We start from the raw sequence: 57,671 nt of genomic DNA, 5'->3' as shown, positions 1-57,671 counted from the left end.
ATGTAGGGTCTAATACTCTTTGCTTTAATAATGCCGGGCTTTGAACTTTATCTAAAGTAATATCTACAAGCCAATCTGGTGTATAGAACTCTCCCAAACTCTGTCTAAGTTTTCCTGGAACCAAGCCTTGATAAAGATCCCTTAGGATATCTCTAGTTTTCTCTAAATGGTCCAGCCTATATAAAGATACCTTTGAAAGCAGGTCCCTTACACTTCGATGCACATTAGGAGCTGCATTCGAGTGTCTTAAATCTAAGTACCAACTAAATATTACTTCCTCAACAAAACCAGAAATTTGAGCACTTTCAAATAACCCTGAGTGTTCTATTTCTGCGTCTAATTTATCAAATAACTGGTTATCTGAATCCACTGTTGCGAGAGCTTGGGCTGGATACTCAAAAGAAGTAAGATTATGTGCAGCCACAATATCAGCTGCTAATATTTTAATCAGAAATGAGTTATATGTATGGATTACAAATAATTTTGCAGGAATTTCCTTAAGAGCACCTCCGCTCCAAGTAAAAGCGACTTCCTTATTAATTGCATCAACTTGTGATACTGACATATTCGCGACTTGTCCATAAAGAGTCCGCCACTCTTCAAACAGCATTGAGACTTTATTATTTGATTGAGATAGAAACTCATTCAAACCATCTGCCATAGCTTGCATCAAGTTCAATGCTGTACTTGAGCCATGCCCAAAATCCTTTAACAAATTTTCAATAGTAAAAGCCTTACGCGTATCTGCTTTAAAAGCTTCTACGACTAAGTTAAACGACGTTTCAGAAAAAGGTAATAAGTGCTGAGATCGAATACTCCCATCAATAACTTGTGCAAAAGCTATATGCTCCCCATCAATAGCTATCCCAATAAAATCTGACTCGGGAATCTTAGCGTGTGCCGCCTCTCTTTGAATATATGGTAGTAATCTTTGCTCTGTCGCATTGATGAACGCTGGGCTAGTCTTCTTACCGTTAAATGCGCCCGGAGATTTAAACTCTATTATTAGATGATTATAACTAGCATCTTTTCTCTTTCTTTCTGCATCAAGAGAGAGGCCTGACACATCTTCTATCGCCTTTATCCATGCATATCTAACCTCTTCCTCACCTTCCCAAGGCTTTCTTCGCTTACTTTGAAGTTGCTTAAACACATCTCTGGTCATAGTTTAGGGCTAAGGTTTAAAAAAGTAGGTTGTATAGTACTGTTCATAAGTATCAATAGCTAATGGCGTTTACTCATTTGGTAATAAATTATCAACTCAACAAAACTACCGAAACATGAATTATCTTGGCAGTAAATTCCAAAAGAATAATATGCTTATCTAAGCCCCTACAATATTCCAATGAGTGAAATGATAGACCAGACCTGCGCAAAGAGAAGAACTTCTTTGAAACGCGTGTGACTGAGTATCAGACTGGCGGGGCGTTGAGCTGGTAAGCTGTCATCCCAGAAAATTAAAGCCATCCTTAGGACTTTAATTATTTTTAGGCTACACTTTTTTCAAATCAGTGGCGTAGCATAAAAAATGGAAGACGAGATCAAGCAGAAAGACTTCGACAAACCCACGATCGTAACGGGACCTCCAGCCGATCTGCGTGAGGATCAGCTCATCTCTGAGTGGCTTGATGCCCGGTTTCATCATGCCATTGGTGCCACGGTCTTTCTTGCCCAGACGCGGGCCATCGATGCAGAGTGGAACCTCTTGCGCTTGTACGATTCAAAAATGCCGGACGCGTTCCTTGGTGTCGCGGTGGCACTCGCGGGCGGCACCTGCTTTTGGCTGCCGGAGGATTCATCCGCAGCCGGAGCGCTCTGCCCCACGATTCTGGACCTTCGACCACGCCGGATCGTGACCACCTCAATAGGGCGTGATCTGTTGCGTAGTAAAGTAGTGCCGAGGGCACGCCTCGTACGCGAGTACGACCAATGGGTGATGATCTCGGCGCACCGCTTCCCACAAGCGAGTGGGCGCATGGCGACAGCATCAGACATTGCCCGTCTTGTTGAGTATCAACACCACTACAATGAGGAGCGCTCTGTCGATGATGCACCGGACTGGGAAGCACTAGTCGCACAGGAAAAAATTGCTGTGTTTGATGCCGACGACCAGATCGTCTCGGTCGTTCGCTTTGGGATCGAAACCAATCGACTGATCTCTATCGGTGGAACCTATACCTTCCCCGCGTACCGTCGGCGGGGTTTCGCTGAGCGCGTACTAGAATTCGCGGTCAATCGGATCGTCACCGCTGGTCGCACCGCCCACTTGATTGTCGACATCGACAACGAACCCGCTGTCGCGCTCTACCGCAGAATGGGCTTTGAGTGCGTCGGGTCATCTTACGTCGGCTACCTTGAGTATCCATAGGTATCCAATCTCCCCCTCAAAATCAAACCCATTAACGATTTCCTAACAGATATCTCTCCGTAAATTATTGATGATGGGACGCTGGAATAACGTCACTAATCAATGATCAGCAAAGCAATAGGATTCGTTCCATACATTCTGGTGACAAGCCATAATCCCTAGTCCGTACAGGCAACGGGCTTGAGCGAGTGGTTGAACTTTTGTGGCTAGAGCAGCGTCATCAACATTCACGGAGAAAGACATGTCCACTGCATCAAAATGCCCCTTTCATACCGCAGGTACCGGCACTACAAACCGGGACTGGTGGCCAAAGCAACTGCGCGTAGATCTGCTCAATCAGCATTCGGAAAAATCCAACCCACTGGGTGAAAAATTTGATTACGCCGAGCAATTCAAGACGCTGGATTACCACGCCTTAAAAGCAGATCTGGTCAAACTCATGACCGACTCTCAAGACTGGTGGCCTGCGGACTTTGGTCACTACGGCCCGCAGTTTATCCGCATGGCTTGGCACAGTGCCGGTACCTACCGCGCGCAGGATGGACGTGGCGGTGGAGGTCGTGGACAACAGCGCTTTGCGCCGCTGAATAGCTGGCCTGATAACGTCAATATCGATAAATCCCGCCGCTTGCTGTGGCCGATCAAACAGAAATACGGCCAGAAGATCTCTTGGGCTGACCTGATTCTCCTGACCGGTAATGTGGCGCTGGAGTCGATGGGATTCCGCACGTTCGGCTTTGCCGGTGGTCGTGAAGATACGTGGGAACCAGATAACGATGTCAACTTTGGTGCAGAAACCGCTTGGATGGGTGACGACAAACGTTTCCATGGCGCACGTGAACTCGACGACAATATCGCTGCGACCCATATGGGTCTGATTTATGTCAATCCGGAAGGTCCAAATGCCAGCGGCGACTTCCTCGCAGCAGCCCACGACATCCGCATCACCTTTAGCAATATGGCGATGGACGATGAAGAAACCGTCGCCCTGATTGCAGGGGGTCACACCTTCGGTAAGACCCATGGTGCTGGACCCGAAGAATATAAAGGTCCAGAACCAGAAGGCGCACCGCTTGAGGCGCAAGGCTTGGGCTGGATCAGCAGTTTTGGTCAAGGGCATGGCAAAGACACTATCTCCAGTGGTCTTGAAGTCACGTGGACCAAGACGCCCGCGCTCTGGAGTAACAATTTCTTTGAAAATCTGTTCAAGTTCGAATGGGAGCTGACCACCTCTCCTGCGGGTGCCAAGCAATGGATCGCCAAAGACGCACCGGACATCATTCCAGATGCGCATATCCCCGGCAAATTCCATAAACCAACTATGCTTACAACGGATCTGACGCTGCGCTTTGACCCTGAATTTGGCAAGATTTCCAAGCGCTTCCACGAGAACCCTCAGGCCTTTGCCGAAGCGTTCTCGCGTGCTTGGTTTAAGCTGACCCATCGTGATATGGGTCCTAAAGCGCGCTATCTCGGTCCTGAAGTACCGAAGGAAGATTTGCTCTGGCAAGATCCGCTGCCAGCACCAATCTATCACCCTACGAGTGCTGATATTGCTGACTTGAAAGAGAAGATTGCCGCATCAGGTTTAAGCGTATCTGAGCTAGTCTCGGTGGCGTGGGCATCTGCCTCGACCTTCCGCGGTGGTGATAAGCGCGGCGGCGCCAATGGTGCACGTCTGGCACTGGTACCGCAGAAAGATTGGCCGGTCAATCAGCATGCGATTCCCGCACTTGATCGTCTCAAAGGTATCCAACAATCCTCTGGCAAAGCCTCACTGGCTGACATTATCGTACTGGCAGGTGTGGTCGGTGTCGAGCAAGCCGCCAAAGCAGCGGGTATCGCGATCAATGTGCCATTTGCACCGGGTCGCGTCGATGCGCTGCAATCAGAGACCGATGTTGAGTCCTTTGGCTTTTTGGAACCCCATGCAGATGGCTTCCGCAACTACAAAAACAGCCAAGTCGATGCGAACACTGAGGCACTGCTCATCGACAAAGCACAGCAACTCACCCTGACCGCCCCGGAGCTTACGGTACTGATCGGTGGTTTGCGTGTCCTTGGGGCGAATTTTGATGGCAGCGCACATGGCGTATTCACCGATCATGTCGGCGCGCTGTCCAATGACTTTTTCATTCATCTGCTGGATATGGATACCCAATGGCAACCCGTTGATGCAACGACTGAAGTCTTTGCCGGAAGAAACCGCAAAACGGGTGCTGTGAAGTACACCGCCACACGCAATGATCTGGTCTTTGGTTCCAACGCCGTGCTGCGCGCCCTCGCTGAGGTCTACGCCAGTACCGATGCCAAGGCCCGATTTGTCACAGACTTCACTGCTGCATGGGTCAAGGTGATGAATCTGGATCGCTTTGATCTGCGCTAACTTGATCTGCCCTAAAGAGAGTGGATCAAGCATAAAGTCTGTCGATGATCGATAGACGACTTGGTGAACTCCAAAAAGCGACAGCACAATCTGTTGTCGTTTTTTGATGTCTGCGTGGGCATCGACTGGTGACGTAACGCCTTATTGGGGTTTAGTACACTCGCCACTCTGGCTCGTTGCTAGGCTTCGTTGCTATAAACACCACCCATCATAAATTTTCGTGATGCCGCCATTTAGACACTCACTATGCATAAGCCACTATTCCCCCCCACCCATAAGGTAAACTATGTCGCCTGCGCAACACATGTCTACTTTTTTGGTAAATCTTAGTCTTACCATGACATGGGACTGACTTGGATCATGGATATGATCTCCATCGAGATGACATTCAGTTGCAAGCGTATACAACCCATCATGAGGCTTTTGCTTAGTGCATACCGCAAAAGCCGTATAGAAGGATCTGAAAAAAAATCGCGCACTAATCGCAGATCAGGCGCGTTTGTTCCACCCACCAACCGCGAGACGACGAGATGAGTAATCAGCAACCCACAATCATCTACACACTGACCGACGAGGCGCCTCGCCTAGCTACCGCATCATTCCTGCCCATCGTGCAGGCCTTTACCGCACCAGCTGGTATTGATGTGACGACCAGCGACATCTCCGTAGCGACTCGTATTCTGGGTCTGTTCCCGGAAAACTTGACCGAGGCACAACGTTTGCCCGATACCCTTGATGCGCTCGGTAAGCTCACGCTATCGCCTGAAGCCAATATCATCAAATTGCCCAATATCAGTGCCTCGGTGTCACAGCTCAAAGCGGCGATCAAAGAATTGCAAGCGAAGGGCTACAAGATTCCCGATTTTCCCGAGAACCCGCAGACCGACGAAGAAAAAGACATTCGCGCACGCTATAACAAGTGCATCGGCAGCGCAGTGAATCCTGTACTGCGTGAAGGCAACTCTGACCGCCGTGCACCCGCAGCGGTCAAAAACTACGCGCGCAAGCATCCGCACAGTATGGCGGAATGGAGTCAGGCTTCACGTACGCACGTTTCGCACATGCACTCGGGCGACTTTTATCACGGCGAAAAATCCATGACACTGGATCGTGCACGCGACGTGAAGATGGAGCTGATCACCAAAAGTGGTAAGACCATCGTGCTCAAACCCAAGCTCTCACTGCTCGATAAAGAAGTGATCGACTCCATGTTCATGAGTAAGAAGGCATTATTGGCCTTCTATGAACAAGAGATCGAAGATGCATACAAAACGGGCGTAATGTTCTCACTGCATGTGAAAGCGACCATGATGAAGGTCTCGCACCCGATCGTGTTCGGTCACTGTGTCCGAATTTTCTACAAAGACGCCTTTGCAAAACACGGCAAGCTGTTCGACGAGTTGGGCGTGAATGTGAACAATGGAATGGTCGATCTGTACAACAAGATCGCCGTGCTGCCGCAGAGCTTGCAAGACGAAATCAAAGAGGATATCCACGCCTGCTACGAACACCGCCCTAAACTCGCCATGGTGGATTCAGCAAAAGGGATCACCAACTTCCACTCACCCAACGACGTGATTGTCGATGCCTCCATGCCTGCTGCGATTCGCAACGGCGGCAAGATGTGGGGTGCAGATGGTCGTCTGAAAGATGTGAAAGCCGTGATGCCAGAATCGACTTTTGCCCGTATCTATCAGGAGATGATCAACTTCTGCAAATGGCATGGTGCGTTCGATCCGACGACCATGGGCACAGTGCCAAACGTGGGCTTGATGGCGCAGCAGGCTGAAGAATACGGCTCGCACGACAAGACCTTCGAGATCCCTGAAGACGGTGTCGCGAACATCACTGACCTGAATACGGGTGAAGTGCTGATGAGCGAGGATGTCGAAGCGGGTGACATCTGGCGGATGTGTCAGACCAAAGACGCAGCGATTCGCGACTGGGTCAAACTTGCCGTGACGCGCGCGCGCAACTCAGGCATGCCCGTAGTGTTCTGGTTGGATTCCTACCGCCCACACGAAGCACAGCTGATCGCTAAAGTGCGGACGTACCTGAAAGATCACGATACCACGGGTCTGGACATTCAGATCATGAGTCAGGTTCGTGCAATGCGCTACACGCTGGAGCGCGTGATTCGTGGGCAAGATACCATCAGTGCCACAGGCAACATCCTGCGCGATTATTTGACTGACCTGTTCCCGATCATGGAACTGGGCACGTCGGCCAAGATGTTGTCCATCGTGCCGCTGATGGCCGGTGGTGGCATGTATGAGACCGGCGCTGGCGGCTCGGCACCCAAGCACGTACAGCAATTGGTGGAAGAAAATCACTTACGCTGGGACTCTCTGGGCGAATTCTTGGCGCTTGCCGTAAGTTTAGAAGAACTGGGCATCAAGACGAACAACGCTCGGGCCAAGATCCTTGCCCGGACGCTTGATACCGCGACTGGCAAACTGCTCGATAACAGCAAGACCCCTTCAGCAAAGACGGGGCAGCTCGACAATCGCGGTAGCCATTTCTACCTCTCCCTATACTGGGCGCAGGCGTTGGCTGAACAAACTGATGATGCCGAATTGGCTGCCCAATTCAAGCCACTGGCTGAAAAACTCGCAGCGAACGAACAGGCGATCATCGATGAGTTGGCTGCGGTACAAGGCACGCCAGCGGATATCGGCGGTTATTATTTGCCGGATGTTGCGAAAGTGGATGCAGTCATGCGCCCAAGCGCCACCTTCAACGCAGCGATTGCATCCTTAACCTCTTAAGATACATCCGCAAAAGAAAGCAGGCCACCTTTGTGCCTGCTTTTTTGTTTTTTGAGTGCGTGATAAATCTCGATCGCTTTGATCTGCGCTAGGCGTGATGGATCAAGCGTCAAGTCTGTTGATAATTGACAGGCTCGGTACGCCAACAAAAGCGACAGCTGAGCCAGCTGTCGCTTTTTAATTTCGGGGCAGATATGTAGCGCCCAACATTCTATAAGTGGGACCGCACAATGTTCCAAGTCGGCTTTCTATGTCGTCGGCGTAAATATCTTTGACATTGACAGACCATCCCCCTACACAAGAAGTCTGCTCTGCCGATATTTCCCAAACCGCATCCGCTCATTGCTATCGCCACCGTTCATCCAAATCTCATACTAATCTGTTTACTTTTCCAATAAAGCTACTATAGTTGCTTTTATAAAAGCAACTATAGTAGCTTTTACAGATTTGACGTACAGAGAGGTCATCTTTGATGAGCCTCCAAAAATAACAAACATGATCAATGGCAGGGAAGTTATGGGTACACAGATATTGGAGTGGTATAGGAGACACCGGTTCAAAGACCATACGATGTCATGTTCTAGAACGATATCCCTACTTGCCTATGCTTTATTGATCAACAGTTTATTGATGAGCTGTCCTGCATTTGCTGAACTGCAACAGATGTCTGATCATGACATGGGCCAAGTAGCAGGTCAGGCGGCATTTTATACCAACTACACGGCACCATCGGGCGATGGATCAGGTGGCAACCCTTCGGACTTTGGCTTTTATACACTGGGTGTGAATGGTCAAGTGCAATTGAATACCAATATCCAGCATCTACAACTCGGGTGTGGTGGGGTCAATGGACCTGGCTGCGACATTGATCTCAATAACATGAGCCTCAGTGGTAGTCCGGGCGTCGGCAGTTGTCCTGCAGGAGCCAACATCGCCAGCTGTGATGCGGTGCTGACCAATCCATTCTTAAGACTTGCGATTTCAAATCCGAATTCATTATCCACACGCCATGTCGCCGGTGTCCAGTTAGGCGCGCAAAATGTGCTTGGCCTGCTCCAGTCCGGCACAAACACTGATTACGCAAATGGTATCAATTCCTTCTCAGGCTATATCCATGTTCAATCAACGACTGCTGCCGATACGGTCACCGGCACCATCAGCACCGCACCGGCGGTGTTTCCAGTTTATAACCCGGGAAATGGCGCAGCGAATTACACCATTCATGGCAATTTTACGGCACTCGGTGGCGTGGGCGCGACCGCGGGGTTTATGCTGACCTCGGGTTCTTTCACTATCCCCGGATTTTCAGGCATCAGTTTTACGGTGCCAGCACCGACCGTAAACGGATCACGCCTGACATCCATTACCGTCAATCCGTCGACAACGCTTCCCAATGTGATTATTGGTTACAATCCGGATGACAATGATTGTGGATTTCTAGCTATCGGTGCCTGTAATGGCTATGGCACCCCTCAATATAACGCAAACTATAGTGCCGCAGGATCTGCGGGAACCTATCCCGCCAACGGAACCGTGGGCACACAAGGTGGCCCCGTGGTTGCCACATCGACCTCATGCAGTGGTTTAGGATGTCTACTCTTGCCCAACGCAGGTGTCGGTGCGAATTTCAATACCCATTTATATGGCGCAATTCAAAATATCGCAGCCAATGTCAACTTTGTACAGCCCTTAGGCTTCATGCATTCACTGCCGCTCAACTCTCCACTATCCCTGAGCCTGCAATCGCAAAATATTCTTTGGCCCGGTTCGCCCAGTGGCGATATTGCTCAGAAGGGCTGGTGGATGTCGGTCAACAATCCGGTTTATGTGGGTAATCTCGTCCCGAGCAGCCCTATTAATCTGTGCGCGGATCCAAACAATGCAAGCACTTGTGTTTTCCCGCAATTTGCCCAGCAATTCAATAACTATCTGGCCAACAATCCACCCAATACCAATGATCTGTTCGGCATATTAAGCGGAAAAACGCTAGGCATACAGATTGGTGGCGTAGCGCTTACACCGATTGGGATATCGCTCAATGGCGTGCAGTTATCGAGTCAGAACACGATGCCAAATTGCTATGGGGGATTGAAATTCTGTTAGGTCATTGTTGATCTGATCGGGCATCGGTGCGTTTTTTTTATACTTCTGGTCTTCCTGAAGCTTGACTCATCTAAATGCCCGGCAGGCTTGCTGAGCCACACGCCAGATATCTTCATCCGTGATTGCCTCATTCGTCACCAGTGTCCGGTAAAACAAAGGTGCCGCAGCAAACTCCACTAAATGTCGGGAGTTCGTGCCTTCTGGCAGCTCCCCGCGGGCAATCGCACGCTCAACAATGACACCAGAAGTCGCAAAACGGGCATCCCAGAATGTGGTTCGTGCCTTCTGCAGGTCATCGTTCTGATTGCTTGAGGCCATAAGCGCACGGAGTAATCCGCCTGCAAAGGGGGTAGCAAGCATAAGTGCAATCCTGCTTAACAAGGCAATCAAATCACCCTGCAGGCTCCCTGTATCCACAATGGGAATAGTAACACCGATGCGAGTCAAGGCCACTTCGAGAACCAGCTCCATCTTGCTGGGCCAACGACGATAAATGGATGTTTTATTGACCTGAGCACGCTCGGCAATCTCGGGAATCTCCATCCGATCATAGCCGCGCTCCTCCAGCAACGCCAAGGTTGCCTCATGCACCGCTGCCATCACCCGCGCAGTACGCCCGCCCTTGTGCCGGACTTTTCCCGACTCACTCGGTTCAGCAACAGCGCTACCGTTCATCCATATCTCCAATCAAGAGTATTTACTCTTTCCATAAATGCAACTATAGTTGCATTTATGTACATTAAAAATGACCGCCGAGATAGTCTACTATGAACCTTGAAATCAAAACCATCATCAATGGCAAAGAGATCCCACGCGCGCAGGTCTTGGCGTGGGAAAAGAAACGCGCGCTGGTTGTTCTCAAGAAACTAGGCGTAAAGCCTGTCAGTGATGATCTTGCCATCCTGCGCCAGCAACTGGATGATCGAAAGCAGGTCCTTGGGAATGAAGGCATTTTGAAGTTGCTGCGCTGGGAGTTGGCCGTATCCAATCCAATGGCGGTACTTACAGCACGTTTATCGTTTGGTTTCCGCCGACTCTGCATCACAGAGCTCGTCACCTCACAAGGGACAGCTGAACAGTTTATCGCGTGGTTTAACGAATGTGCCCAAATCAATAACGAGCGCGCCATGTTGGCGGGTACGCCAGACCACTACATGATTAGAACCAATGCCGATGGCTCGCAAGAGGTCGTGGAAACCAACGGTGGTTCGCCGTTGGCCGCACATTTCCTCATCGACTATGAGGATCTTTCGAGCCTACGCTCGCCCATTGATCATACCTATCCCCTACAGATTGCGGGTGTAGCACGTTCAGCCAGTGGTGTCGCTCTGGGTGGTGTACGACACCAATTTCGCAACGAGGGTTCGGGATTCCGTGCCAGACTGCTAGTGGAATATCCATTACTGATTTTGCCGCAAGTGCTGAAAGGTCACCAATGGCACCTGGCGAGTGAATTCGGAAACTGGATTGAAGCAGCGTTCAATCAAGGTCAGCCTGATGGACGCTGAGCACGCTTCCACTGAACGGACTCAAGACTTGCCAGGTTGGCTGGTCGGCGTACTCGCGATGGCCTGTGGTCTTACGGTCGCTAACCTCTATTATGCCCAGCCATTACTGAACATCATTGCACCGTCTCTGGGCTTGCCCGTCTCGATGTCCAGCCTGATCGTCACATTGACCCAACTGGGGTATTGCGCTGGTTTGATTTTCCTCGTCCCGCTGGGTGATTTGCTTGAAAACAGGCGTCTGGTGGTGTCCTGTCTAACCGCACTGATCTTTGCCTTGGCGCTGGCAGCCACAGCCTGTGGATCCATCGTGTTCATGGTCGCTGTGACGCTGGTTGGCTTTAGTACCGTGGCCGTACAAATGATGGTTCCGATTGCAGCACATATGGCCCCCGTGGCTAAACGAGGCCAAATCGTGGGAACCATCATGAGTGGGCTACTACTGGGGATCATGCTGGCACGACCCGTGGCGAGCTTGTTTACCGATGCCTTTGGCTGGAGAGCTCTATTTGCCAGCTCGGCAGTGGCGATGGGGATTACAACCGTGGTGATGGCATACGTGCTACCAAAGCGGCAACCAGATGCGGATCACAGTTACCACGAACTCATCAAATCACTCGGTGTGTTGCTCATCAACACCCCCGTTTTACGCTGGCGAGCCGCGTATCAAGCGGCGTTATTTGCCGCCTTTACATTGTTCTGGACCGCAGTTCCCCTACAATTGGCCGGTCCAACTTTTGCGATGTCTCAACGTGGAATCGCCCTGTTTGCGCTGGCAGGCGTCACGGGTGCAATCGCCGCACCTATCGCGGGGATGCTGGCTGATCGCGGCTGGAGTCGCTTCGGCACTGGGGCATCACTCGTTATGGTGGCTATTGCTTTCGCGTTGGCAGCATTGGGGACACATGGATCACTGATTGCCTTGGTGAGTGCCTGCATCCTGCTGGATATGGGTGTACAAGCCAATCTGGTCTTCGGCCAACGCGCGATATACGCGCTGAAAGCCGAACATCGCAGTCGCCTGAATGGGCTGTATATGGCGATATTCTTCGTCGGTGGCGCATTCGGATCGGCAATTGCGAGCCTGCTGTTTACCCACGGCGGCTGGAATCTGGTCTGTGCAATTGGACTCGCCTTCCCCCTCTTGGCTTTGGGATTATTTTTTGTGGAACGGTCGCGCCGACAGACCACCAACATCAGCATGCACCCTCAATAAAATTGATTCGCAGCCTGAAAGGTACTGACGTGAAGTTTGACCAAATCTGGGAGTGCCTGATAGCCACCCGCCAGAACAAACATAATCGGAATCTGCTCGCGCTTGGCAAACTCAAAGACCAGACTATCTCGTCTATATACTGCCGCTGAGTCAAACCATGATGATCCATAAGGATCAGCCTGATGACAATCCATCCCGGCTTGGTAAATCACGAGATCAGGACGTTGCGCCCGGATTAGCTCGAACCCCTCCTGCAAGGCCGCCTCATACAGCGCAAAAGAACCGTCCTTGGGGTGAATATAACGCCCAATGCTCCGCTCATAGTCGCGGCAACCATAAGCCAAACCATAGATGGTGAAATTGAACAGATTCGGCAAACGGCGTGTAAATTCCGCAGTACCATCGCCACCGTGCTGATCACAATCCAGCACAAAGATCTGTTTATCCGGATACTGCTGTGCGACTAACGCAATACCGTTAAAGGTGCAAAAGCCGCCGCCGTATTCATACATGGCATGATGAAATCCCTGCGCAATATTGGCAGAAATCCCCTCTGCCAAAGCAATCTCGGCAGCCATGAGCTGACCACCCTGTATTGCCAGCACCGCATCACGCAGCCCCTCAGACCACTTAAAACCCGACATCCGCGCTAAAGAGGTTTCCCCCTGCAAAAAAGCATCGACATAGTTGGGCGCATGCAACATCCGCAATATATCCGGATCTATCAATTCCGGTTCAACCAGCTGCGCCAAAGACTGCTCGACAATCGCTTGTGCAACAAATTGCAATTTTTCCATACTGTTGGTATGCGTTTCTGCAAAATAGCGCGAAGAAAAACAGGCCTTAATCACACTCAAGATTCCTTATTTTGATACGTTCATGCTAGGCGCCTGTGACTTGTCGCGCAGCTACCTCTCTCAATTGAGACAGGGTTGCCACATCGGGACTGAATAAACCTTTTTCAACTTGCTGGCTAAAATGAGTACTAAACGCACGCTTGCGGTTTTGCGGAGAGACCACCAGCGTCGTCAGACGCAAAAACCAAAAGCCCTCAATCTCGGATACCGGCATGATAAAACCTGCTAAACCTTTAGCCTTCAGCTTGCTCACTCGCTCATCATCATACGCCACGGCAAATGAGCTGCCTGCGGGTACGCGCACACCATTCACCAGCAACGTTTCCAGACTGATACAGGAGTGGTCATCCCCCATGTTAATCTTTTCAATCAGTAAAGGCCGATTATTTGCATCGACAAACACATTGACCAAGCCACGCCGCGCGACCCGATAATACGCGATTTCCAAAAAGAACTTTTCAGCCATGGGACAAGACCCCACTTTTGGACGCTCCAAGAGCACAGGCAAGTCAGTCAGTCCAGCCGCTTGTTCAGGCGGTAAAATAATGTCTTGAATCACCGCAACAATCAGTAGACTTTCTTCAAGCCCAACCTGGGCATGAATATGGCGTAACTGATGCTGCCACTCAACTTGCTCATGCAGCGCTTGTGCAAACGGCGAGCTTGCAGGATCATGTTGCTGCAAATACTCGCGTACACTGGGATGAATATCCAGATTACGCCAGCTGTTCAGCACGAGTCCGTGTGACTGTGCATGCACCATGACCTCGCGCAGCGACTTCATTGTCGCGTCTTCAAACAGCTTGAGATCATCAAACTCATGCAGCGATCTGGGCTGATTAATGTATTCGGCTAATACACGCGTTGCCTGTGTATAACCACACCCCCGACGCTCACTCTGATGGAGAAAATGCTCGTTCAGCATTTCGACCAATTTCACACTCAGAGGCATTCCTTGCCGCTTAAACACACTCACGACCTCATGGTCATCGTGTCTTATATGCTGTGCCTTAAGTACCGCTTCCATGGCATCCATCCCCCCCAACACTTCCTTAAATAACATGGCAGAACCCAGACGATCGTATAAAAATAGCCACCTTTAATCCTTGTTCCAATCAGCCATGTCCATCCTTAAAACAACGCAATCAGATCGATCGCAGTCATCCTCAGCACGCCCTATCCTTATTTCTATTCAGAAGAAGCCACGCATCACGCGCACCGATTAACGACATGCGGCAAACCCACCGACACATCATTGATGGTTAGCAGATCAATACGCGTATCAATGAGACTCATCCACGCTCACTCGAAGACTTCCCTATCATCACTATCGCTAGGCTAAGCTGGATGATGGAAACAGAAAAAGAAACGATAAGCGCTGTCCTTGGACCCTGCCTGACTCTTTAAAAGCGTCGTTCATATAATTTTTAGTAGAGCGAAACCGTGGATCGAAGTGACCCACGGCTTGAACAACATGCGTTGCAAGGAAATGAATTAAGAGAAATCCAGCTCTTTTTCGAACGATTTCAGCTCATGGCGAGCCATGGCCAGATTCGATTTGTTGCGATCCAGTACGACGTACAAAAACAGATTTTCATTGCGATCCAGTGGACGAATCAGATGGTACTGTTTACTCAAAGTAATCAGAATATCTTCGATCTTGTCATTCAATTTTAGTGCACCAGCCACTTTACGCTTAGCACGAACCACTTCGGTATTGCCTGCTGCTGCCAATTCCAGATCGATTCCAGAACCTAAGGTCGCCAGCGCCAGACCACTTTCGCTATCCACTAAAGCTGCAGCCACAAAACCATCAGTTGCAGACAATCCGTTCAATGATATCTTTGACATATAACACCCTATTATAAAAATAAAAACTTCCTTGTGAGCAAGCAAATAGCATCGCTTGCAAGCTGATTAAATCACACTCCGTTTTTTTGTTCTATATCCATAAATCTATTTTTTAAAAATAATTTTAATCTGTGCATCGCAAACCACTCAGCGCAAGAATCCTTTTTATGACAGATATTTATGCAACCCTTATCAAACTCAATCCCAGCAAGCCTTTCAACTGCCGTTTTCAAAAAAAACGACATGCTCATGAGTCATCGCGTATAGAATATCCTTGGATATGTCATCCAACTGGACTCAATTGACGGGTTACCTCAGACGTGGCATTCTGGGGAGTGATTAAATTATGTTTGTGCCTTTGTTATAATTTGATTATCATTTAATTATAATATTGGAGATGAATCATTTTGGAAAATAAAACCGCACGGCTCACTGTATTGATTGATCCGGTGAAGAAACAAGCCTTTGAATCGCTATGCACCTCGCAAGATTTGACCCCCTCTCAAGTGGTGCGTCAATTGATCCGCGACTACCTCAAAACCCACGGCGTGAGCTACGGGAAACAAGCGACCAACTCTGAGCCCAACGAATAAGTAGCAAGCTCCACGAGCCACAAGCCTCGCGATCAGCCCTCTCCTGTGCATCATCAAAAAATAAGCAAAAAAAACACGAGCAGCCTGAGTTGTTCGTGTTCGTTTAGTGATGCTTTCAAGAAGGGATTAAGAGAAATCCAGCTCTTTTTCAAAAGACTTCAAGGTATGGCGTGCCATTGCCAGATTGGATTTTGAACGGTCTAGGACCACATAAAGAAACAAGTCCTGATTCTTTTCCAGTGGGCGAATCAAATGATACTGCCGGCCCAGTGTGATCAGGATGTCATCGATGCTGTCATTGAGCTTTAGTGCACCAGCCACTTTGCGTTTGGCACGGATCACTTCCGTATTGCCTGCCGCAGCCAGCTCCAAATCAACCCCACTTCCGATATTTGCCAAGCTCAATCCACTGGTTGAATCCACAACAGCACCAACCATAAAGCCATCTAACGTTTGTAGCGGTGATAAATCCAATTTAGCCATGATTTAAATCCTTTTATAGTCAATTGAAATGAATCATTAAACACCAATCCAATGTGTTTATGATGTGTCTAACATTACAATGAAAGGGTAATACTATTCAAATTAAATTATCCACCATTTGGATAAAAAAAGAGCGGTCATGCACATATCATATGACAGCCGCTAGACTAAGAAAGGAGGATGAAGCTGAAGATGTGTGGCAGATCACAGAAACAAGGCCCTGCATCTGTGTGGTCCTGTCTCAAGTCATGCTGAGCGCTGAGCTATCCCCAGAAAATGAAAAACTCCCTCAATCACTTGAGGGAGTTTTCCTTTTAATTTGAGCAGCAGATTTTTTTATAATTAAAAAAGTGTGTCTATAAAACCTCTATCAGATTTAGATAGAGACAACCGTCCCAAATTTTATAGACACCAAACCGCCCGAAGGCGGGCTTTTATTGCTCAGAAGATGGACTCCCTGAGCAATAAAACCGATAAAGAACAGCACGCTCACGAATAAGCCACTGCCCCACTCTTTCAGATTAAGCCTGCTTGATGATTGACATCATGACTATCAATTTCAAGCAGACCTAAACTTCAGAGGAATACCTCTTGTGTGTTCTGATGTGGTTTCTAGCGCCCACATTTTCCCCTAGCGAACAAGTTCAACGATTCAAGCAAATCATTTCCAATCAATCGTCTATCCAATCTGGCACGATGTCCTGCGCCATCTGCAATGTATTTTCGTTATAGATCAATATCGTATCCGCAGAAATCATGCCGGAGTCTGCAACCGTCAAACCAAACTCACCCACCAATGTGCCATCCCCATGTATGGTATTGGATGGGGTATACAGGCCATATCCAAAAGGAATCTGGAAGGCCGTAAAGCAATACAGATCCGCCTCTAAATGACGACCAATCACAATATAACCACCGCAGTCTTTGGTGAGCGGAATATGGATGTGCGGAAACTCATGCGTCTCCAAAAACATGCCACCGCCACCCTGCTCCTGCATCAAATATTCTTTTTTATAAAAAGCGGTATAGTCATATTTCATCATGACGATATCCACTTTTTCAGACCGCACGGTGAATGGCTTTTTATTCTCGATCAGTTCAAGGCCATAGAACTTCACGTTCTCAGGACTTGCCATCACGGTCGGAATCGCAAAACCATCGGGAACCAATAAGGCTCCCATACCGCCAAACACATTGGCATTGCCACCGGAAACCACACGGATATCCGCACGCAGTGCATCGGTCGCGGTATACCAGAGCGCTCGGACACGCACCATCGGCGGAATGTCTTCTTCCCACGGCACCATCCCCTGTAGCGAATCATGATCAATCGCCCAGTTCGACACGCCTTGCTCAATGAAGCACATGCCTGCATCGGTACTCAGCGCGACTTTATGCTTGTCGGGATGACCGTGTTTCACCGCATAGCGAGTAATATCTACGCTTTTAACCACCGCATCTGTCAGCAGGGTTCTTTTAAAATAAATGGGAAAGTTAAATGAGTCACTCATGTTTCTTTCCTTAAATCCCTGTGTTGCCATACAACTATATTAAGGCACCACAATAACTGAATTTTTTACCTTGATCAGCGTATAATTTGAGAACACAGTGTTCGTGAGATGAGAACAATATGGATAGACATATCCGGCATATGCTGTATTTCGTGGAAATCGTGGAAGCTGGCAGTATCAGCGGCGCAGCGGCGCGGCTGGGGATCTCCAAATCGGTGGTCAGCCTGCATTTAAAGACGCTGGAGAGTGAGTTGGGCTTAACCCTACTTACCCGCAGTACCCGTCAGCAATCCCTGACCTCGACCGGACAGCAGTTTTATAAACGCTGCCGCGAGATGCACGATGTGCTCTATCAGGCATGGCAAGAGGCGCGGGATCATCAGCAATTGGCTCTCGGCACGCTCCGCATCAGCGCGCCACATGCACTGATCGGTCCCATCGTGGCACCTGCTATTGGTGACTTGGTGAGTGAGCACGAAGGCATCACGCCGTTTTTAATGGGCAATGACAATCGCGCCAATCTAATCGAGGATAAGATCGATCTGGCGGTTCGTGTGGGCAAGATGCCGTCGAGTGAATATAAGCAGAAGAAGATTGGCGGCTTCTATGATGTGCTCTGCGCCAGCCCTGAATATCTGAAAAAACACAATATTTCACCTGAGCAAATACTGGCGGCGCACCTGTCTACGCAGAAGGTGGATTATGTGGCGAATAGCTGGCAGGGCACGCAGATTACGCATGCGCTTAAACATAAGCAGACGCAAGAGGTGGTCAAGCTGTCTTTTACCGCCAACCGCAACTGTAATTCATTGCTTGCGGTGGTGGCGATGGTGCGGGCGGGCTGTGGCTTTGCCTTTATCCCTGATTTTGTCTTTCATCCCTATGAGCAAAGTGGTGAGTTGGTGCAGGTCTTCCCTGACTATGTGTGTGAGTACGCGCCGGTGTATGCGGTATATGCTTATAAAGGCCAGCCGCCGACTTTGGTCAGGCTTGCCATAGATGCGATTAAGAAGAAGTTGGGAGAGTCGATGGAGGATTGATTATTATAAAATATGAAACTTAATTTCGTAATCTACATATGATACGGCGCATCAATCAAAATTGCTGATATTTTCTCCTGAGTCCGCGTGCCCCATTCTGAGTTAATTTTATCCATAATCGACACGGTAATTGCAAATGCTTGTTGCCGCGTATCTTCATTTAACTTTCTGTGTCTAGACTCGTAATCAAAAGCATATAGGGAAGCAGCATTACTCAGCACCCAAAACAATAGCGTGTCTAGATCAGTGGTCGATTGACGAGAAAATTCATACCCTCTTTCTTGCACAACATAATCATAACTCTTTTCCTTAACTTCAATATGAGGCGTCCCATTTTGTGGAGATTGAGGAAAAACTTTTAAATACGTGTGTGGAATTTCTCCTAGAGTTCCTAGAATTTGTATCTGCTCTCTAATTTCTTCAAAAGTCATTTTACTCCCCCAACTCAGATATGATTTCTTTATTCATTTTACTTTCCTTACAGTAGTATTAATCATCCATTTATCCAAACTCAAAATTTTGAGACTCGCACCATGAGTGAATCCACAGAAGTCATCAGCCTCTTAAGCCCTTATCTTTCACCACAAAATTTATTCTATATTGCATTAGTGGGAATTCCTTTACTTTTATTAATGAAATGGGGACTAACTCCCCGGAATTTCATTGAATTCTTAGACTTCGTCTATGAACGAAAACTCAAAAAAATAGATCATGATATTGCCTACTTCTCTGACACTGATGTGCAAAAGCAGGTTCTGGAACGTGAAAGAGTATTTCTCATTAATGCTCACCACACGGGAGTTAAGAAAGTTGAATTTCAAGAAGTGATTCTAAAAACTATTGCAAGTAGCAATGGAAAGCTCCCCTTAAATGCATATAAACATGCAGCAGATAAGTTGTGCAAAAAGGATGATGGTCTTATCTATATAAAACTCTCCTATGGCTTTTGGCTTAATTGGGCATTCACATTCAGCTATGGTCTTTTGGTCGTTCTCTTTGCAATCCTTGTATTGATTCAGATTATTGTAGACTTTCTAAATCATCACTATGTATCGGCTTTCGCCTATTGGTTATTGCTGATATCTACCTTAATTTTCATCATGGTATTGACAGCCTCACTCTTAAAATTCAAAAAATTAAAACACCTGAACTCCTTACTTGAAGCTGAACAGAAAAGAACATCCAAAGAAGAAGTTTCCAACGACTCAACAAACCTCGCAGCACCATCTGCAAAAGCAATCTCCCCATCCTAAAAAAATGCCATAATCCCCCACTCAAAACACCTGCCTCTGGCACCCACCCACCCTCTAGGCGATGTCTAAAAAACTAAAAAGGAAGGCTTCATATGAAATCGATACTCTGTCAAAACAGTGAGCTTCGGATCGCGGATCGCCCAGCACTGGTCCCGACCAAAGGCCACGTACTGCTAGAAGTCGTACGCTGCGGGATTTGCGGCTCTGACCTGCACATGCAGCAGCATTGCGATCATATGCATAACCTCGCCGCACGTGTCGGGTTTAACGGTATAGCCAAATCCTCTGATGAGTTCGTGATGGGTCATGAGTTCTGCGGCAAGATTCTCGACTACGGTCCAAAGACTCGCCGTAAGTTCAAACAAGATACGCTGATCTGTGCCATGCCACTTTTAAATGTAGACAAACTCGGCTATCAATCGGTCGGTCTGTCCCCCAATGCTGCTGGTGGCTATGCCGAGCAAGTGCTGGTGCAGTCAAGCCTGATGTTTGAAGTGCCCAATGGTCTGGACGTAGACAGCGCTGCAATGACTGAGCCAATGGCAGTCGCCCTGCATGCCGTACGTCGCAGTCGGATCAAAACCAGTGAACCTGCCATCGTGATTGGCTGTGGTCCGGTGGGTCTGGGGGTGATCCTGATGCTCAAAGCCGCTGGGGTCAAAACCGTGGTCGCCAGTGACTTCTCTCCAAACCGCCGTAAACTCGCAGTGCAGTGCGGTGCCGATATCGTGATTGATCCGAAGCACGAATCACCGTTTAAAAACTGGAAAGAATTTGGTCTGCTGGGCAGTGTCTCGGAAGCCATCAACTTTGGTATGGGCTTGTTTGAAAAAATTCAGGCGGTGCCCCTACCATGGTGGCACGCTTGGCGCGTAGCGGACAAACTCGGTGCACTACCGAAACGTCCGGTGATCTTTGAATGCGTGGGCGTGCCCGGCGTACTGCAACAACTGATCGAAGGCGCACCGTTGTTCTCACGCATTGTCGGTGTGGGCGTGTGTATGCAGAGCGACAAGATTGAGCCAGCACTGGCGATTAACAAGGAACTGGAGATTCAGTTTGTACTGGGTTATACGCCGCTTGAGTTCCGCGATACGCTGCATATGATTGCGGAAGGTCAAGTCAACGTCACACCACTGATTACCGGTGTGGTGGGTCTGGAAGGCGTGACCAATGCCTTTGGCGCCCTGCGTGATCCTGAACAACACGCCAAGATCCTGATCGATCCGAAACGTAAAGGCGCGGAAATTGAGTTGATCAAACACTGATATGCCTTGCGGAGTTAGACTTAAAGGTCTGATTCTGCATTAAAGGTATAACGATAAAGAGGCATTTAAACGATGCCTCTTTTTTTATGGCACTGATGCTCTCGCCCGTCACCCCAAAATTCCTCGCCGCTTGATCGGCTGTGACTTGACGATAGATGTATTCAGTTCGGCTTTCTCAGAGATACGCTCAAGGATCGAATCAAGCTGCTCTACAGATCGGACAAATAGCCTTGCGACAAAGCAGTCATCTCCTGTGACCTTATCGCATTCGCAAAACTCTGGGGTTTGCTCAATCAGCGCCTGCACCACTTTGAGCTGTCCCGGCAAGGGTTTGATTCTGACCAGTGCCTGCAAGGTATAACCAAGGGCTATGGGATCAATGTCGATGGTATAAGCCCGGAGAATCCCACGCTCCTCAAGCCGTTTTAACCGCTCAGACACACTGGGAGAAGACATCTGCACAGCCGCCCCCAGCTTCTTTAATGAGACGCGTGAGTCTTGCTCAAGCAAGAATAATAGACGTTGATCAATGGCATCCATGATGAACTTCACGAATAAAGGAGTCTTGTCCAATATGGTTAAGAATAAAAGGGCAATCAAGTCATTTAATGTGATGTGTAAATGTATTTTTTGACTTAATCGTGAGAAACTTAAGCTCACCAAACAGTCCAAGTTTGCGTCTATTTTTTTAATAGCCGAACCGCACAAGGCACCCCGCACATGACCATACCTGCCACAACCACCAGCCGCTATCCACTCCTCGGTCTTTATCTACGTTTGACGGCAGTGCCGTTTTTTTGGGGTGGGACGTTTATTGCGGGGCGGGTGATTTCGGCAGAGTTGCCGCCTGCGACTGCGGGCTGTATTCGCTTTATCTTTGCCACACTGGCACTGCTGATTGCCTTGCATCTAACCGAAGGCTTGTCCGTGCTGAAGCGCGTCACACGGGCGCAATGGGCAGGCACGTTTGTGCTGGGGCTTACGGGCATCATGCTCTATAACATCTGCTTTTTTAATGCCTTAAAGTATATGCCTGCCAGTCGCACCTCCTTGTTTATCGCGCTCAATCCAGTGGTCACGCTGATACTGGCGGCGGTGTTCTTTGGGGATCGCATCACGCTCACGCGCTGGACTGGGGTGGCGTTGGCACTGGTCGGAGTACTCGTGGTGGTGACGCATGGCGATCTGACCCAGCTTGCTGGCTCGTTTGGTGCGGGTGAGCTGTCGATGATTGTGGCGGTCAGTGCATGGGCGGTCTACACCTTGCGCGGGCGCAAACTGCTACGCGAGTTGTCGCCACTACTTACCACTTTACTCGCGGCGCTGTGGGGTACGCTGTTGCTGGCGCTCTGCGCGATTCCAGAGTTGCCGAGGCTGCATGTAGAGCACTTTAACCTTAAGGTTTTTGCTGGACTGTTTTACTTGGGCGTGTTTGGTACGGCGGTAGGGTTTGTCTGGTACTACCAAGGCGTCTCACGCATCGGTGCGGCCAAGACCGTGATCTTTAATAATCTGGTGCCGGTCTTTGGGGTACTGCTCGGCTGGCTCTTGCTCGATGAACAGCTCACCCCCAGCTTGATCGTCGGCGGATTGCTGGCAATTACAGGAGTGTTTTTGGTCAATCGTCCCTAGTGCAGCACCATCGCGATGACTGCGCGTCAAACCCAACTGCTCTATGCGCCTGATCCAAACCACTTCGCTAACGCAGCATGTAATCCGCGCTCTGTACCATCTCCAACCCAAACGACATAACCGTCGGGTCGGATGAGTACCGCAGTCGGCGCTGCCACTTGCCCCAGCGCTGGAAGCGCCCATATCCCCGTATACTCAGCCGCGACGTGTTGCACCCGATCTGCCCAAGGGGTGATGTCGAGGCTGTCGGGCTTGCCGAAGTTTAGCAATACAGGTTGCGCGCTATGTAGCAAGCTGTAGACTCGAAGCTCACCCTTTGCGGTGGTCACATCGAGATCGGGCATACGACGTCCCAGCAGGGGATGCCCCGCGCCAAGATGATCATCAAGATCATAATGAATGCCCAGACCAGACATCATCGCGGCAAATCGTTTACGCGGTTCATCCATGCTCAGCAACTCAACGATGGTCTCGCCCACCGCTTTGGTACGCTCATCCTGACGGCGTAGCGCGACCAAGGCCATAGTATTGCGCAGCACTAACGCACCTACAGGGTGGCGCTCGGCATGGTAAGTATCCAGCAGGCTGTCTGGGGATATGCCTTTGACCACCTGAGCCAGCTTCCAGCCCAGATTGACCGCATCTTGCACCCCAGTATTCATGCCCTGTCCACCATCTGGTGCATGCACATGCGCCGCATCGCCAGCCAGCAGCACGCGCCTGTCGCGATAAGTTGCCGCTTGCCGAGTCATGTCAGTAAATCGGGAAATCCAAGTGGGGCTATGCGCGCCGTAATCCGTACCGCATACCGCAATCAACGCTTGGCTGAGATCACTCAAGGAAGGTTCAGTCTTATCGCCGATTTCAGCTTCAGTCACCATCACCCGAAACGGCCCTTCATCGAGAAAGACCACCTTACCATCTTGAATCTCGTATTTTTCTTTGCCGAAGGAATGTATCCCCAAGGCGGTACGATGGATGCCCAGCTCCGGCCTCCCCGTCATCTCAACCTCAGCAATCAGACAACTGACCGTCGGGTTCCAACCGGGGAATTCGATGCCCGTGATCTTACGAATCAAACTCCGTCCACCATCACAGCCGACAAGATACTCAGCACGCAGGGACTGACCGTCAGACAGCGTGACGCTCACGCCGCTGTCATCCTGTATAAAGTCGGTCACTTCACGATCGCGATAGAAGGTCACTGGCAGCTCTGCCACCCAATCTGCCAAGATGCGTTCAATGTGCTTTTGCCATAGCCCCAGCCCATAGGGGTGTCGGGTCGGGAACTGACTGATGTCCAGTGACACCCCAGCAAATACGGCGGTCTGCGCGATCTTTCCTTCTTCAAGGAAACGATCCACAATGCCCCGCTGATCAAAAATCTCTAAGGTGCGCGCATGCAAACCACCAGCGCGCGAGCCTGACAACTCCTGATTGGCGCGGCGCTCGACAATCGCTACATCCACACCCGCCAAAGCGAGCTCACCAGCTAGCACCAGACCGGTTGGTCCCCCGCCGACAATGATCACGGCATGTTCAGTCATACGTCACCTCTGTGAGCTTCTCAATCGAAGCGGAATCAAGATGAGTAGAAATACCGCAAATTTGATGATTTAAAAACCTGATATCGAATGGATTTTGAGGGTGATTCGGTGAGAGAATTGTTGACTCGCGCAAAGGTGGCCTTATAATAAAACTATAGGCTAAGGATAGGTTGAATAAAACGCTTAGAAGCTAACGCCTCAGAGAGCAAATCCATTCTTCAACATGTAGGCAACAGCCACCCTGCTCGGGCTTTTTATAGCCCGACATCGCAAGTGAATCAAATCAGTTTAAAGATGAATGAAGTGGCTTAATGACTACTTCAGCTTCGAGGCCTTCTTCGCCATATAACCATTGATGAGTTTGACCGCCAATTTCAGATTATCGACATCATTGATGGCTTCGGCTGCTTTGAGCAGGGCGTTGGCATCGTAGATGAGCACATTGCTATACAGATCGAAGTATTCAGCAGAGACGTCTTCATGGAAGTGCTGACTCCAGTAGCTGGTCATGCATTCAATCATTTCATCATTCAACTGAATCATATTGCGGATACGGTCGATGACTTGGCGATATTGACCCTGTTTGAGATCACGTTTATTAAACGCGCGCCAAATGATGAATAACTGTTGGTAGTGACCATGAAAAATGGATGGGGTGATACAGGCGGAGAGTAGAATCTCTGCGGCTTCTTCAAGTTTTCCTTGCTCTTTCAAAACCATGGCATCGCTATAGCGACTATCGCTATCGGTACTTTTTAACCTTTTTTTTGCAGCCGCAACTTTTGATGCTGTAATGTCCATTTACAACGCTCCTTTATCGTTCATAAAGCCTAGCACAATGAGAACTAGTTGGCAAAATTTTGTACATTTCGTCAAACATTGTTCTCACAACCCCCACATATTGAAATCATCCTGATATCAAACGGTGGCTTTAAATCTCATCCATCATGATGGATACTCTTTATACAGACACCACAGAAACAGCCACAGAAGCCCTCAACAGAAAACCCCTTTCCGATCGGTCTTATGATGTATATGATGCCGCATCAACCCCACATCAAGACGCGTTACATTAAACCGCAAAGCATCTGGAGCGAACGATATGTTCACTGGCATCATCAAAGCCGTCGCAACCATTGACGGAATTCGTGATTTTGAAGGGATTCGTACCTTTGATATTGAGTTCCCCGCCGGATTCTGCACGGATTTAGAGATTGGCGCTAGTGTTTCCATCGATGGCACCTGTCTGACGGTCACCGAAGTGGTGACGCCAACCCGCGCTACCTTTGATGTGATGCAGCAGAGTCTGGATGTCACCACACTGGGTTTATACACCCAAGGCAGCCGCGTCAATGCCGAACGTGCCTCCAAAGAAGGCGCCGAGATTGGCGGGCATGTGCTGTCTGGGCATGTCGATTTCTGTACGACGGTCAATCAGGTGCGTCAGGTCGAAGCCAACTATGCCATCCGTATTAATGTGCCACAGACTTGGCTGCGCTATATTTTTGCCAAGGGCTATATCGCCATCAATGGCGCCAGTCTGACCATTTCCGAAGTGAACAAAACAGAGGGCTGGTTTGAAGTCTGCCTGATCCCCGAAACCCGCCGCGCTACGGTGTTTGAAGACAAGCGGGCGGACAGTGCCCTGAATATTGAAATTGATCGCACTACGCAAGTGATTGTGGATACGGTGGAGCGCATCATGGCAGAGAAGCTCACCAGTAACCTCTTACCGCAAACGCACTGATATCTTCTGGATCTTACGCATGAATAAAACGCTGCTCACCGCAACAATGACCACTGCCTTGCTGCTGACTGCGGTGGGTAGCCATGCAGCCAATATCACCGATCTGACCGCGCTGATGAATCAGCGTTTATCGTATATGAAGGATGTGGCCGGCTATAAAGCCGTCAATCATCTCGCCATCGAAGATGCCGCCCAAGAGCAAAAGGTGCTGGATGCAGCGGCAGTACAGGCGCAAGCGGAAGGCATAGATCCGGAGTCGATCAAGCCCTTTATCACCGCGCAGATCAGTGCCGCCAAGGCGATAGAATACCGCTACCTCGCTGAATGGCAGGCACAGCCTGAGACCAGTTGGCAACCTCGACCACTCGATGTGGTGCGTGCGGATGTTGCCGCGCTCTCCACTAAAATCATTACCCAGATCCATGTTTTACTTGCCGCCGGCATGAGCATTGATCATCTCCAGCGTCATGATTTCATACAAAGTCTCAAGCAGCCCAATTTAAGCCGTGCCGATGAAGAGCAACTGTTTCAAGCGCTTAAGCAGGTTAAATTGATTCAGAAATAACAGATCAAAGCCTCGCCAATGCCTGATGATCATTCATATCACCGAGGCAATGTCGCTTGATCAAAAGCCCTGCCAAATCAATCCCTCTCTGCTCAAAATCAGGGTAAACTCAAAGAGATCATCGTCAGGAAGAGACCCCGCTCATGTTCATGCGTCAACTGAACTATCTCATCGCATTGGACACTCATCGCCACTTTGGTCGCGCTGCCGAGAGCTGCCATGTGTCGCAGCCAGCCTTGTCTAACGGTATTCGCGAGCTGGAACAAGAACTAGGCATCACCATCGTCAAGCGCAGCCGCACCTTTCAAGGCATCACGCCTGAAGGCGAGCGGGTCATTAGTTGGGCGCGCGAGATGCTGCACTCGCTGCATGGCCTGCGCGAAGAAGCCGACCTGATGCGCACCATCCCCAAAGGTCATCTCACCATGGGCGGCATACCGACCGCCATCCACGCGGCGACCCTGCTCTGTGCCGAGTATCGGCAGTCAATTCCGCAATTGACACTGGAAATTCTGTCTTTAAGTACGCCTGCCATCTTAAAGCGTCTCAAGGAGCAAGAACTCGACCTTGCCCTGCTCTATGACCGCTCCGTGATGGACGAAACTTTTGATGTGCTGCCGCTATACGCCGAACGCTTTGTACTCATCGCCAGTGCCCAGACCTCACTACCGCGCGAGCTGAACTGGGCGGAAGTCGCAGCGCTCCCCTTGTGCCTGCTGGGTCAGGACATGCAAAACCGCCAGACACTAGACAACATTTTTAAAACCTTTGAATCTACCGCCCATGTGGTGCTGGAAACCAACTCGATTGACATCCTGCTCACCGAGGCCTTAAGCGGTCGCAGCTACACCGTGCTGCCCTTAAGCGCACTCCCCACCCAATACGCCCGAGCGGGACTACGCATTCACCCGATCACGCCTGAGCGCACTGAGGATATCTGTCTGGTCAGGCTACGCCGTGACAATCAGTCGGCCTTATCCAAAGCTGCTTGGCGCCTAGCGGCTGACCTCGATATTCAGGTGGTCTTAGATGAGCTGTTGCTGCCCGGACTTTGATAACCTGTAGTTATCAAGCATTCAAATCAAACGATTAGACGAGATCTATGCACGGCAATAAACTAGAGATACAACTGTTAAACCATATGGTGTTTTCTGAGCATGGCACTCTGATGCAAGCGGGAGTACTCTAGAACCATGTGAGAAACACAGGCACTTCGATGAGAGGATTAAGGAAATGGACGATAAATTACACGAAAATCCCGTAAACGTGCAGCCCAATATCGGACACGCCAGAATCACCACCTATACCCATCCGGCGGCAGGTTGGGGCGCTCTGCTCAGTGTTGCGCGTAACCTGACCCAACAAGGGATCATGGCAAAAGGCGCCATCACCCTGCTGAATATCAACCAGCCGACGGGCTTCGACTGTCCGGGCTGTGCATGGCCTGAAAAGAAACATGCCCATGCCTTTAACTTCTGTGAAAATGGTGCCAAGGCGATTGCCTTCGAAGCCACCAGCAAGCGTGTTCCCCCAGAATTCTTTGCCGAGCGCACCGTCAGTTGGCTGTCGGAACAAAGTGACTACTTCCTTGAGCAACAAGGCCGCCTCACCGACCCGATGCGCTACGATGCCGCAACCGACCGCTATGTGCCGATCTCGTGGGAAGAAGCATTCAGCATCATCGCCCGCCATCTACATGCGCTCGATAACCCCAACCAAGCCGCCTTTTACACTTCGGGGCGCGCCAGCAATGAAGCAGCCTTCCTCTACCAGCTCTTTGTACGCAACTTTGGTACCAACAACTTCCCCGATTGCTCAAACATGTGCCATGAGACCACCAGCTTCGGGCTTGCAGAGTCGCTGGGTCTGGGCAAAGGCACGGTCACGTTGGATGACTTTGAGCTGGCTGATGCGGTGTTTATCTTCGGTCAGAATCCGGGTACCAACCATCCACGCATGCTGAGTACGCTGCGTGAGGTATCCAAACGCGGCGCTAGAATCATCTCGATCAACCCGCTCAAAGAGCGCGGTCTGGAACGCTTCCAAGACCCGCAAAGCCCGATCGAAATGATGACCAACGGCAGCACGCGTATCAGCAGTAATTACTTCCAGCCCAAGGTCGGCGGGGATTATGCCGTACTCATGGGCATGATGAAGCATCTGCGCGAATGGGATCAAAAAGCATTGGCGGCGGGCAAACCCTCCCTGTTTGATCATGCCTTTATCGACATGAATACGGATGGCTTTACTGCCATGATCGATCAGGTTGATCAAACCTCATGGGCAAGCATCCACGAACAAACCGGCTTGAAACCAGATGAATTAAAGTCACTGGCAAAAATGTTCTGTGATGCAGAACGCGTGATCTTCTGCTGGGGCATGGGCATTACCCAAAACCGCAATGGCGTGGCCAATGTGCAAATGCTGGCCAACCTGCTGCTGGCACGCGGTCATATCGGTCGTCCCGGCGCGGGCGCCTGTCCGGTTCGCGGTCATAGCAATGTGCAGGGTGACCGCACCATGGGCATCCATGAGCGCCCTTCGCCTAAACTGCTGGATAGTCTGGATCGCGTCTTTAATATGAAGTCGCCCCGTGAAAACGGCATGGGCGTGCTTGAGACCATTGAAGGCATGCTAAAAGGCGATGTCAAAGTCTTCTTTGCTTTGGGTGGTAACTTTGCTGTTGCGACCCCCGATACCCCTGTCACCTTTGAAGCACTGCGCCGTTGTACCCTGACCGCGCATGTCGCGACCAAACTCAACCGCAGTCATCTGATCATGGGTAAAGAAGAAGCCCTGATTCTGCCCTGTCTGGGACGCACCGAGATTGATGAGCAGTTGCATGGCCCGCAAGCTATCTCGGTAGAAGACTCGATGAGTAATGTCCATCTGTCCGCCGGCAAGAACGCACCGGCCTCACCCAACTTGCTCTCTGAACCCGATATTATTGCGCGTTTAGCCGAGGCGGTATTGCCAGATAGCCCGATCAAGTGGCGCTGGTATATCGAAAGCTATGACCGTATCCGCGATGCGATTGCCGAGGTGTTTGACGAGTTTCACGACTTCAATGCCCGTGTCTATCCACCGGGTGGATTCCACTTGCAGCATCCGGCCAATGAGCACGACTGGCATACCAAAACGGGCAAAGCCGGTTTCTTTATCAAACCGATCGATGAAGTCTATGCCGATAAAGAATATGCCTATGCCGCGCAGTATAAAGGTCAGCACAAAGGTCAGCTCTATACTCTGATGACCATGCGCTCCCATGATCAATACAACACGACCATCTATGGGCTGGATGACCGCTATCGCGGGGTATTTGGTCAACGCCGTGTCTTATTTATGAACAAGGACGACATCAAGGAGGCAGGCTTTGTGGCGGACCAATGGATCGATATCGAAAGTATCTTCCCTGATCAAGTCAAGCGCGTGGTGGAAAGCTTCCGCATCGTACCCTATGACATTCCGCGTGGCAGCCTGGGGGCGTACTATCCCGAGACCAATCCATTGGTAGCACTCAGCAGTCGCGACAAACGTGCCATGATCCCGGCCTCCAAAAGTATTCCCGTGATTCTGCATGCGGGTGGTGCCCCTGAGCACTTTAACCTTGCACTACCGGTTGATCCCGAGGCTATCCATGGATAACCATGATGCCATCACGCCGTTTACGCGTCGTCATACCGATGACGCACGGCCTGCCCAAGCGTTATCACCTTTTGCGGAAGGCATCGACGTGCTGGCGGTGCACCGCTTTAAAAACGGTCAGTTCACCAGTGTGCTGGATCATGTGGTGCGTGAGACACCGGTTGCACTGGTCTATAACGGTATCTCCCATGCCGTGATGATGACCACACCCACCGATCTGGATGTCTTCGCCATGGGCTTTAGCCTGTCCGAAGGCATCATCCCCGACCTCAAAGCGCTGTACTCGTTAGATGTTCAACACACCGAACTGGGCACCCAGATCGACATGACCATCGCCTCTAGTGCCTTTGCGGCATTGAAAGAACATCGGCGGATGATGGTGGGGCGGACAGGTTGTGGGCTATGCGGTATCGAGAGCTTGCAGCAGTTTCATACCGTACTGCCCTTGGTCACGACCGAGGCAAAAGCGGATTGGCTTAATCAAATTCCAGATGCCGTCTCTAAGCTGGAAGCGCAGCAGGAAATTACCAAAGTCACCGGCGGTGCGCATGCAGCAGCCTGGGTGGTGGATGGCAATATCGTGGCACTATTTGAAGATGTCGGGCGCCATAATGCGCTGGATAAACTGCTGGGCTATCTGGCGCAGCAGCAATTGGATGTCAGTGCAGGTTTTATCGTCATGACCAGTCGAGCCAGTTATGAGCTGATCCGTAAATGTGCGCAGTTGAATATCGCTTTACTGGCCAGTATCTCCGCACCGACCACCATGGCGATTCGCATGGCGAAACAAGCGGGACTGACGCTGGCGAGCTTCTGTCGGGGCAGTAGTTTTGTGGTGTATACGGACTATCCAGATGTGTTTTGATGAATTGTGATTAAACTAATCCCATGCTTAGAGTAAAGACCTGACCATAAACTCCCTTAACCACTGATGCGCTGGGTCACGATGCGAGCGCTCATGCCACAGCATCGCCATCTCAAAACCGGGCACTTCAATCGGTGGCTCAATCATTTGAAGCTGTGGGTTATCGCGCACCAAACGCGAAGGTAGTACTGAGACTAGATCGGTATTGGCGAGCACCGTCGTCGCAAACAAGAAATGTGGCACGGATAACACCACATGACGAGATAAACCCAGCGCTGCCAAAACCGTATCGGTCACCCCATAGAATCCACCACCATCTGGCGACACCAGCACATGTCCTAATGCACAAAACTGCGCAAGCGTTAGTTTACTGTGCAATTGTGGATGCCCCACCCGACCCACGAGCACATAGTGCTCTTTAAATAAAAGCCGTTGATGCAGATGCAACGGAGAATCATGACGGGTATGAAAAGCAAGATCAATCTCGCCATGCTCAAGCTGTCTGGCGATCTGTACTGGCACCATGTCTAGTACAGCAAGCCGAGTATGGGGTGCTGCCCTATATAATCCTTGCAGCATAGGTAGCAGCACCGTGACATCCATATAATCAGTCGCCGAAACCCGCCAAGTATGAGTCGCCGTCTCAGGTGTAAATGGACTGGCAGGCATTATCGCGTGCTCTAGCGCCTCTAGTGCGTGCCGAAGCGGCTCACGTAATTGATTGGCTCGTGCTGTTGGCAACATGCCACGTGGTCCCGGCAAGAGTAGCGGATCACCCAGAATCTCACGTAACTTACCTAACTGCACGCTGACTGAGGGCTGCGATAGGTTCAATCGCTCTGCCGCACGTGTCACATTATGCTCAATCAGCAGCGTATCGAGGGTCAGCAGCAAATTGAGATCAAGCCGCCTCAAATTGTTCATGACTATACCTACAATAATGAGAATTCATTTCTACTATACCTGATCACCTTCTATCCTGCATGTACCCCAACACCAGAGATGACTGTGATGAATGTTTTAATCGTTTATGCCCACCCTGAACCTCGCTCATTGAATGGCGCGCTTAAAAACCTCACTGTTGCACACCTAACTGCCGCAGGGCATCAGGTACAGGTTTCTGACCTTTATGCCATGCAGTGGAAAGCGACCGTTGATGCCGCAGACAATCTTGATCGAACCGCAGGTGCTCATTTTAATCCATCGCTGGATTCTCAATATGCGTTTGCGCATGGCACCCAAAGTTTGGACATTGTCGCTGAGCAAGACAAACTACGCTGGGCAGACACCTTGATCCTGCAATTTCCGTTATGGTGGTTTTCCATGCCAGCGATTTTGAAAGGCTGGGTAGACCGTGTCTACGCCTATGGTTTTGCTTATGGCGTGGGCGAACACTCCGACTTTCACTGGGGTGACCGTTATGGCCAAGGCAATATGCTCGGCAAGCGGGCAATGCTGATAGTCACCGCAGGCGGTTGGGAATCGCATTACAGTCCGCGCGGGATCAATGGTTCTATTGACGAAATTTTGTTTCCCATCCAGCATGGGATTCTGTATTACCCCGGCTTTGAGGTACTGCCGCCGTTTGTGATGTATCGCACTGACCGCATGAATGATGAGCGTTACGCCAGCACTTGCGAAGCATTAAAACAGCGTCTAGATAATCTCGCGCACGTACCGCCTATCGCTTTTAGGCCACAGAATGCGGGTGCCTATGACATCCCTGCCCTGACCCTGAGAGCAAATCTTGCCCCCGATCAAACTGGCTTAAGCATTCATGTTGCGACAGAATCCTGATGCCTAGCGATTAACAACATTCGCCATATCCCAAATTCGCCATATCCCAACACCCCTTTATAAAATCACTACAATGCGCCAATCCTGAAATGCGCTAAGATCAGTTCGCAGATTTTCTGCAATAGTTATCTATAAAAATGTTTTTCAACGATTAAGGGATAGGGCAATGGGAATTTTTAACACGATCTTGAATAAACTGGGTTTTGGCCATGATGATGCAGCGCCTGCCGCAGCACCCGCGCCTGCACCAGCAGCACCCGCTGATGCGGCACCTGTAGCAGCACCTGCACCAGCAGCGCCTGTGGCTATGAGTGAAGTGGATGTGGTTTCCAAACTGGATGGCCTTGCGGATGCCAGCGATCAGGAACTCAACTGGCGTGAATCGATTGTGGATCTGATGAAACTGCTCGGTATCGACAGCAGCTATGATGAACGTAAAAAACTCGCTGCCGAATTAAACTGCCCTGCCGACCTGATGGACGATTCTGCGCAAATGAACATGTGGCTGCATAAAACCGTGCTGCAACAAGTGGCTGCCAATGGCGGTAACGTACCAGCCGATCTGCTTGGATAATCACTCATCCTTGAATCATAAAAAAGCCTCTGAATAGAGGCTTTTTTATTGGGCAAAATACAGACCTACTTTGGATAACCCGTGATCTGACGGATTGAGCGATACAAGGGCTGAAGCTGCGGATAGATTTTGCTATAGACCTGCTTATAGAGCTGGTCATACAGCGCTACACTCCCCGCCTCTGGCTTAAACACATCGCCACGATGACACATAACCGCCACCGCATCGGCATGACTCTTATAATAGCCCGCACCCACTGCCGCATTGATCGCTGCCCCAAGCCCCGAGGTCTCAAAGGTATGCGGACGCTCGGCATGCATGCCAAAGATATTGGCGGTGATCTGCATGACTTCATTACTTTGTGAGCCGCCGCCTGCCACTTTCAGACTGGTGATCGGTCGTCCATTGCGTTTTTCCAGCATGTCTTTGCCCTGACGTAACGCATAACCGATACCCTCGATGATGGCGCGATACAGATGCGCGCGGGTATGTACATCGCCAAAGCCAATGATCGACCCTTTCGCCTCAGGTCCCGGAAATTTGACCCCAGGTGACCAGAAGGGTTGCAACATCAGCCCCATGGCACCGGGCGGTGACTGGCGCAGTAAATCATCAAACAGCAATTCCGGCTCAATGCCCTGCGCCTTGGCTTGTAGCACTTCTTGCGCAGCAAACTCGCGTTTAAACCAGTTCACCATCCAGTAGCCGCGAAAAACCATGATCTCGGAATTATAGGTATGCGGCACCGCAGCAGGATACGCCGGCAGAAATGGCAACGGCTCGACATAGCGGCTATTGCCCGTATTGAAAGTCGCGGTGGTGCCGTAGCTTAAGCACCCGACATCCGGCGTGATCGCACCTGCGCCCAGCACCTCACAGGCCTTGTCTGCCCCTGCGGCATATAGAGTTAACCCTTCAGGAATCCCCGTGTCACGCGCCGCCTGACGACTGATGGTGCCGAGTGGCTCAGCCGCTTGTACCAGCGGTGGCAGTTGGTGGCGCTTAAGCGTGAGCGCCCGCCACTTGAGATCCGACGGTGCGGCCCATTGCTGACGCTTATAGTCAAAAGGGATATAACCGATTTGCGATGCCACGGCATCATTCAGGTGATCAGTGAGCTTGAGTGTGAGATAGCCCGAGAGCTGGACAAAGTGTTTGGTCTTCGCCCAAACATCTCGATAGTCCGCCGCCAGCCAGTTACACTCGGCTTTGGACTGAAACTGATGGATGATCGACTCTTGTCCGGCGAGCTTGATACCAGCCTTCAGCCAGAGTGGCAAATTGGGATAATGCTCGGTACGCCGAGAATCGAGCCAGATCGTCGCGGGGCGAAGCGGTTGTAAGTCCGCATCCAGACACAGCATGGTCGCACGCTGACAGGCCAGCGACACCGCGACCACCCGTGATTTGAGTTCAGGATGTGCCGTCCATAGTCCCTGACAGGCCAGAGACAGATTCTCCCAAAAATAGCCCGCCTCCTGCTCCGCCCAGTTTGGCTGTGCAGCGAAGTACGGTTCGATGTGCTGCTGCGACTTAGCCACCAGTTGTCCATCGAGATCAAACAGCATCGCCCGGACGCTTTGCGTGCCTTGGTCCAGTGCGAGAAATAAATCTTGTGACATTTCTTATTATTCCTGATTCATAGGGATTGTCATAGCTGCGTAATCACTTACAACACCGCATAGCTGCGGCGGATGATTTCCTGATAGCGTGTCACCTCAGCCTGCCAGTGCGCCTCATCCCAAGCCAGATGCTCAAGGCATAGCGGCTTGATCTGTGCGAGCACTTCCCTACCACCGTCTACCAAGAGATTCCCCGCACGCAAGCGACGGAGCATCAAATCATCCAGATGCTGCACCATCTCGTTTTGCAAAATCCATGTCACCTGACTCAAGAGCGCTGTGCCAGTCGCGACTTTGACGAGAGGCGCATTGAGGTAATCGGGGTCTTCAATTCGATGATTAAAGCAGCGCAGCTTGGTATTGGTTTGTGCATTCTTAAGTGCTTTACTGTCCAGCCAGCCCAAAGCCGACAGCACATCCAGCGCGATCAAACGGAAGGTCGTGAGCTTACCGCCAGAGACTGACACCACACCGTTCTTCGCTGTCCAAACCAGATGATCACGCCGCTCTTTGGACGGATCGCTGCCTTTGCCTGACGCAATAATCGGACGGACACCCGCAATGGTGGAAATGATATCTGCACGCGTGATTGATGCTGCGGCAAACTGCTGATTAGCGACTTTCAGCAAATAATCAATCTCGGCAGCGGTACAGTGTGGCTCCAGATTAATCGCCTCGCGGTGATCCAGATCGGTCGTGCCGATACAGGTCTGCCCCTTCCAAGGATAGATAAATACTGGACGTCCATCATCGGGATGCATGACGGTGAGGCAGTCTTGAACCGGTAATTTATCTTCTAGAATAAAGATATGGCTGCCGCGCTGTGGACGTACTTTAGCGATATCTGCCGAAAGTAGATCGGCCCATGCCCCCGTGGCATTGACCACCTGTGCAGCATTGATGTCGAGCACTTCACCGCTGATCTTGTCTTCGACACGCAGCGTAAAGCCACTCGCACTTTTCGCGATACTTTTAACTTCGCTATAGTGATTCGCCGTACCGCCCTCAAGAACTGCCTCATGCAGTACACGCAGCACCAGTCGTACGTCATCGACCAAGGCATCGGTATAGCGCATGCCGCCTTTAAGCCCAGTCGCATTTAAGTCCGGATATTTTGCCAATAGCTTGTCGCGTGGAATCCAGTTGTGATCCGAGATGCCTGCCAGTTTGTCGTAGACGGTTAACACCGCTTCCATCGCCAAACGACCCGGAAAGCTGCCTTGGCGAATTGGGAAAATATACGGAAAACGCACCACCATATGCGGTAGCTCCGTCAAGAGTCGCTCGCGTTCGGTCAGCGAATGCTTGGTCAGGGTAATATCGCCTTGGGCGATATAGCGCAGACCACCATGCACCATCTTGGAGGAACGGCTCGACGTGCCCCATGCAAAATCCTGTTGTTCGAGCAGCAAGACCTTTTTGCCCAAGCGCGCTGACTCAAGCAGGATACCCGCGCCCGTGATGCCGCCGCCAATCACCACAAGATCCCACACTTCTTGGTTCAAGTTACCCAACGGTTGCCGATGACCCAGCATAATCCACACTCACTCAAGCAATAATTCAGAGAAAAGAAACACACCCCAGTCTTGCTGATCTGGTCGATCAGGACTCATCGACCAGTAAACAGCCGGGATTTAATTGCTGCTTCGGATCGAAATGAGTCACGATGCTATGCAGCAGCGCCATGCCCTCAGCGCCTTTCTCAACCTTAAGCCACGGCGCATGATCGCGTCCGATGCCATGCTGATGACTGGCTGTGCCGCCAGCATGTGCAATGGCATCACCCGCCGCCTGCTTGTATTTCTGCCAACGCGCCAGCAGCTCAGGATAGTCGTCTGAATTCTTGAAGATATAGGTGGTGTAGATGCTGCAACCCTGTCCATACATATGCGACAGATGACTGAAGACCTGTACCGGTTGACCGTCACTTGCGTCTTTGATCGCCTGCTCCATCGCATTCATACAGGCATTGACCTTGTCCCAATTGATGCAGGTCTCGAAGGTATCCACCGAATAGCCATGTTCCCACAGTCCATTGCGGAAATACGGTGAGCGGAAGCGTGAGTGCTCCCAGATGCCGCCCATAAAACTGCTAGCGATGTAGGTGCCGCCTGCGTTATCAATCGCACGCTTCGCCTCAGCCAGTGCAAAGCGCGCTTGACGTTTGCTGCCAGTCACACCAAAGGTAAACATACAGCGATCGCCATTGCGGCATTTTTTAAAACTCAGGAAACGATCATAGGCTTTAAACAACGGATGATTACCACCCAGTGACAGATGGGATTCGGTTTCATCGGCATTGGACAGGCGCATCAGCGACAACTGCACTTTGCCCTGCGCAAGCTCGCGCACCATCTTCAAGCCCGACTCCCAATCAGGGACAAAACCGACATGGAAAGACTCATGCTCAGGTAATGGCGTGACACGCACCTTCACCTCGGTAATCGCACCGATACGCCCTTCACTGCCCATCACCACTTCACGCAAATCAGGACCAGCAGACGATGCGGGGATATCCTTAATGACCAGTTGCCCGCGCGGTGTCTCCATGGTACAGCCAGCAAACATCTGTTCGATGCGACCATAGCGCAGCGACTGCTGCCCTGAAGAACGACTCGCGACCCAGCCCCCAACTGTAGACAGCTCCCACGACTGCGGAAAGTGCCCCAGTACATAGCCTTGCTCTTTGAGCTGGGATTCAACGCGTGGGCCGGGTGTGCCCGCGCCAAAGGTGGCAACATTGCTCTCACGATTGAGATCAAGAAGCTGATCCATCTTTTCTAAAGACAGGGTCAGGACAGGTTTATCGGAGGCGGGCACATTGATATGACCCGCTACCGATGTTCCACCGCCATAGATAATCACGATAAAGCCGTGGTCATACGCCCATGTCAGGACTTCGCGTACCTGCTCGCCTGTCTCAGGCAGCGCTACGCCATCCGGGAAATAACCAAACTCCCCTGAATGCTTGGCAATCCAATCGGGGAAGCTCTCGCCGCGGGCATGACGGATACGCAGTTCGACATCCTGAGAGACCAAGGGGTGTGCAGGTAAACGTGACGGCGGAACTTTAGTAGTGACATCAGCTAGGCTGGCATCCAGCAGAATGGCGCCTTTGCCGCCCAGTTTCTCTCCCAAAAACTCCAGTCCCTTCGCTTTGAGCGGAAAGTCCTGCGCATCATCACCCCAGCCATTCCAACGACGCATGATTATTTAACCCTTTAGAGTATTGATCTTTGATGGGTCTATCATGCCAAAGATTAGCGGATGTGAATTGGCTGGATCACTCCATTTTTTTGACATTTCACGCCAAGTGATTGGATATACATTACCCGAGCTGACTCGTCAGCAGACGATTGGCGATGTTTTTCACTGCAGTTCTACTTTCTGCTGTCACTGACATATTGGTGAAGATCACCACGCCGCTCTGGCTTGCAGGATCGAGATACACCGCTGTGAATACGCCCGGATCACCACCCCAATGATTGGGGAAAGGCTTACCCTCCAGATTGGAAGCCCCCCATCCCAGCCCTTGCCCCGTCAGCCATGTTGGCAATTCAGGCGGAGTCCGCATATCCAACATCTCTGCCATTGCCGCTTTGCCAAGAATTTGTACCTGACGTGTCGAACCACCATTGGCAGAGGCCGCAACGAAGCGGGTGAATTCAGCGACAGACGAGCGGAGCATGCCCGCCGACCAATCCGGGAAACCCACCATCTCCATCGGCTTCAGCACGCCATCGACCAGATCGTAGGGCGTGGCACGCCGAGCTTCGGAAGTCCCCGCGATCGTCCAACTGCTGTGCCGCATGCCGAGTGGTGCAAAGATCTGCTTGCGGGTTTGCTCACGCATATCTTCACCGCCAATCCGACTCGCCAGATAACCCAGTAAACCATAGCCAACATTACTATAATCCCACGCCCCACCAGAGACTACCTTAGAAAAACAGCCCTCGGCGGCATAGTTGCGACCGCCAGAGACAAGATAACCCTTGAGAAAATCACCCAGCAACACGGTCGAGTCACCACCGTGTTGACGAAAATCGATGTCATAGTATTTCGCATCGGAAATGCTCGACGTGTGCATCAGCAGTTGACGAAAAGTGATTGGTGCATCAGGGTGATGCGGATTGATCAGCGGAAAGTCGAGGTGCTCGGCAACCGAGTCATCGAGGTGAAATTTTCCGGATTCGACCAAACGCATCACGGCTGTTGCGGTGACCGTCTTGGTCACGGATGCGATGTGAAACAGTGTATCAACCGTCACAGCCCGCCGATGTTCAATCTCAGCAAAACCATAGCCCCGCGTCAAACGCACTACGCCCTTTCGTGCGATCCCGACGGCCATGCCCGGGATATTGGCACGGCTCATCTCACCGCGAATAAATGCATCCAGCTCATCGCTTGATGCCTGTACGCCAGTCACTTTTCCAAATGCAGGCAATGTAACCGCAGCGAGTCCAGCAGCAAGAAAACGACGACGACGGATGAGAAAAGTGCTTGCGGGATTTTGGTCAATCATCTACGGTGCTCGTCTCGTGAACTCGATGGTCAGGATTGCCATCAATATCTCTCGATACTCATAGATCGTGATATCGATGTCAAGAAGTGGCATTGAGAATTGGCTGGATCACTCCATTTTTCTGACATTTCACGCCAAGTGGCGTGGGGAATGAAATGATAAATTGGGTATAACAATGAGTTAAAAATAAAAAAAGCCACGTGATATGACGCGGCTATTTAAAGATGGTTAAGTTAAATAGCTTTTATTTTATTAGCCTTACGACCAAAAAATTGACTATGACGCAGGTATATGACTTGATAGCTAAATAATACAATGATAGAACGTAGACTCAATAACATCATTCACTTGAGAGTATTTTGAAAAGAAAGATAACTCCCCCCCATCAAAAACCTCAATCACATACTCGGAATCCAAAAAATTTTCTTTATATCTTCTATCCTTAGAAAATAGCTCTGTAGACTTTGCTCCAACGATCAAACAATGATAGGTTTCTTGTACAGACAAGATAAACTTTTTGAGTTCAAACCAATCTAATTGAATACCCCCGTCGGTTCTTAAAACCAATCGGGTGAACTCATCCATACGCCAATCAAAAGGCGCCTCTCCGATACCATCAAACTCTAAAACACTCCAAAATAGATTATTCTCAGGTATAAGTTCAAAAATATTAATTAAACTCAAGTCCTGGTCCAGCTTTTCAGCTTTCGTTAAAGATAATCTAATAAATTCATTCATGGTATTTGTACTGTCTTGGCTTCTTTTGAACGCTGCATGGTTCCCCCTGTAGGATTAGGGATATAGTCATGTTGGTGGGGATTTTCATGGGCGCCTTGACCTAGCCGATGACCAGTCCAATCAATATCCCTTGTTGGCTCTAGCTTCCCATCCTTTCCATAACCCCACTCTCTAGTTTGAGTATACTCCCCCAATCGACCTTCTTGTGAACCGATCTGAGTATGAGGTAGATCTGAGCTGGGAACCTTATTGCCATTTTTATCTTTAGGTAGCCCTTCAGACGGTCTATATGCAGGAGGCTTAATTGTTTGTTTAACAATTTGTGTTTCTTCCTGTTTAACTTCCTGTTTAACAATCTGCTTTGCATCTTGCTTGGCAACCTGGACAGCAAGTTGAACTAATGTCTTAAGCATAACTTGCATAGTCCCCGTAGGGTCAATCTGATTTACAGGGTCATTCCCCACATAACTATAAGGATTCAACCCACCCTCAAGCCCAATTGGATCAGGTTCCATATACCGACCCAACTCAGGGTTGTAGTAGCGGTTATGGTTGTAATACAGACCACTTTGCTCATCGTAGTACTGCCCCGGAAAACGCAGGTTCATCTGAACACTACCGCTGGCTTGCTGTATACCAAATGCATCTGGATCCCATGCCCAAACCACGCCTTGCGTTGTGGCATCAATACCACGGCGTGGTTTCTTCTGATAGTCAGTCACTAAATAAACAATGCGGTTTCCTGCATAAACTGCCGCGATAGGACGATCATCCAGCCACACGTACTCAACAATCATGCTCCCACTTGGACCGTATTCACCAATCAGGTGACTATTTTCATCATACATATATTGGCGATCAATATACGACCCACCGCGAAATGTACGCTCATTCTTGTGATTGTAGTCAAAATACATCCCTATATATTGGGTGCTATTTGGTAAACCACTTTCTGTTCTACGACGCCCCTTATAATCATATGCCGCACGACCTTTATAGGAGCCATCAATCTCACCTTGACCCGTCAAAGAGAGTGGTTGTGTAATGCCATCCTTACTCCAACCCGTCAAATGATTGCCCGTATAAGAATGATCCGCTGTTGAATATCCTAAGCCTGTATTCCCTGTGGCTCTAGACCCAATTCGATTTCCATTATTATCGTAGTAATAATGGATTGAACTACCGTTTAACAATGTTTCATTATTCAGTTGTGAGGCATTGTCATACTCATAAGCTGTTCTCGCTCCTAAGTACTCTTGACTCTTCAATCGGCCATCAAGATCGTAGATATAGTCCGTATAAAAACTATATGCACCTGAACTATTCGTACTTCCAACCGATGTTATCAGGCCAGATTCAATAATGCCGATATTGAATAAAGCTTGGGTACCGCCCCAGTTGAAACTTCTTAAGCGATTGGCTCCATCAAAACTGATATTACTGACGACATACTGATTGTTCAGTTGAATATTATTAAGTATGCCACTTCCATCATAGTTGTAATCAATACGATTTCCGGAAGGATAGGTAATATTCGTGAGCCGCCCTGCACTGCTGTAGTTATATATATTTTGCAAAACGCTTCGAGCATATCCCCATTTCGCTGGCGTATTGTTTGTTTGGGTCTTAGTCTTTATACGGTGATAGATATCATAGGTATAACTGGTATCGGTTCCCATCTTAAAACCGGAGACAGGACTTGAGCCGACTACAAATGATGTGACTTGATCCAAGTTGCCGTTGGCACTTTGATCATAGGTATATGCTTCGGCAACTAATAAGTCCGGATTGGATCCACTTGCCAGCGCACAATTGAGATTCTCATTTCGACCTAATTGGTCACTGCGTCCAAAATTACAGATCCGTTCATTGTGGCTCCGAATAGTCATATTATTCGCAAGATCATATTGATATGACTTACTACCGGAATCTGAATTGTATTCTGTACTGGTGATTTTTCGGTTGATAAAAGTACGGTTTGAACCAGCTCCTTGAGAATCAAAAGTATGAGCTTGATTATCAAAGTCATCGTATACTTTGGTATCTGTATGATTATTACCATCTGTATGGGAATTCGCTCGGTTTAACGCATCATAGCCCCACTTATTAATGATCCCCTGTGCTGTCTGGGTTTGAGTCACGTTGCCATTTGGATCAAGAATCATGCTTGTCCATAGCCTATCCTCGCTTCCAGAACGCGTATAACTTACACGTCCATTTCCATCAAGATCTTGCCAGTGAGACTCAAACAAATAGCCATTTGGCGCTAGTAACTGTTTATAGTAAACCACACCATTGGGATGATAAACATTTTGCTCAACATTGCCGTTAGGCTGTGTTGTTTTAACTAAACGCCCGATTAAATCGTATTCATAAAACGAGGTCTTACCATCCGCATCAGTTGAGGTTTTTAGTTGACCAAGCGCATTGTAAGTATTGTTTTCGATAAAGATAGAACTCGAGCTATTTCCATGTGATCTTGTTCGAATTCGATAGCCTTCGTCATAGTCAATTTGATCCACCGTACCATCAGGATTATTAATCGTTTTGGCCAATCCAGCACTGTTGTAATTAGAATATGTGGTGGTATAGCCTTTAGTCACCCCAGTACTAAAATTTGTCACCATCACGGAATGAGCGGTTAAATTCCCAAATTTATCGTATGTATACCAATTAGAATCATCTACTTGTGGTGAACGAGGACCTGATGAACTTTTAAGCAAGCCACTGCTACCCGGGGTTGAATCATCATAATAGTCATATTTCCAAGTTTGGTTTGAGCTTCCAGCCTGAGCATACCCTTTGGTTTGCTGAATAATTTGCCCTCGCGCATTCAAAATATTTGCGGTTGTTTGGGTTAAATTGGCTTGAAATGCATTGTTCTTATAATATTCTTCAATTAAGGTCGGCGTTGAATAAAGATTCGTTGCACCTGTATTGAGATTTCCGTAAGTATATTTGGTCATCCTAGCTTGTGCAGTCCCGATGGCTTCCTCAACCATCACTACACGGTTCATCCCATCATACGTAAAATGGGTATGGTTTCCATTGTAATCATAAATATCAGAAACGTTATTCCAGCGGATGTCTATAATCTCTTGACTGACAGGCACTTTGCCATAGGTGATGCAAGGGTATCCCGAGAATTGGTAGGTTACGTACTGAGTATTGGAATCTCCAAAAGAAGCGATTTGTCCAGAATTGGTTTGACCTGATGCTTTGGCGTCTGTGGAATAAGAAGCGTAGGAAGTGAAAGTAGCTCCCTGTATCACACCATTACCCCATGATGTTCGCCCAACACTCTCTGCATTCTTTGGAGATAATGGTCGATGCGAATCTGTTAGCATTGTCCACGGGGTACCGCCATAATCCCAATGTAGTTGCGTTGCGCCCAGCGTATTTTTTACATTATTTAAAACTTGGACTTGGTATTGCGGCGCAGAATAAACTACGCCATTAAGCTGAGCCGTCGATAAGGCCGCTGGGGTGTAGGTATATGTTTCAGTTCCGTACAAGTTTGATGTGGCACTGGATATTGTATAAAACTTTTCGTTGTCTCCATTATGTTTGAAATTGGCCCAATCAGAAATTTGATACTGGTACGTAACTGTTTGTTGATCAGGGAAAGCTGGATACCCATTCTGTGCTGTCAGTGTGACGCTTTTGACCACACTGCGCAAAGCCCAGCCATCCGCATAAAAATCACGAATGAATGTTAATAAGTGTCCTCGGTTATCAGCAACAGCAAGCAAACCTGCCCCACCCCAAGTCTCATAGCTTAACCCGAGTCTACGACCATCTGGGTAGGTGACGCGAACCATTTTATAGATCGCAGTTCCATCGTCTGCTGTAGATTTCTTATACTGAAAATCGTAGATCGTTCCAAGGTTGTTAACTGAAAAAGAAAGGTTTGTGATTGATGAGCCACTTAAATTAATCACTTTTCGGTCACGATGATCAGTTGACATATAACCGATCTTGTCATTTCCAGCATTACCATCACCTTTGGCAAGATACCAAGTTTCATATACTAAGGGTGTTGGTGAAAATATTCTCTGCACGCTTTGCGTATTCAAATTCACAATATAATAAGTGTCATCTTTATCGCCCGGTAATCTCAGACGCATAATGGCTTGTACACCATCACCAGCAGGCGCCACCAACATGTAGTTATTATAATTATCTGTCCAACCGCCTATAGACTTCAGACCATTGGTCATATCATCGACACGGTTTAGGTTATATGACAACGTTGTTTCATAATGCCTTGAATAAGGCAATGGGCCTGCAATATCCGTTTTATCGTATTCCGCCTCATCACTGAGTAAATCACGCCCTACACTACAACTTTTTGTATTCGGCATCTGTGCAGCTTTATATTGCGACTCACCCATGTCTGCATATGCAGAACTGATTACAGTACTCAATAAAATTCCGATCAGAAGGGTAATAAGAATCGAAAGATTTCGGATTCCTTTAAATTCTTTTGCCATCATTCTTTGATCAGTATTATTGAGTATCATCATTTTGATTATTCACATGAATTATATAAAGTTACGCAAGAAGACCCTCTGAAGATCCTCTTATGAAATGAGCAGGTTTACTATGGGGATGGATTAACTAGAAGATTGCGTCGATTTAGGCAGATCTTTAAAATCGCCCGGTTGATTAGCGAGATCAATGGCTTCTTGCTGATGTTGTTTAGTGATCTTGTCGGCTTTGCTTTCACAGCCTGCAAGGGTCGTTAATCCTAAAATACCGATCATTAACCCAAAAACAGTTTTTAAGTATTTTCTTTCTAAAAATTTATGCGTAGTCACATTATCACCAGTTTTAATCACAGAGTTTATTTACGCTACCACGAGCACTATAACTAAAATACACCGCAAATTTTATTACAATACACACAAAATATAAACACTAAATATACCAAATATTCAAATTATTAATAATTTCTCCACCTAAATATTTATTAGTCACTTTAAAACCATCTATTACAAAAAACAAAAATCCATTAGCCCCAAACATTGGCTCCCCCAGTCAAATGTTGGCACCCGCTGCCAAGCGCTCTTCTGCTCCAATGATGATCTAATTCTCATCACGGCAGGTTGCAGATAGTCGATGAAGACCACACTAAGAATAAAACCTAAGCGCAGCATGACGCCGCTGGTGACCGCACTATTTCTGCTTTCGCTTCAGCAGACCAGCCATGCGGACCTTACGCGACTGGATGATCAGCACCTTGCGGACGTGACAGGACAAGCGCCGATCTATACCAGCTATATCGACCCTTCCGCATCGGGCAATGCCAGCGGACTCGGCTTCTATACCCTTGGGATCAACGGCACCGTCTCACTCAATGCCAATATCGAACACCTGCAACTGGGCTGCGGCGGAGTCAATGGTCCGGGCTGTGATATCGACTTAAGCCATGTGCGCTTAAGCGGTACAAGCCCCGGCCCCAGTGGCACTTATGCCGATTCCGATGCCACACTGGGCAATCCCTTCCTGCAACTTGCAATCAAGAATCCAACATCATTGGCCAATCGCCAAGTGGTCGGGATTGCACTTGGGGCACAGAGCGCACAAGCCCTATTATCCATCGGCGAAAACCCCACCCCTAACGTACCCGGCACAGTCGGTGGCACGCCCGGTGGTGAAACGGGGATCAATGCGTTAAGTGGCTCTTTTCAAGCCTTGATTCAGGATTTACGCAATCCGCTGGCGATTACAGTACTCGGCATCCCCGTAGCCACGGGAAATGCTTATGTGAAGGTCACTGCGACCCAGCCTAACCTGCCCAGTACGCTCATGACTCAAGAGTCCTCTGGCAATGTTGAAACGGGTGGATACTATCAATACGTGTCAGGCAGCAGACTCACTGGCGTGGACTTAGGGCCGATCACGCTGGTCGTCCCCAAATTGAATGTTCTGGTGCCGTTTCTCAATATCAATCTCTCGGCGAGTGCGACCTATACACCCATCAACCTGATTGATCTGCATAACCTGAATGTTTCCAGCAATAAAAACTCTGGCTTGCTGCTCTCGCTAAACAACCAAGCCATTCTATGGCCACAGGTGGGTACGCTTGGGGTGTCGACCTTTCCCACGACCACCCAGAGCTTAGATGCCAATGGCAATGTGGCGACCAGAGGCTACAACTCCAACGGTGACACGATCACCACCAATCAACTGATGGCACAGCGCGGCTGGTGGTTATCGGCTCCGCAAGCCAACATCGGTGATCCCGCGAATGGCTTTATTACCACCTCGCAAGCCAATGTGGATATTTTGACGGCAGTGGGCGGTCTGGTGCTGGGCAATATCCCGGTGGCATCGGTCAATACTCGTCAGATCCCCGTGCAAAACTGCTATGGCAGCCTCAAATTTTGTTAAAACAGCAGCGCACGACCGCTTATCGCCAAGGACTCATCATTCTTCTATCCTTGCTCGGTATGGTTCCGATAGCCCAAGCCTCCATGCTTGAGCGCTGTGCGGCACCTGAATCCAATTACCCCTCATACATACACTCGATGTTGTCCCGAATCGGACATCACCCGCAGGATTCCAACACGGCAAGCATTGCCTTTATCATGGCGGCGGCAATCACCGCGCGGTACAACATCCCCGTCGATGCCGAAAAGATCAGTACGTTACTGAGCCACGAGACTCTGGGCATTCGCCCGATCAGTATGCTCGATATCAAGCGTGTCTTTACACAGTTAGGCTTACAAGTAGATGCCCGCAAAACCGAGCGGCCCGAGGAAGTGCTGACCTTGAGCAACCAGATCCTCATCACCCAAGACCAGCAAAAGAACTTTATGGCGCTGATCACGGCATCCAGCAGCTATGCCTATTTGATCTATGGGGTCGTGAATCAAGAGGCGCTGATCTGCCCGATTCATAAATCGGTGTTTATGAAGTCGTATACGACTGAGAAGTTTTTGATTTTGAATTAAGTCTTGCTTGACCCTTTAAACTCGCGCGGAGCTCACTCGGGCTTTGCTTCTTGACCCGTTTAAACGCACGTGAAAACGCCGACAGATCACTATAGCCCAATTGCTTGGCGATATTGAATAAGGGTAACGAGGTGCTGATCAATAGTGTTTCGGCACGCTCCATACGCACCTCCTCAATCAGCTTTGATAACGTATAGCCCTCTTCGGATAAACGCCTGCTTAGGGTGCGCGTCGATAACGCCAGCATGTCGGCAATCTGTGCAGATTCAGGATAATTGCCTTGCTCGACATAAGCGGATAACAAACGTCGCACTCGCACAGCGACTTGATTATAGCTATGCAATAACAATAGCTTGCTATCAAGCATTGATTCCAGAGTCAGGCGAGTACTGCGGTTGCGCGTGACCAAAGGAAAGTGCAATCCCTCACGTGGCAGAACCAGTTGATTCTCCAGACTCGAAAACTTTAGGGCAACATTATTATATTTTTGATAAGACTCAATCTTGCGGCGTGGAGAATGGCGAAAATGAACCTCGGCCCCTAGCAACTGACTGAGCGCTTTGCCCTGTGACGTTGTCTCGGAAAACTGCACCACTTTAAGAATGTTGCCGATCACTACTTCTACCAACGTCTCGTCAAACGGACTGCCTAGACGCACCAGTGTTTTGACACGGATATACACTTTATTGCCGCGATCCTCTCGCAAGAGTTCAATACACGGCATAATTAGTGGGAAATAGCGCAGGCCTATATCCAGTGCATCGCCAAGCGTATCCGCACTCATCACCGCCATACCCAGCATGCCATTGATCGTCACCGGCATATAGCGCATAAGCTGCCTTGATGCCGGCTCATCACTGTTTAGGTATTGCTTTGAAAATTCCATCAACGCCACAAATTGCGGGATGGTCAGTCGGGTCTCAGGATCGTTGATTTCGGCGGGTGTCAGTCCACAATGCTGATAGATCAGTTGGATATCCCCATCGCGCGCACGGACGAGCCCTTCCACCATTTCCAGATACTGAATCGGAAAGGTAATCAATGAAGACGAGCGGATGACGGCTGGGCTGGGCGAAATGGTCAAATCTCCAAAGGCATAAAAGAGCACTATACGCTCGTCACCAGTATTTGGCAGAAAGTACGATGCTCTCCACTCAATTCACTACTGGCTCACAACACCCAACAAGAGGGGTCAGGGTTTCAAACTCGCCCGCAGCTCACTCGGACTTTGCTTCTTGACCCGCTTAAAGGCACGGGAGAACGCCGACAGATCACTATAGCCTAATTGCTTGGCGATATTGAATAAGGAAAGCTGCGTTCCGATCAACAGCATCTCTGCACGCTCCATGCGCAGCTCTTCCATCAGTTTGGATAGGCTATGGCCTTCCTCAGACAGGCGTCGGCTAAGCGTGCGCGTGGACATCGCCATCGCATCGGCAATCTGCTGGGGATCAGGAAAGTGACTGAGCGCCGCAGATCCCGATAGCAAGCGCCGTACTCGTACTGCAACCTCATCATGCTTCTGCATCAATTGCAATTTAGTCTCAAGCATTGTCTCTAGTGCCATGCGCGTACTGCGGTTACGCGTCACCAGCGGTCGGCTTAGCACCTCGCGGGCAAAGATCATTTGATTATCCAGACACGAGAATTTAATCGACGTATTACAAAACCGCTGATACACGGCAGCATCACCAAAGCAGGCATGACGGAAGTGCACTTCACTGCCCAATATTTCAGAGATCTCTTTGCCATTGGCTGGCGTCTCGGAGAAGCTGACCATCTTGAAGAAATTACCGATCACAATTTCAATCATCGTCTCGTCAAAAGGACTGCCGAAACTCACCAGATTACGCACATAGATAAAGACTTTATTACCCCGATTTTCACGCGTCAGTTCAATACAAGGCAGAATGAGTGAGAAGTAGCGCAGAGTGATATCCAGTGCATCCCCCAGCGTGTCCGCGCTGATACTTGCCATACCGAGCATGCCGTGAATGGTAACAGGCATATGGCGTAGCATCTGGATCGATGCAGGCTCTGCGCTGTTCATATGCTCTTTGGCAATCTGCATCAGCTCGGCAAACTGAGACAAACTGATTCGCGTCTCAGGATTATCCAGCTCATGTTGCTCAAGCTGTGCGCGCACATAGATCTGCTGTACATCCCCACCACGCAGGCGCACCAGCGCCTCTACCATTTCGACGTATTGAATAGGAAAGGTAAAGGGCGATGAAGAGCGAATGATTGAGCTTCTCAAGAATGTAGTCATCTCTGTATAGCAACACAAGACACTGTACACCTGTCGCCAACATTTGACTTAATTTGCCAATCTGAGTAGTAGTCGGCAAAAATAGAACCTATATTTCCCTAGATTTCGACCATTTCAAAATCTAGCTTCGCAACACCGCAATCCGGACAGACCCAACTCTCAGGGATATCTTCCCACCGCGTACCGGGGACGATGCCATCATCAGGCCAGCCTTCCCGTTCGTCGTAAATCAAACCACATACAATACAGTGATATTTCTTCATGTTGTCCTCTGCCTCGCCTCAAACGGATTCAGTTATTTGAAATAGGAATCGATATCGACCAATGGTTCATACTGCTTGAGCAAACGCTCTTTCGCTTCGGGGTCGATATTCGCCTTACTCAAGTCACCCTTGTAATGATCAACCACGCGTTGATCCATAATGCTAAACCACCACTTCGGAATCATTGCGGGCAGAATCATAGAACCATAGCCACTGGGTAACTGCGGCGCATCCTCAAAGTGACGTAACGCCTGAAAGCTGCGGGTTGGATTGGCATGGTGATCCGAATGGCGCTGGAGTTGGTATAAAAACAAATTGGTGACGATATTATTATTGTTCCAGCTGTGCTCTGGCATCGTACGGGCATATTTTCCATCCCCGAGGTCTTCACGCTTCAAGCCATAATGCTCAACATAATTAATGATTTCAAACAACGTAATGCCGTACAGCGATTGCGTGGCTAAAAATGGCAATGTCCGCTTACCAAATAGAGCAATTAACCCTCCATGAAACGTCGCTGATGCCAGCCAGCCGTGGATTAACTCATTATGAATTGACCAGAATTTTTGATCTTTACGTGCAAGCCGTTTGGTTTCGATTTCAATCGCGGATTTAAAGCTGCCAATCACAGTTCGGGGCAGGAATTTCCAGAAGGATTCACCCATTTTTGAAGACGCAGGATCTTCTGGAGTCGCGACACGGCGGTGATGCCCATACGGATGCTCAACCCGGAAATGATTGTATCCCGTCGGTGCAAGTGCAAGGTGCGACAGGTAGTGATCCACCTTGCTGTGTTTATGGCTTAACTCATGCGCGGTATTGACGGCAACGCCATTCACCACACCAAGCAAACTACCAAGCAGCAGTTGATCGGCAAGCGGTGTGCTCTTCCGGCTGGCTAGGTAAGCCCCGTAGATATTGGCAGCATATTGCAACGGGATATAGAGTTTGACGATCGCTGCATAATAGGGATCATCCTCTAGTTGTTTAATGGCGCTATTCGGCGGATTCTGCTGATCATCACCAATGATCTTATCCAGAGCAGGGATGATGCCATGCAGTAAAACGGGGCCAAAACCCGCAAACAGCTTACGGGTGATTTTGGGTCCAAACTGATAACCCGCCATCGCCGCAATGCTAATCACAGGCAAAGAAGGCCCAAGCAGCCATAGCCGTCTTTTTTTATCGACATAGGGTGTACAGGTCTGATTTTTTAAATTGTCTTTTTCAAGGCTCTCTTTTTCAAATAATGCACTCATCATAACCTCGGCAATTCATCGTCAATAGGTCCGTAAAATCTTTCAAGATTGGGACGGGATTGATTTATTCATTTCTACTGCTAAGTCCAAGGATTGGATCAAGCCATAGACTGGATAAATGATGAAGTGAGTATCTTTTGATCGCACGATTAGTTCTTGTCATTTATTGACATCATCTTGTCATTTTAAGACAATGCAAAAGACTAGCTTAAAAGCAGACATATGATGAAAGCGAATATCCCCGAAATTCCGGCACGATATTATCTGTATTTGGGAGAAGTCTTAGAGCGGGAAAACATTCACTTTAAAGAAATTTTGGCAAGCATCCAGATGGATTACGACATGCTGATCCAACCCAATGCGCTGCTGACGCTTGATCAGGTTGAACGCTTAATCGAAGCTGTTTCCCAAGTGTCCGCACGCAGTGATCTTGCCGTTGATCTCGGTATGTCGTTGAAGCTAACCTCACATGCCATTCTGGGCTACGGCATCCTGACCAGCCCCACCATTGAAGTCGCCTTGCGCTTAGTTGCCCGCTATTTTCGACTCATCATGCCGACCTTTCGCATGCAATATCGCCATGAGCACGACCAGATTGATTTCATCATCCAACCCATCGTTTCTATGCGTCCAAAAACCTTGGTCTTTCACCTAGAGGCCATCGCCGTCGGGTTTCACTTCACGATCCGTGAGCTCCTTGAAAAGCGCATGCCCGCTTATCATCTCTATTTTTCCATGCCGGAACCTGCGCACAGTGCACGTTATCAGGAATTAAAAGAAGCGCGCTGCCACTTCTCATGGGAAGCCAAGCCCAGTCTGCGATTGCGATTCCCCGGTGAAATTGCGCAGCGCACCTTGGCACTTGCCGATCCGTATTCATTGGAGATGGTCGAGAGTCGCTGTCGCGAGCAAATCCGTCATTTCATGACGCAAGGCAAAGTGGTTGATTGGGTCAGTATGATGCTACGAGAATCGAGCGATGGGATTGCGACGCTGGGTGATTTAGCGGCGCTATTAAACTTGTCCGCACGGACACTGGATCGTTATTTAAAAAGTGAAGGCGTCGGATTTCGCGATCTGTCACAGCGTATCCGTCATGACAAAGCGCTTGAAATGCTGACCCAGCAAGCGCTCACCGTCACGCAGATTGCCTATGAGCTTGGCTATACCGACCCTGCCAATTTCACGCGGGCCTTTAAAGCCATTGCCAAAGTGGGACCCAATGAATTTCGATTGGGTTTAAGACAAGCCTGACCCTACATCTTCGGCAAGTCAAACTCAATAATCTCTTCGGTCTTTACCGCACGCGTCACACCTCGATCAGGATCGACATAAGGAGCATAGACATAGTGCATCACCGCATCACGTGCCGCCATATCCAGCGCCTCCGAACCCGATGAACGATGGATGGTGACATTGGTAACTTTACCTTCATCATCGACCGATGCCCAAACGATCACGACCCCAAACTCGCGATTTGCCAGTGAGGTTTTGGGATAGATCGTCTCGCCTTTCTTGACGATTTTAAGCTGGTGAAAATTATTCATCAGATAGAATTGCCCAATATTCTGCGGGCGATCAGGATCAATCTGTCGGTTCTGTGCAGCAAGCAGAGCCGCCGCCTTATTCTGCTCGGCAGTCTTGGTCTGCACCGGTGGCACAAAACCTGCGCTCACCGCTTTGTCTTTCCAGAATTTGGCAAGTCCTGAATTCTGAGCCACCCCTTCACCTTTTTCATACATGCCGCCCACTTCCCACTGCGCCTGTATCGAATTCTGCTGTGCTGCCATGAGCAACCAGTTAAAGGCCTCGGTGGTGTTTTCCTCCATGCCTAAGCCTTTTTCAGCCATAAAGGCCAGATTATGTTCTGCGGGGACAAAGTTCTGCGCGGCGGCTTTACGATACCAACTGACGGCTGTCACATAACTTTGTGGAACCCCATAGCCGTGATAGCTCATAAAACCTAGCTTAAACTGCGCGGCTGCATTCCCCTGCTCTGCTGATTTACGATACCACTGCAAAGCCTGAGCATAATCTTTGGGCACGCCTTGTCCTAACTCATACAGTTGTCCTAACTGGCCTTGGGCTTGGGGATTGCCCTGAGTTGCTGCAGTCGTGATTGCGGTCAGATCAATTGGCCCTACCGCCTGACTCACGGCATAAGTCGCTGTAGAGGACACAGTACCGATCATTAACGCTAAAATAACTTTCTTAAACATGCCGCAATCCTTGGAGGAATATCTTTCCATTTCGATCCCCTCTTATATCCCGGCTAGCAGCAGAGCGTCCAGTCTAATTCGCATCGCCAGCGCTTGATTTTGCAATAAAAAAAGACCCACGCCAGTGAGTCTGTCAATACGACAAAAAAGTACGCTGGGGCGGTTGATACGGCCCCAGCGATGATCATTAAGCGATATAGGTTTTATTTAGATGCGATGTAGCTCACATGATAATCATCAAGATTCAATGAGGTGAGTCGTTGCTTAAGTTTCTTCAATGACCATGGCCACGCGGCAAAGTTACGACCGTTTTGATCAAGGTAGTAGCTCTTACAACCCCCACTATTAAACACCGTAGTTTTGATGTGCTTTTGCACCAGAAGATTGTGCTTTTTGATCACATCCGATTTTACCGCAAGCTTGCTGATGCCTTGCTCTTTGATCTTTAGCAAACCATCGATAATGAAGTCGAGCTGTGCTTCAGCCAGTCCAATGAATGAATCATAAACGAGGACGTTTGGACCCAGCACCAAAAACGCATTTGGCGTATTTTCAAGGCTGGTGCCAAGGTACGCTTCTGGAGAAGTATCTTTCCACAGGTCAGCCAAGACCACGCCTTTTTCATTGGTGACTTTTCTGCCGATTGGTGGGTGAGAAACTTCAAAGCCCGTACCCCAGATGATCACATCTACTTCATGACGCTCGCCGTTGGCGGCAATCACCGTATTCCCTTCAACCTTCACCAGACCATGGGGGATCAGATGAGTATTGTCCTGTTGCAGGGCTGGGTAGTAGTCGTTCGCAAACAAAATACGCTTGCAGCCGACCAGAAAGTTCGGTGTCACGTCTTTCAAAAGGGTCGCGTCTTTGACTTGGAGCTTGAGCAATTGCTTGCCCGCTTCATTAACCGGTTTTAAGAACTTCGGATTACGCAAGCCAAAGTTGATGATGTTGAGCGAGGTGGCGACTGACTTGCGCCAGCCTTTTTGGATGATCGGCATGTTTTCCATCACCGATTTACCCACTTCGCCCAAGTTCATATCTGGCTTCGGCAACACCCACGGTGCGGTACGCTGGAATACGTACAGCTCTTTCGCCAAAGGCTGAATACGCGGGACAAACTGAATCGCAGACGCACCCGTGCCAATCACCGCAATGCGCTTGCCTGCCAAATCATAGTCATGATTCCAACGTGCCGAGTGGAACATTTCACCGGTAAAGGTGTCCAAGCCGTCGATCTTAGGAATCTGTGCTTCGGTGATCGGACCAGTAGCAAAGATGACGGTGCGCGACAGGTATTGCCCGAGCGTGGTATCCAGTACCCACAGATGCTGTGCTTCATCCCATACGGCTTTGATCAGTTCATTGTTGAATTCGATCAGCGGTTCGACATCAAACTTTTTACTGACATCTTCAAGATAGCTCAAAATCTCAGGTTGCTTGGCAAACAAGTGGCTCCACTTCGAGCTCGGCGCAAACGAATAGGAATACAGTGCAGAAGGCACATCACAGCCACAGCCGGGATAGGTGTTCTCACGCCATGTACCGCCTACGCGGCTGGCTTTTTCAAGAATTTTGAAGTTGTGGTAGCCTGCTTTATTCAGTTTGATCGCTGCTGCAATCCCGGAAATCCCCGCGCCGATAATCAGCGTGTCAAAAATATGCGCACTTTGCTTTTTAGCTTTTGAAGTCATGCTTAAACCTTAATTGATCATCAATATTTTATTTAAAGAACTGATACGAGGTACCCAGAAAGCGGGCATACAGACTTGGTGATGTGCGTTTCATCAACCAGAACAGCTTCGCATCGATTTGTGGAATCGTATACAGATCACCACTATCCAGACGATTCAACGTCAAATTCGCCACTGAATCACTGGTTGTGAAGGCATAGTTGGTCAGCGCAGTATCGGCAAGCTTAGAGTAGCGTCCGGGGATACGACCATTTTTGATGATATTGGTCGGCACCAATGTGGGACATAGCACATTGACCTTGATCTTGAACTTTCGCAGCTCAGCAGACAGTGTTTCGGACAGCGACAGCACACCCGCTTTAGTGACGTTATACGCGGTCATTTCTGGTGCTGCGGCATATGATGCGGCAGAGGCGACATTGATGATCGCGCCAAAGCCTTGTGCTTTAAACTTCGGCACAAAGTAATGGCAGCCATGGATCACGCCCCACAGATTGACGTGCATACACCATTTCCAGTCATCCAGCGTCAGTTCATCAAACTTCCCGCCTAGCCCCACACCGGCATTGTTGATCACCAGCGTGGTTGGATGGCCCATCAGCACTTCGGCTTGATCGGCAAGCGCTTTCACTTCTTCAGCGTTGCCGACATCGCATTGTACGGCATAACCAGTTGCACCCACGTCTTTCAACAAGGCAACGGTTTCGGTCGCAGCCGCCAGATTGATATCTGCACACACTACCGTACCGCCCCGCTTGCCCAGCTCCAGTGCAAAACTGCGACCAATCCCACTCCCCGCGCCAGTCACTACTGCGTAGGCTTGGTGACTGGTTTTCTGTTTCTTACCAAATAAACTCATAATGATTCCAAACACGTGTTGTTGTTATGACATTGATGAAAAGGTATGGGCTTGACTGATCAAGCCGCTCTGACCTTAGGAACCACTTCCTTAATGAAATAAGGCGTCAACAGACCCGTTTCAGGATTCAGTAAACGCTCTTTGTAGTAAGCCAGATACTCAGAGGTGTCATGGTCATTCGGGTGGAAGTCTGGGCGCAAGTAATCGAGGATATGACCCACAGTACTGCCGTAAACGCCATCTTTAGAACCCAATAACAGCCCAGCACTGCGTTTGACATCTCTCCAATAGGTGAGACTCCACAGATTGCTCGGCTTTCTGAAGAACGGAATCAGCACGCCGCCCAGTGGCACCAAGAACATGATGGTAATGAACGCCGCCGCAAAGCCAGTGATGCGCAGTGCATAATTACCGGACAGGGTCTGATAGACATCATAGGCAATGTCTTTATGCTCGGACTCTTCCAGCATATGCCACATCCACAAGCCCCGCTGGCGGTCATCTTGACTATAGAAGAAGTTGGCTTCATGTTTCATCATGAACTCAGCCAGCACTGCGGTGAAGTGCTCAATCCCTGCCATCAAAGACAGTTTCATCGGCTGTGGAAATTTCAGGAAACCGTAGTTGAATACGTTGCGAGCTAAGAAGCGGTAGAAGGTGACTGGAAAGTCTTTTTCTTTCAGGATCTCATTCCACTCTTCATGGACTTTAGAATGCAGGGCTTCTTGACCAATCAACGCAGTCACACGTTGCTTGAGGATCGGGTCAGTCAAGAAATCGCGATGATAACGCGCCGTCTCAATTACAAGGTCTTCACCAAAGGTCAGAAAAATGGATAGCGCTTGAAAATAAGCACTCGCCAACTCTGCATTCATATAAAACTCAGGATCTGCTTCGTCCACGTTGAATTTAAAATCAAAGTGGCGAATCGGCACTAAGCCCTTTTTGGAAAAATCTGTAGTGACCGCTTGGTTTTTGGTTTTGAATTTACCAAAAACGGAACTTTTGATTGCTGGAGCGTTCATAGCAATTCCTTTAACTTAAGCAGTTGGAGAATGTGTTTGAGGGTCTGGCGTCGGTCTGTCATAAGTCAGGCAAGAACGTCGGACACGCCTTCATCTCTCTTGCAATACCTGAGATGGCAGTGTCGTTGATCATCCTATTTACAAATTAGCAGACGGTCTTGAGCTGACGGAATTTGTAGTCATTGACTTACAGTATCGTATACCGAACTTTTGTTCGGATTCAATTCGGGTAATTAGTCGTCACCAAAGCCAACCAATCGCTTGCTTGGTATGGCTTAGGGCTTGCAAATACTGTGGTTGCGCTTGGGGCTGTTCTGATTTTTTTGGGGTGGGATTCGGGGATTGAGGGGGTATAGGTCGGGTTTTATATGACGGCGGAATGTCATCAAGTAGGCAAATTGATCTACTAGGTAAGGTGAATATTTCCAGACTGATAAGGGTTAGATTGCCCAAACTTAATTATACGCTGAGATTAGGGTTTGTTTTGCTTCGTTCACGACACTCATAAAATCCTCCAAAGAAAACTTGAGATCGACCGTCCCAGATAAAATATATAAATCCGTTAAGAACTTTATCTCGATATGCTCAATACCTTGCTCGCGTGTGAACTGCATCAGTCTTGCCCATGAAACAAGACTTCGACGGCTAGCCATTCAAGTTCATTTTCA

General features: G+C 49.2%; 49 protein-coding genes and 1 pseudogene (1 of these 50 only partly in view). 22 read left to right on the top strand and 28 right to left on the bottom strand.

What is annotated here, in order from left to right; genetic code table 11:
• Positions 1-1,153, bottom strand: partial view of an Eco57I restriction-modification methylase domain-containing protein gene (locus tag ACLHG7_RS05845; protein ID WP_410210096.1) — the 5' end (the start) only. It extends 2,027 nt beyond the left edge of the window; only the first 1,153 of its 3,180 coding nucleotides appear in the window; it begins with the start codon at positions 1,151-1,153; its stop codon lies off the left edge, out of view.
• 375 nt (positions 1,154-1,528) lie between these two features.
• Here ACLHG7_RS05845 and ACLHG7_RS05840 point away from each other — a divergent pair, with 375 nt between their 5' ends.
• The 4 genes from ACLHG7_RS05840 (at position 1,529) to ACLHG7_RS05825 (ending at position 9,625) form a co-directional block, all read left to right on the top strand.
• Positions 1,529-2,368: a GNAT family N-acetyltransferase gene (locus ACLHG7_RS05840; protein ID WP_410210095.1), complete on the top strand. Its 840-nt coding sequence runs from the start codon at positions 1,529-1,531 to the stop codon at positions 2,366-2,368.
• 241 nt (positions 2,369-2,609) lie between these two features.
• The gene (gene katG, locus ACLHG7_RS05835) at positions 2,610-4,754 is read left to right on the top strand and encodes a catalase/peroxidase HPI (protein ID WP_410210094.1); all 2,145 of its coding nucleotides are present in this window, start codon (positions 2,610-2,612) and stop codon (positions 4,752-4,754) included.
• Between the two features lie 530 nt (positions 4,755-5,284).
• Positions 5,285-7,522, top strand: coding sequence for an NADP-dependent isocitrate dehydrogenase (locus ACLHG7_RS05830; RefSeq protein ID WP_410210093.1), 2,238 nt, complete (start codon positions 5,285-5,287; stop codon positions 7,520-7,522).
• 570 nt (positions 7,523-8,092) lie between these two features.
• Positions 8,093-9,625, top strand: a complete 1,533-nt coding sequence (locus tag ACLHG7_RS05825) for a hypothetical protein (RefSeq protein WP_410210092.1) — start codon at positions 8,093-8,095, stop codon at positions 9,623-9,625.
• A gap of 66 nt (positions 9,626-9,691) precedes the next feature.
• Here the strand turns inward: ACLHG7_RS05825 and ACLHG7_RS05820 are convergent, their stop codons facing one another.
• Positions 9,692-10,300, bottom strand: coding sequence for a TetR/AcrR family transcriptional regulator (locus tag ACLHG7_RS05820; protein ID WP_410210091.1), 609 nt, complete (start codon positions 10,298-10,300; stop codon positions 9,692-9,694).
• A gap of 92 nt (positions 10,301-10,392) precedes the next feature.
• On the opposite strand from ACLHG7_RS05820, the gene ACLHG7_RS05815 reads away from it, so the two are divergent.
• Together ACLHG7_RS05815 and ACLHG7_RS05810 are read left to right on the top strand one after the other, a co-directional pair.
• Positions 10,393-11,133, top strand: a complete 741-nt coding sequence (locus tag ACLHG7_RS05815; protein WP_410210090.1) for a hypothetical protein — start codon at positions 10,393-10,395, stop codon at positions 11,131-11,133.
• Positions 11,123-12,346, top strand: coding sequence for an MFS transporter (locus tag ACLHG7_RS05810; RefSeq protein WP_410210089.1), 1,224 nt, complete (start codon positions 11,123-11,125; stop codon positions 12,344-12,346). The genes ACLHG7_RS05815 and ACLHG7_RS05810 overlap by 11 nt, the downstream gene beginning before the upstream one ends.
• Here the strand turns inward: ACLHG7_RS05810 and ACLHG7_RS05805 are convergent.
• The 3 genes from ACLHG7_RS05805 to ACLHG7_RS05795 form a co-directional block, all read right to left on the bottom strand.
• Entirely contained in the window at positions 12,340-13,197 is an 858-nt protein-coding gene (locus ACLHG7_RS05805) for a histone deacetylase (RefSeq protein WP_410210088.1), read from the bottom strand. The genes ACLHG7_RS05810 and ACLHG7_RS05805 overlap by 7 nt on opposite strands.
• 31 nt (positions 13,198-13,228) lie before the next feature.
• Positions 13,229-14,230 (bottom strand): hypothetical protein, encoded by a 1,002-nt coding sequence (locus tag ACLHG7_RS05800; RefSeq protein WP_410210393.1) that lies wholly within the window; start codon positions 14,228-14,230, stop codon positions 13,229-13,231.
• Between the two features lie 467 nt (positions 14,231-14,697).
• Positions 14,698-15,054, bottom strand: coding sequence for a roadblock/LC7 domain-containing protein (locus ACLHG7_RS05795; RefSeq protein WP_410210087.1), 357 nt, complete (start codon positions 15,052-15,054; stop codon positions 14,698-14,700).
• A 407-nt stretch (positions 15,055-15,461) separates the two neighbouring features.
• Here ACLHG7_RS05795 and ACLHG7_RS05790 point away from each other — a divergent pair, with 407 nt between their 5' ends.
• Positions 15,462-15,647, top strand: coding sequence for a CopG family transcriptional regulator (locus ACLHG7_RS05790; protein ID WP_410210086.1), 186 nt, complete (start codon positions 15,462-15,464; stop codon positions 15,645-15,647).
• A gap of 126 nt (positions 15,648-15,773) precedes the next feature.
• Here ACLHG7_RS05790 and ACLHG7_RS05785 read toward each other — a convergent pair whose 3' ends face one another.
• A complete protein-coding gene (locus tag ACLHG7_RS05785) occupies positions 15,774-16,130 on the bottom strand; it encodes a roadblock/LC7 domain-containing protein (RefSeq protein ID WP_410210085.1) in 357 nt (118 codons plus the stop codon).
• 671 nt (positions 16,131-16,801) lie between these two features.
• Entirely contained in the window at positions 16,802-17,641 is an 840-nt protein-coding gene (locus tag ACLHG7_RS05780; RefSeq protein WP_410210084.1) for a hypothetical protein, read from the bottom strand.
• Positions 17,642-17,760: 119 nt separating this feature from the next.
• Here ACLHG7_RS05780 and ACLHG7_RS05775 point away from each other — a divergent pair, with 119 nt between their 5' ends.
• A complete protein-coding gene (locus tag ACLHG7_RS05775; protein ID WP_410210083.1) occupies positions 17,761-18,681 on the top strand; it encodes a LysR family transcriptional regulator in 921 nt (306 codons plus the stop codon).
• Positions 18,682-18,713: 32 nt separating this feature from the next.
• Here ACLHG7_RS05775 and ACLHG7_RS05770 read toward each other — a convergent pair whose 3' ends face one another.
• A complete protein-coding gene (locus tag ACLHG7_RS05770; protein ID WP_410210082.1) occupies positions 18,714-19,112 on the bottom strand; it encodes an Imm63 family immunity protein in 399 nt (132 codons plus the stop codon).
• A gap of 102 nt (positions 19,113-19,214) precedes the next feature.
• On the opposite strand from ACLHG7_RS05770, the gene ACLHG7_RS05765 reads away from it, so the two are divergent.
• Complete coding sequence (locus ACLHG7_RS05765) at positions 19,215-19,934, top strand: hypothetical protein (protein ID WP_410210081.1); 720 nt, start codon at positions 19,215-19,217, stop codon at positions 19,932-19,934.
• A 92-nt stretch (positions 19,935-20,026) separates the two neighbouring features.
• Positions 20,027-21,202, top strand: a complete 1,176-nt coding sequence (locus tag ACLHG7_RS05760; RefSeq protein WP_410210080.1) for a zinc-binding dehydrogenase — start codon at positions 20,027-20,029, stop codon at positions 21,200-21,202.
• A 108-nt stretch (positions 21,203-21,310) separates the two neighbouring features.
• Here ACLHG7_RS05760 and ACLHG7_RS05755 read toward each other — a convergent pair whose 3' ends face one another.
• On the bottom strand, positions 21,311-21,745 hold the full coding sequence (locus ACLHG7_RS05755; RefSeq protein WP_410210392.1) for an Lrp/AsnC family transcriptional regulator: 435 nt from the start codon (positions 21,743-21,745) through the stop codon (positions 21,311-21,313).
• Between the two features lie 177 nt (positions 21,746-21,922).
• On the opposite strand from ACLHG7_RS05755, the gene ACLHG7_RS05750 reads away from it, so the two are divergent.
• Positions 21,923-22,834 carry a DMT family transporter gene (locus ACLHG7_RS05750; RefSeq protein WP_410210079.1) on the top strand — a complete coding sequence of 304 codons (912 nt, stop codon included), beginning with the start codon at positions 21,923-21,925 and terminating at the stop codon, positions 22,832-22,834.
• 41 nt (positions 22,835-22,875) lie between these two features.
• Here ACLHG7_RS05750 and ACLHG7_RS05745 read toward each other — a convergent pair whose 3' ends face one another.
• Positions 22,876-24,381, bottom strand: coding sequence for an FAD-dependent monooxygenase (locus ACLHG7_RS05745; protein WP_410210078.1), 1,506 nt, complete (start codon positions 24,379-24,381; stop codon positions 22,876-22,878).
• A gap of 315 nt (positions 24,382-24,696) precedes the next feature.
• A complete protein-coding gene (locus tag ACLHG7_RS05740; protein ID WP_410210077.1) occupies positions 24,697-25,182 on the bottom strand; it encodes a hypothetical protein in 486 nt (161 codons plus the stop codon).
• Between the two features lie 301 nt (positions 25,183-25,483).
• Between ACLHG7_RS05740 and ACLHG7_RS05735 the strand changes: the two genes are divergently transcribed.
• The 3 genes and pseudogenes from ACLHG7_RS05735 to ACLHG7_RS05725 form a co-directional block, all read left to right on the top strand.
• The gene (locus tag ACLHG7_RS05735; RefSeq protein WP_410210076.1) at positions 25,484-26,128 is read left to right on the top strand and encodes a riboflavin synthase subunit alpha; all 645 of its coding nucleotides are present in this window, start codon (positions 25,484-25,486) and stop codon (positions 26,126-26,128) included.
• A gap of 19 nt (positions 26,129-26,147) precedes the next feature.
• Complete coding sequence (locus ACLHG7_RS05730) at positions 26,148-26,693, top strand: chorismate mutase (RefSeq protein WP_410210075.1); 546 nt, start codon at positions 26,148-26,150, stop codon at positions 26,691-26,693.
• A 143-nt stretch (positions 26,694-26,836) separates the two neighbouring features.
• Positions 26,837-26,962: pseudogene (locus ACLHG7_RS05725) on the top strand (LysR family transcriptional regulator); the annotation flags it as partial.
• On the opposite strand, the gene ACLHG7_RS05720 reads toward ACLHG7_RS05725, so the two are convergent.
• A complete protein-coding gene (locus tag ACLHG7_RS05720; RefSeq protein ID WP_410210399.1) occupies positions 26,963-27,145 on the bottom strand; it encodes a hypothetical protein in 183 nt (60 codons plus the stop codon). It abuts the pseudogene before it with no gap.
• Between ACLHG7_RS05720 and ACLHG7_RS05715 the strand changes: the two genes are divergently transcribed.
• From ACLHG7_RS05715 to fdhD, 3 genes are all read left to right on the top strand, one after another.
• Positions 27,119-27,748, top strand: coding sequence for a LysR family transcriptional regulator substrate-binding protein (locus ACLHG7_RS05715; RefSeq protein WP_410210391.1), 630 nt, complete (start codon positions 27,119-27,121; stop codon positions 27,746-27,748). The two genes, ACLHG7_RS05720 and ACLHG7_RS05715, sit on opposite strands and share 27 nt — an antisense overlap.
• Positions 27,749-27,926: 178 nt before the next feature.
• Positions 27,927-30,338: an FdhF/YdeP family oxidoreductase gene (locus tag ACLHG7_RS05710; protein ID WP_410210074.1), complete on the top strand. Its 2,412-nt coding sequence runs from the start codon at positions 27,927-27,929 to the stop codon at positions 30,336-30,338.
• A complete protein-coding gene (gene fdhD, locus ACLHG7_RS05705; protein WP_410210073.1) occupies positions 30,331-31,203 on the top strand; it encodes a formate dehydrogenase accessory sulfurtransferase FdhD in 873 nt (290 codons plus the stop codon). Before ACLHG7_RS05710 ends, fdhD begins: the two co-directional genes overlap by 8 nt.
• A 27-nt stretch (positions 31,204-31,230) precedes the next feature.
• Here the strand turns inward: fdhD and ACLHG7_RS05700 are convergent, their stop codons facing one another.
• Entirely contained in the window at positions 31,231-32,097 is an 867-nt protein-coding gene (locus ACLHG7_RS05700; RefSeq protein ID WP_410210072.1) for a LysR family transcriptional regulator, read from the bottom strand.
• Here ACLHG7_RS05700 and ACLHG7_RS05695 point away from each other — a divergent pair.
• The gene (locus tag ACLHG7_RS05695; protein WP_410210071.1) at positions 32,062-33,000 is read left to right on the top strand and encodes an NAD(P)H-dependent oxidoreductase; all 939 of its coding nucleotides are present in this window, start codon (positions 32,062-32,064) and stop codon (positions 32,998-33,000) included. The two genes, ACLHG7_RS05700 and ACLHG7_RS05695, sit on opposite strands and share 36 nt — an antisense overlap.
• Positions 33,001-33,166: 166 nt before the next feature.
• On the top strand, positions 33,167-33,574 hold the full coding sequence (locus tag ACLHG7_RS05690) for a DUF3597 domain-containing protein (RefSeq protein ID WP_410210070.1): 408 nt from the start codon (positions 33,167-33,169) through the stop codon (positions 33,572-33,574).
• Positions 33,575-33,639: 65 nt separating this feature from the next.
• Here the strand turns inward: ACLHG7_RS05690 and ACLHG7_RS05685 are convergent, their stop codons facing one another.
• The 7 genes from ACLHG7_RS05685 to ACLHG7_RS05655 all read right to left on the bottom strand — a co-directional run bounded on the left by ACLHG7_RS05685 (position 33,640) and on the right by ACLHG7_RS05655 (position 45,276).
• Positions 33,640-35,196, bottom strand: coding sequence for an FGGY-family carbohydrate kinase (locus tag ACLHG7_RS05685; RefSeq protein ID WP_410210069.1), 1,557 nt, complete (start codon positions 35,194-35,196; stop codon positions 33,640-33,642).
• 47 nt (positions 35,197-35,243) lie between these two features.
• On the bottom strand, positions 35,244-36,731 hold the full coding sequence (locus ACLHG7_RS05680; protein ID WP_410210068.1) for a glycerol-3-phosphate dehydrogenase/oxidase: 1,488 nt from the start codon (positions 36,729-36,731) through the stop codon (positions 35,244-35,246).
• 67 nt (positions 36,732-36,798) lie between these two features.
• A complete protein-coding gene (locus ACLHG7_RS05675; RefSeq protein ID WP_410210067.1) occupies positions 36,799-38,403 on the bottom strand; it encodes an FAD-binding oxidoreductase in 1,605 nt (534 codons plus the stop codon).
• A gap of 121 nt (positions 38,404-38,524) precedes the next feature.
• The gene (locus tag ACLHG7_RS05670; protein ID WP_410210066.1) at positions 38,525-39,718 is read right to left on the bottom strand and encodes a serine hydrolase domain-containing protein; all 1,194 of its coding nucleotides are present in this window, start codon (positions 39,716-39,718) and stop codon (positions 38,525-38,527) included.
• Between the two features lie 303 nt (positions 39,719-40,021).
• Entirely contained in the window at positions 40,022-40,456 is a 435-nt protein-coding gene (locus ACLHG7_RS05665; protein ID WP_410210065.1) for a hypothetical protein, read from the bottom strand.
• A complete protein-coding gene (locus ACLHG7_RS05660; protein WP_410210064.1) occupies positions 40,453-44,883 on the bottom strand; it encodes an RHS repeat-associated core domain-containing protein in 4,431 nt (1,476 codons plus the stop codon). Before ACLHG7_RS05660 ends, ACLHG7_RS05665 begins: the two co-directional genes overlap by 4 nt.
• A gap of 189 nt (positions 44,884-45,072) precedes the next feature.
• The gene (locus ACLHG7_RS05655; protein WP_410210063.1) at positions 45,073-45,276 is read right to left on the bottom strand and encodes a hypothetical protein; all 204 of its coding nucleotides are present in this window, start codon (positions 45,274-45,276) and stop codon (positions 45,073-45,075) included.
• A gap of 301 nt (positions 45,277-45,577) precedes the next feature.
• Here ACLHG7_RS05655 and ACLHG7_RS05650 point away from each other — a divergent pair, with 301 nt between their 5' ends.
• Together ACLHG7_RS05650 and ACLHG7_RS05645 are read left to right on the top strand one after the other, a co-directional pair.
• Entirely contained in the window at positions 45,578-46,852 is a 1,275-nt protein-coding gene (locus ACLHG7_RS05650; protein WP_410210062.1) for a hypothetical protein, read from the top strand.
• Positions 46,846-47,415: a hypothetical protein gene (locus ACLHG7_RS05645; RefSeq protein ID WP_410210061.1), complete on the top strand. Its 570-nt coding sequence runs from the start codon at positions 46,846-46,848 to the stop codon at positions 47,413-47,415. The genes ACLHG7_RS05650 and ACLHG7_RS05645 overlap by 7 nt, the downstream gene beginning before the upstream one ends.
• Here ACLHG7_RS05645 and ACLHG7_RS05640 read toward each other — a convergent pair.
• From ACLHG7_RS05640 to ACLHG7_RS05625, 4 genes are all read right to left on the bottom strand, one after another.
• The gene (locus tag ACLHG7_RS05640) at positions 47,372-48,523 is read right to left on the bottom strand and encodes an AraC family transcriptional regulator ligand-binding domain-containing protein (RefSeq protein WP_410210060.1); all 1,152 of its coding nucleotides are present in this window, start codon (positions 48,521-48,523) and stop codon (positions 47,372-47,374) included. The genes ACLHG7_RS05645 and ACLHG7_RS05640 overlap by 44 nt on opposite strands.
• Before the next feature lie 84 nt (positions 48,524-48,607).
• Positions 48,608-49,672: an AraC family transcriptional regulator ligand-binding domain-containing protein gene (locus ACLHG7_RS05635; RefSeq protein ID WP_410210059.1), complete on the bottom strand. Its 1,065-nt coding sequence runs from the start codon at positions 49,670-49,672 to the stop codon at positions 48,608-48,610.
• Between the two features lie 110 nt (positions 49,673-49,782).
• Complete coding sequence (locus ACLHG7_RS05630) at positions 49,783-49,947, bottom strand: rubredoxin (RefSeq protein WP_410210058.1); 165 nt, start codon at positions 49,945-49,947, stop codon at positions 49,783-49,785.
• 32 nt (positions 49,948-49,979) lie between these two features.
• Entirely contained in the window at positions 49,980-51,206 is a 1,227-nt protein-coding gene (locus tag ACLHG7_RS05625; protein ID WP_410210057.1) for an alkane 1-monooxygenase, read from the bottom strand.
• 225 nt (positions 51,207-51,431) lie between these two features.
• Here ACLHG7_RS05625 and ACLHG7_RS05620 point away from each other — a divergent pair, with 225 nt between their 5' ends.
• On the top strand, positions 51,432-52,460 hold the full coding sequence (locus ACLHG7_RS05620) for an AraC family transcriptional regulator ligand-binding domain-containing protein (RefSeq protein ID WP_410210056.1): 1,029 nt from the start codon (positions 51,432-51,434) through the stop codon (positions 52,458-52,460).
• Positions 52,461-52,462: 2 nt separating this feature from the next.
• On the opposite strand, the gene ACLHG7_RS05615 is transcribed toward ACLHG7_RS05620, so the two are convergent.
• The 4 genes from ACLHG7_RS05615 to ACLHG7_RS05600 all read right to left on the bottom strand — a co-directional run bounded on the left by ACLHG7_RS05615 (position 52,463) and on the right by ACLHG7_RS05600 (position 57,003).
• Positions 52,463-53,425: a TonB family protein gene (locus ACLHG7_RS05615; RefSeq protein ID WP_410210055.1), complete on the bottom strand. Its 963-nt coding sequence runs from the start codon at positions 53,423-53,425 to the stop codon at positions 52,463-52,465.
• Positions 53,426-53,628: 203 nt separating this feature from the next.
• Positions 53,629-55,119 carry a flavin-containing monooxygenase gene (locus ACLHG7_RS05610; RefSeq protein WP_410210054.1) on the bottom strand — a complete coding sequence of 497 codons (1,491 nt, stop codon included), beginning with the start codon at positions 55,117-55,119 and terminating at the stop codon, positions 53,629-53,631.
• Positions 55,120-55,147: 28 nt separating this feature from the next.
• Entirely contained in the window at positions 55,148-55,978 is an 831-nt protein-coding gene (locus ACLHG7_RS05605; protein WP_410210053.1) for an SDR family NAD(P)-dependent oxidoreductase, read from the bottom strand.
• A gap of 59 nt (positions 55,979-56,037) precedes the next feature.
• On the bottom strand, positions 56,038-57,003 hold the full coding sequence (locus ACLHG7_RS05600; protein WP_410210052.1) for a metal-dependent hydrolase: 966 nt from the start codon (positions 57,001-57,003) through the stop codon (positions 56,038-56,040).
• Between the last annotated feature and the right edge of the window lie 668 nt (positions 57,004-57,671).

Source organism: Aquirhabdus sp., assembly GCF_046462495.1.
Classification (GTDB): Bacteria; Pseudomonadota; Gammaproteobacteria; order Pseudomonadales; family Moraxellaceae; genus Aquirhabdus.
The sequence above is the reverse complement of the archived record's forward strand: the minus strand, read 5'-3'. Positions and strand labels throughout refer to the sequence as shown.

Bases quoted from the DNA above. Each gene is read 5' to 3' on its own strand.
- ACLHG7_RS05670 (WP_410210066.1), bottom strand. From the start codon at position 39,718: ATGATTGACCAAAATCCCGCAAGCACTTTTCTCATCCGTCGTCGTCGT.
- ACLHG7_RS05760 (WP_410210080.1), top strand. From the start codon at position 20,027: ATGAAATCGATACTCTGTCAAAACAGTGAGCTTCGGATCGCGGATCGC.
- ACLHG7_RS05745 (WP_410210078.1), bottom strand. From the start codon at position 24,381: ATGACTGAACATGCCGTGATCATTGTCGGCGGGGGACCAACCGGTCTG.
- ACLHG7_RS05825 (WP_410210092.1), top strand. From the start codon at position 8,093: ATGTCATGTTCTAGAACGATATCCCTACTTGCCTATGCTTTATTGATC.
- ACLHG7_RS05630 (WP_410210058.1), bottom strand. From the start codon at position 49,947: ATGAAGAAATATCACTGTATTGTATGTGGTTTGATTTACGACGAACGG.
- ACLHG7_RS05800 (WP_410210393.1), bottom strand. From the start codon at position 14,230: ATGGAAGCGGTACTTAAGGCACAGCATATAAGACACGATGACCATGAG.
- ACLHG7_RS05715 (WP_410210391.1), top strand. From the start codon at position 27,119: ATGGGCGGCATACCGACCGCCATCCACGCGGCGACCCTGCTCTGTGCC.
- ACLHG7_RS05810 (WP_410210089.1), top strand. From the start codon at position 11,123: ATGGACGCTGAGCACGCTTCCACTGAACGGACTCAAGACTTGCCAGGT.
- ACLHG7_RS05600 (WP_410210052.1), bottom strand. From the start codon at position 57,003: ATGAACGCTCCAGCAATCAAAAGTTCCGTTTTTGGTAAATTCAAAACC.
- ACLHG7_RS05710 (WP_410210074.1), top strand. From the start codon at position 27,927: ATGGACGATAAATTACACGAAAATCCCGTAAACGTGCAGCCCAATATC.
- ACLHG7_RS05680 (WP_410210068.1), bottom strand. From the start codon at position 36,731: ATGCTGGGTCATCGGCAACCGTTGGGTAACTTGAACCAAGAAGTGTGG.
- ACLHG7_RS05820 (WP_410210091.1), bottom strand. From the start codon at position 10,300: ATGAACGGTAGCGCTGTTGCTGAACCGAGTGAGTCGGGAAAAGTCCGG.
- katG (WP_410210094.1), top strand. From the start codon at position 2,610: ATGTCCACTGCATCAAAATGCCCCTTTCATACCGCAGGTACCGGCACT.
- ACLHG7_RS05615 (WP_410210055.1), bottom strand. From the start codon at position 53,425: ATGTTTAAGAAAGTTATTTTAGCGTTAATGATCGGTACTGTGTCCTCT.
- ACLHG7_RS05775 (WP_410210083.1), top strand. From the start codon at position 17,761: ATGGATAGACATATCCGGCATATGCTGTATTTCGTGGAAATCGTGGAA.
- ACLHG7_RS05765 (WP_410210081.1), top strand. From the start codon at position 19,215: ATGAGTGAATCCACAGAAGTCATCAGCCTCTTAAGCCCTTATCTTTCA.
- ACLHG7_RS05770 (WP_410210082.1), bottom strand. From the start codon at position 19,112: ATGACTTTTGAAGAAATTAGAGAGCAGATACAAATTCTAGGAACTCTA.
- ACLHG7_RS05665 (WP_410210065.1), bottom strand. From the start codon at position 40,456: ATGAATGAATTTATTAGATTATCTTTAACGAAAGCTGAAAAGCTGGAC.
- ACLHG7_RS05685 (WP_410210069.1), bottom strand. From the start codon at position 35,196: ATGTCACAAGATTTATTTCTCGCACTGGACCAAGGCACGCAAAGCGTC.
- ACLHG7_RS05625 (WP_410210057.1), bottom strand. From the start codon at position 51,206: ATGAGTGCATTATTTGAAAAAGAGAGCCTTGAAAAAGACAATTTAAAA.
- ACLHG7_RS05785 (WP_410210085.1), bottom strand. From the start codon at position 16,130: ATGGCTAAATTGGATTTATCACCGCTACAAACGTTAGATGGCTTTATG.
- ACLHG7_RS05695 (WP_410210071.1), top strand. From the start codon at position 32,062: ATGCTCAATCAGCAGCGTATCGAGGGTCAGCAGCAAATTGAGATCAAG.
- fdhD (WP_410210073.1), top strand. From the start codon at position 30,331: ATGGATAACCATGATGCCATCACGCCGTTTACGCGTCGTCATACCGAT.
- ACLHG7_RS05730 (WP_410210075.1), top strand. From the start codon at position 26,148: ATGAATAAAACGCTGCTCACCGCAACAATGACCACTGCCTTGCTGCTG.
- ACLHG7_RS05795 (WP_410210087.1), bottom strand. From the start codon at position 15,054: ATGTCAAAGATATCATTGAACGGATTGTCTGCAACTGATGGTTTTGTG.
- ACLHG7_RS05780 (WP_410210084.1), bottom strand. From the start codon at position 17,641: ATGAGTGACTCATTTAACTTTCCCATTTATTTTAAAAGAACCCTGCTG.
- ACLHG7_RS05610 (WP_410210054.1), bottom strand. From the start codon at position 55,119: ATGACTTCAAAAGCTAAAAAGCAAAGTGCGCATATTTTTGACACGCTG.
- ACLHG7_RS05650 (WP_410210062.1), top strand. From the start codon at position 45,578: ATGAAGACCACACTAAGAATAAAACCTAAGCGCAGCATGACGCCGCTG.
- ACLHG7_RS05675 (WP_410210067.1), bottom strand. From the start codon at position 38,403: ATGCGTCGTTGGAATGGCTGGGGTGATGATGCGCAGGACTTTCCGCTC.
- ACLHG7_RS05735 (WP_410210076.1), top strand. From the start codon at position 25,484: ATGTTCACTGGCATCATCAAAGCCGTCGCAACCATTGACGGAATTCGT.
- ACLHG7_RS05815 (WP_410210090.1), top strand. From the start codon at position 10,393: ATGAACCTTGAAATCAAAACCATCATCAATGGCAAAGAGATCCCACGC.
- ACLHG7_RS05740 (WP_410210077.1), bottom strand. From the start codon at position 25,182: ATGGACATTACAGCATCAAAAGTTGCGGCTGCAAAAAAAAGGTTAAAA.
- ACLHG7_RS05620 (WP_410210056.1), top strand. From the start codon at position 51,432: ATGAAAGCGAATATCCCCGAAATTCCGGCACGATATTATCTGTATTTG.
- ACLHG7_RS05840 (WP_410210095.1), top strand. From the start codon at position 1,529: ATGGAAGACGAGATCAAGCAGAAAGACTTCGACAAACCCACGATCGTA.
- ACLHG7_RS05750 (WP_410210079.1), top strand. From the start codon at position 21,923: ATGACCATACCTGCCACAACCACCAGCCGCTATCCACTCCTCGGTCTT.
- ACLHG7_RS05605 (WP_410210053.1), bottom strand. From the start codon at position 55,978: ATGAGTTTATTTGGTAAGAAACAGAAAACCAGTCACCAAGCCTACGCA.
- ACLHG7_RS05690 (WP_410210070.1), top strand. From the start codon at position 33,167: ATGGGAATTTTTAACACGATCTTGAATAAACTGGGTTTTGGCCATGAT.
- ACLHG7_RS05830 (WP_410210093.1), top strand. From the start codon at position 5,285: ATGAGTAATCAGCAACCCACAATCATCTACACACTGACCGACGAGGCG.